This window comes from Ruegeria sp. YTSC106 (genome assembly GCF_059609765.1).
Genome location: NZ_JBXWMI010000016.1, coordinates 57,672 through 98,912, shown reverse-complemented (window position 1 = coordinate 98,912; position 41,241 = coordinate 57,672). Strand labels below are relative to the sequence as shown.

Genomic DNA, 41,241 nt, shown 5'->3' with positions numbered 1-41,241 from the left:
CCGGATAGAGGAACCAGATCAGAACCGGCAATATGAACAGGGCGCCGAACCCACCGAGAAACACACGAAACGCTCCGAACCATCCTCCGCCAGGGAAGGCGCGTGGGGCGAGAAGCGCGCTCAGGGCAGCCATAAGAACCAACCCACAGACAGCCGCCGTTCCAAGCAGGAAAACTCCGCGATATGGCTGCGGCACTCCCAAAAGCCCACCGCTATGGATAAGCCTTTCCATCCGATGCAACGCGGACAACTTTTCCAAAATCACTGTCGACTCCACCCCGCCTGCAAAACGGAAATTTGCCCTGAGATCCAGAATGGAAATGGTCGCCCGCAGATGCAGTTGATACAGGGCCAGAGCGACAACAGAAACCACAAGAACGCGGAAGATGCAGAGCACGCTTTCACGATGGTCGTACCCGTCGATCCGGATCAAGACGATAGCCGGGATGAGAAAGCCCATAAGCGCGTAGCTTTGATAGAAGCCGATCGAAATCGCCAGAAGCTCGGCGGCCACGATCATGCGCAGAACCATACCTCCGACTGATTGCGCATGCGGCTGCGCAATCAGAGTCATCGCGCCAACAGAAGCCATAAGGCCAAGGCTGAACCATGGGGCCTGCGTCTGATAATGCAGGATTTCAGTCAAATAAACATGAGAAGACCCTGCCAGAAAAACCACCACAATAGCGGCGATCATCATAATTGAACCCGTTCTGACCACGGACTGGCGTGCGATAAGGACGGAGACCCCGAACAGAGCGGCAAAAATAACAAAAATCAGAAATGCAATTGGCGTATCCCAGCCAAAGAGTTCCTCGTGCGCCCAATGAGTCGACCAACGACCATGCACCTCGGCAAATCCGCGCTCGAGACCGGCGGCAAACCTCCACTCATCCGGATTGAAACCGGACCGCACGACGCCAATCCCGACGGTCGGCAAAAAAAGTAAAGCTGCGAGAACCGCAGCCGTAAGCAACAAAACCCAAGCTGGCGCTCTGGTATCATCACTCATAAAGGAGCCCAATCAAAAACCGCATAAACCAATAAAACCAAACGACACCTTCTCTCAAACCATTGTCTTTGTTTTAGTCATTACTTCTCAATGTGTCATCCACTCCCAGCCTCTGCAAAACAAATCCATTTGGACTCCAGATGCCGTTTCTTGATCCCGCCAGTGCATTCCCCGTTCGAAGCATGGCCTCAATACCGGGTATCGCTCAGAGTGTTATTGTCGAAACTGGCGCAATCACCCAAATGAGTTAGACACCTGAAGCCAAAAGGTTTCTCATCGCTGTTATCCGGCTAACAGAGCTTCATAGGAAGTAACTTCCCGCGAAAGTATCAGCCCCGCTTTCACGGCAGCCATGGCAGCTTCACATTCCCAAATCGCATATTCCCTAAACGTCTTGGAAAGCACAATACAACTAGTCAATACGGGCAAACGATCACGAACAATCAGGAGTATTCAGACAAAAAGGTCAGAGTTCAGCGCCAATGGCAACGCGCCGGGACTCATGCGTTGACTTGGCTCGGGCTGCGGAGGACAAATACACAGTAACGATTGTAATCCAGGTTTCGCCAATGCGTATTGTTTCATACATCTCCGCAATCTTACTCGTTGCTGTCTTTTCGTTTATTTTAGGGATGTGGACGACCCACAAAAACTGGGAGCCCTGGAAGGCATTCTCAGAGACCAAAGAGGCCATTAGATCGTGGAGAGCCACCGGGTATATAGTCCCGGGTGGAACCTACCTCCAGCGCCCGGCGCGCATGCCATCCGATTCATACGTCGTGCACCAGGCTGATAAAGTCGCGCCCGGTTATGTGCTGATCAACCGGATCGCCAATCCCGCGCCCGGCTATCTCACGGACCTCATCGATACCGAAGGCAACGTGCTGCACACGTGGAAGATTGATCATTCAAAAGTTATCGAAGGTGGGAACGAAGCCGAATTCGTGCACGCCATTCGCCCTCTGCCCGATGGGTCGATCCTTGCCAATTTCGACGACAGCATGGGCATGGCGAGGTTTGATACATGCGGCGACATCATATGGCGGCGCACAGATATGGTCTTTCACCATTCGCTGACCAAAGATCCCAACCTTGGCGGCTTCTGGACCTGGACCTCCAAAATCTGGGATGGCGGGCACGATCAGCAAATGGCCCGGATTGATGCGGAAACCGGAGAAACGCTTGAGAGCATTGACCTGGCGAAAGACGTCATCCTTCCTGACCCTAAGGCGCAACTGGCATTCCGTATTCCCAACGGTTTCAAGTGGCGCTGGGATGCAGAGGCCGATGAAATCCCGGACATCATTCACCCAAATGATGTCGAAGTCCTGCCATCGGAATGGGCCGGGGCATTCCCCCAATTCTCTGCAGGTGACCTTATCATGTCACACCGAGCAATCGATCTGGTTGGTGTTGTTGATCGGAAGACGAAGCGTCTGAAATGGCACAAAGCAGGACCGTGGGAGCACCAGCACGATGCGGATTTTCATCCCGATGGCACAATTACGGTATACTCGAACAATACCGATCGCCGCCGATCCTCCATTATTGAAATGGATATGAAAACCGGTGAGGTGCGCGATAAATTCGCGGGATCCGAATTGGTCTTCGACAGTTTCATCATGGGGCAGCAGGAACGGCTGCCCAATGGCAATTGGCTGATCTCCTCACCAATGGAGGGCCGGGTGATCGAGGTGACGGCAGACGGGGATTTGGTGCGCGAATTGTCGAACATACTGACTGACGACTACAATTCGATCATCACAACGGCCGTTCACGTTCCGCCCGATTACTTTGACGCACTGCCGTCTTGTGACAAATGAAATCGCAAAAAAGGCCATCGGCCGCGCTTGATAAAGGCGTGTTGGACCCGAAATTACTCAGGAGCAAATCATGAACAGACGATTTTCAGTTGCAGCGAGCACTGCATTTGCTTTGGTCAGCCTTGCATGTGCCACGCCAGCTCATGCGTATATAGGGCCGGGAGCCGGTCTCGGCGCGATTGGCCTGGCCCTGGCCCTGCTGGTTGTCGTGGTTTTGCTGATTGCCGGCTTTCTTTGGTTCCCGATCAAGCGGGCACTGAATGCCCGTCGCAACGCCAGGACCGCTGAGACCCCACCTGACGAGCGTCATTGATGATCGCTTTCTGCGTCTCGCTGCTGGCGGTTCTTGGATTTGCAATAGGCCTATTGAAGACCGGAGTTGTTCCGGCGGCCCGGTCTTTGGTTGCATCCTCGGTTCGCGGGGTTTCTGCGATGTTTGACGCGGAAACCACAGATGAAGAGAAAGAGGTCGCCGTTCGCCGCGCCGCGTTCGAGCTCTTGAAAGGCGTCTGGCAACTCGCCTGGCGTTTCGGCCTGTCGCTTGTCGCTGCCGGAGCACCAATACTTCTGGCTGATATTGCTGGCCTTGCAACCACCGATGAGGTGATGGGGCTGATGCTCCGCCTTGATTATATCGCCGCCGTCACTGTGGCAGCGATCCTCATCGCCCGGTTCGTCTCAAAGCGTTTGCCCGGAAACGAGCCCTCCGAAACCGAAGCCTATTCGGAAGGTGACCGCCTTGTTCACGCTTTGGCTTTTTCAACGCCATTATTAATGAAATCCCTGGCGGCCGCAGATGACAGGGTCTTTGGGTTCACCAACAAGACAAGGAAATCACGACCTCCGATCTTCATCACTTCCCTGGCCCGAGGCGGCACAACCGCGCTCTTGAACGCATTTTTCGATATGCCCGTGATCGCAACGCACCAATACCGGGACATGCCATTTATCACCGCCCCCTATCTCTGGTCAGTCCTCGGCGGAAAACGATCAGATCGGGTGACACGCCGCGAACGGGCCCATGGTGATGGGCTTGAGATTGACCTCAACAGCCCCGAGGCATTTGACGAAGTGCTATGGCGCCTCTACTGGCCGGACAAGTATCACCAGAAAGCCATCGATCTTTGGCAAGAGGGTGACAAAAACGAACCAGCCTGTGATCGGCTGCGTAGACATTTTGACAAGATTGTTGCGCTACGGCGCCCCGGGCAGGCGCAGGCGCGATATCTGTCGAAGAATAACGCAAACATCGCGCGATTGAATGTGTTGCCGTCTTATTTCCCCGGCTGCGACATCATTGTCCCGCTGCGCCGACCGGCCGCACATGCGGCCTCACTGCTGCGCCAGCATAAAAACTTTCTTAACCTTCAGGCCGAAGATGATTTCGTTCGCCGCTATATGCTGGACATCGGGCATCTCGAATTTGGCCTGCTACACCGGCCCATCAAGTTCGACACGTTCGACCCCGGCCAGATCGATCCAAAGCAACCAGATTACTGGCTGCACTACTGGATTGCTGCTTTCCACAACGTCGAAAAGCAAAGCGACAGATGCTTGATCGTCACGCAGGATGATCTCAGAGCCCGTCCTGATCAGACAATGCACGCTTTGTGCGAGACGCTGGAGCTTCCCCGAAAAGGCCAGTGCTTCGACGGCTATTTTCGCAACACACCAGACCAAACCCCTGACCACTTGTTTGACGCCGAATTGCTGCATACGGCGAACGCGCTCTACACTAACCTTGATAAGCTGGCCGTGAGATAGCGGAACTCGGGACAATTAGGGCCTGTTAACACTATTGCATAGTGCTGCTTTATGCTAAGTATCTGTTATGAATGAGATAACAGAAAATCAGTACGCGCTGATCCAGCCCTACCTGCCAGTCCAGCGCGGGAATGTGCGGGTTTCGAACCTGACCGTAATCAATGCCATCCTCTTTGTCGCCGAGAATGGCTGCAAATGGCGGGCGTTGCCGCCACGTTTCGGCAAGTGGCATACGGTTTACACCCGGATGCGTCGTTGGGCCGACGCGGGCGTTCTGGACCGGCTCTTTGATGCGCTTCAGAAGCACCACATGATCCGCGTGTCCGTTGATTGTCTGGGCCTCGACAGTACCAGCGTCAAAGTGCATCCCGATGGTACCGGCGCGCCCAAAAAAACGGACCGCAAGCAATTGGTAAATCACGCGGCGGGTGGAATACCAAAGTCCACCTGATCGCAGCAAATGACAGTTTTGCACTGACGTTCAGCCTATCTGGTGGGAATGCGCACGACGCGCCCGAAGGCCGCGCCCTGCTGGAACGCTGGCGGTCACCGCCCCAAGGTGCCGCAATGATTATGGACCGGGCCTATGAGGGCGATGAAACGCGCCAGTTGGTGCTTGACCTGGGCATGGTTCCGGTAGTTCCGCCAAAGGCGAACCGGCTGACCAAATGGGATTACGACCGGACCATCTACAAGCGGCGCAACGAGGTCGAACGCCTGTTTCGAAGGCTGAAAGGGTACCGGCGCATCTTCACAAGGTTCGAAAAGCTCGACGCGATGTATCGCGCCTTCCTGAACTTCGCCCTCATCGTCGATATGATTAAGTGTTAACTGGCCCTAGAAAATCCAGCCCATGACAATCGCTCCGAACGCTTGGTTTGGAGCCCTCATCCTGATCATATTTTCTTACAGACATGATAAGTCCCAAGACATCTAACTGCCTGACTAAAAAGTGACTTATTCCCTTACGGTGATTGCCTGCATTCTGAGGGATGACTGCGTTTTTTTGAAAAGCGACCTGTTTTGGTGTAAGGTCCCCCAGAATTCATAAGTTTTCTTTTTTTCGAGCTGATCATCTCAAGGTCAATACCCGTGATGGAAAAGCTTCTTTTTAAGAAAGTCGAGCTTTGGGTCTTGGGGCTGGTTCTGGTCACAGGGCTGTTATGCATGGTCCTGTTTGGTGCGGTCGTTCTCGATGAAGACCGGGGAAATGAAGATCGGGGTGGCGATCACTTCGGAGCGATAGGTGAAGCGGCACTGGCACTGGCCAAAATCCCCGAGAACGCGCGGCAAGCAATTAAGCAGATTGGGCGACCGGACACTAAAATGATGCCCTTTCTTCGTCTTTCAGCGGATGCAGATTTGCCCGCCGGATGGTCATGGAGGCAACCGCCTGGCTCTGGTGGACTAACCGGGTACTTGTTAATAAGCCGCTATAACGGCGATCAGGCGCGACACGTGATCGAGTTGATGTCTCTGGAGACCGGAGAGATTCTCAGGACCTGGTCACCAGAGCCCGAAACGTTGCTGGCCACTGTTAACCGACTTCCGGAATTTGATGGGTTCGCACGCTACGAAAACTGGAATAACGCCTATTTTCGCTATATCCACCCGTACCTGACCGAAGAAGGGGATCTTCTGGTCAAAAACCACATTGCGCCGCTGTTCATGTTAACACCTTGCGGTGACGTCCGATGGTCACGAAGCGAATATTTGTTTCACCATTCAACCAGCCCTGACGGACAGGGCGGTTTCTGGATCCCAAGTTACAAGCTGAATGACTGGCCTGAAAACCTGTCACCTAAATTTGCCCGCGAATCTCTGGTGCGGGTAAGTGCCAAAGGTGAAGTGGTTTTCGAAGAGGCGCTGGATGAAATTTTAGATAGTAACGGTTTGCGCCACCTGCTGTTCCCCGCCGCCAATTTTTATCACGACCCAATGCACCTGAACGACATCGAGCCGGTTCTTACCAATGGGCCTCATTGGAAAAAAGGAGACCTGTTTCTGAGTTTGCGCACACCGTCTCTTGTTATGCTCTACCGGCCGTCGACCCACGAAATCATCTGGTCCCAGGCAGGCCCCTGGTTGTCGCAGCATGACGTGGACATCCTTGATGATCACAGGATCGCGGTGTTCAATAATAACGCCTATGATCGCGGGCTTGGCGCACGTGTGGAAGGCATAAGCGAAACTTTGATCTATGACTTTGAGGATGGTTCAGTGGAAAGCCCCTTTCGTGCGGCATTGGAAGATTTGGGGGCCGCGACAGTATCGGAAGGTTTGCAGGATTTCACACCGTCCGGGCACTTGATTTTCGAAGAAGCAAACCGTGGCCGCGTATTCGTACTCAATAGCGCTGGTCAGATTGTCGCTACATTCGTCAACAGGGCACAAAACGGAGAGACTTATTCCCTGGGATGGTCACGTTACATATCTCAACCTCACGGCGAGAAAGCCCTGAAAGCCATCTCTGACAGCGGCTGTTAGGGTCACGAGCCCATGCATCCCCATCGCAAATATTTTCTAATTCAGGGCACTTATTGTAATGTTGTCCAAGAATACTTGACCCTGTCACCACCGGGCACACTTTGTTTTTGTTAAATAGAAGTCATGAGCATACTCGAAAAAGATAGCGTGTTCCTAATTAGGCGTGAGCGCCGAAACGTGGCCGTCTTCATTGCGCTGGCAATCACAATTGTACTGACCATTATCTTGCGGTTATGGGGAATTGAAACCCGTAGTCTTTCTCATCCGGAAATCTATGTTCCCGGTATCTCTCTTGTTCCCGGTATCTCCGAGCCCCCCCCACGACTTGGGCTTATGGAAACGATCTGGTGGCACTTTCATGACGAGCCACACCCTATGGGGTGGTATGTGGCCATGTTGGGCTGGACCAAAACGTTCGGAACCTCTCATCTCGCGCTACGGTTTCCGGGTGTCCTGTTTGCCTTGGGCTCCATCCCGCTGATTTTCCTGATCGCGCGAAGCGTATTCGGATCGACCGTGGCATGCCTGGCCGCGCTATTGCTGGCGCTCCATGGCTTTCACATCGCATGGAGCCAGATGGCCCGCATGTATGTTGCCGGGGCTTTCCTGTCACTCTTGGCAACCTGGCTTTTGATAACCCTTGTAAGGACACGCAGACCGAGACCTGGAATCGAAATTGCTTATGTTGCTTCGGTCATGGCCGGAATTCTGACGGTCGAGTTCTTCTGGCCATTGATCCTGCTTCACCTGTTCTGGACAGTATTGGTTCTGCCCCGGCCCAATGTAGAGGTTGAATATCTTGCGCATCGGTGGCGGACCCCTAGACTGTTCCAAATACAAGCCCTAGCCTTCATCCTGTCCGCGCCAGCACTGACGCATGCAGTTTACCGCGCGCGAAAAGCTGCGGTACGCGATCCAAATCCCGAATTTCTGGTAGAATACTTCTCCTTTGGGTTTCTATATGCGAAGGATCACCGCATCATTCCGATGCTACAGATCGGACCAGCCTGGACCTGGATTATTCTTATCTTTGCCCTCGTGTTGCTGGCAGCCAGCCTGAGAGCGCCAAAGCGCGAAGCGCCGGTTGTAAGCTTGGAGCGAAACATCCCTTTTTGGATTTTGGGTTTTGCAGCTATCTGTTCGGCCTGTTTCATGCTGTGGCTTGCCTCAATCGCTCACCGCCGAACCGAATTGCTGACGGCAATGTCCGTTTTACCCTTTCTTGCGCTCCTTATTCCGACCATGGGCACGGCATGGCGCGCGCTAATCCCGAGACTGCCATCGAAAACCCTGGACTACCCTCAGGAACGAACCTTGCTCCTATGGCTTCTTGCAGTGGCTTCTCCGCTGATCATTTTTGTGGCGTCCTACAAGGTATATGTTCTGGCCGACCGGGCCTTTTTACTCTTCATACCCTACTATCTAATCCTCTGTGCAGCGGGTGCCGTCTGGATATTCCGACGCCCGCCCCTCAAGCTGGTGTCGATAGGGATATGCGTCACCGTGTTTGCGTTCAGTATACCTTATGCCGCCCAAAAGCCCGGTGCTCCAAACGATTACCAGGGAATTGCACAAGCGATGCTGCCTGAAATGCGCCCTGATGACCTTGTCTTTATGCGGCAGGCACGCGACTGGACGGATACACCTCTGTTCTATTACATCAACGACGCCAATTTTATTGTATCGGAGCATGAGGCCGCCTTGCGTGCTCATCCAAGTGCCCGTGTCTGGTTGGTCACTTGGCCGGGCGAAGGAACCCCAACAGTATCCGATGCGCGGCGCGCAGCACTTCGAGGCTATAGGCAAACATTAACAATCGAAAAACGACGGGCTAACGCAGAACTCTTTGAACCCGGAACAAAGACCCATTGATCTCAGCGATTCCCAGTCGAAACCCAAGCCATGACCTGAATGACATTCTATATCTTGGAACGTCCAATGACCAAAAGTCCGCAACAAATACATAGCTTCACGGAAGAGCAGCTGTTTAGAACTGGCAAGTTCTTTTTTTTTGGCTTTAAATCATCATATTAGAGATATAATAGACAAAATATAACCAAATTGTTTAGCGCTGTGCATTTTCGAAATCCTGTCTACCACACCCGATAAGTTCCCCTTATCATGCTTTATTGATTTTGCCTGGAAATGAGCTCAGAATGGGCACATGAAGCCACCAGCCGCATATCTCCCTTCCGCCTCCCCTGCCCTGTCCCAGGCAGATCAGGACGCCCTGACCGACCTCTATGTGCGTGGCACGCCAGCCAATACGCTGCGGGCTTATGAGCGCGACCTGCTCTACATCACGGCATGGAAAGCGGCACGGTTCGCCGCCGCACTGGACTGGCCTGAGGCCGAGGCCACTGCGCTTGCCTTCATTCTCGATCACGCGCGGGACCTAAGCGACGCGCCAGAGGAAGACATCGCGCGTCAAACGGCAGAGATGCTGATCGCACAAGGGCTGCGCAAATCCCTCGCCTGCCCGGCGCCGTCCACGCTGGACCGGCGCATTGCCTCCTGGCTGGCCTTCCATCGGATGAAGAACCTTGCCAGCCCGTTTGGCGCGCCACAGGTCAAACAGGCCCGGTCCAAGGCGCGCCGCGCCGCTGCCAGGCCCCCTGCCCCGAAATCCGCGCATCCGATCACCCGTGACGTGCTAGAGCAGTTGTTGGCCACCTGCCATGGCACGCGGCGCGATTGCCGCGACCGGGCGATCCTGATGCTGGGCTGGGCCTCAGGCGGTCGGCGGCGATCTGAAATCACAAGTTTGATGCGCGAGGATATCTCTCTCAAGGAGTTCGAAAAGAATGGGGTGGTCTGGATATCCCTGCTGGAGACCAAAACCACGGCCAAAGGTGAAACGCCGCGGCTGGTCCTCAAGGGCCGCGCCGCGCAGGCGCTGGTGCATTGGATCGAGGTTGGGCAGATCACAGATGGTCCCCTGTTCCGGCCCGTCTCCAAGGCGGATCGGGTGCTGAAACGCCGCCTGTCGCCGGATGCGATCTATCAGATCGTCAAACACCGGCTGAAACTGGCCGGGCTGCCCGAAGATTTCGCCTCACCGCACGGGCTGCGGTCGGGCTTCCTGACGCAAGCTGCACTGGACGGTGCACCGATCCAGGCCGCCATGCGGCTGTCACTGCATCGTTCCATGGCACAAGCACAGAAATACTATGATGACGTAGATATCGCCGATAACCCGGCCACGGATCTGCTGGGGTGATGGGAGAATCTGTTTCGCGCGCGAAACATCATGTGCCGCGCGCGTGCAGCCAGGCCTTCAGCTCCGCAAGAAATATCTCGGACATTCCCTGGCCGGACAGGGTGACCTGTGCACCGTTTCGACTCTGTTTCAACTGAATGCTGCCGAATGTCTCTTTCAGGGGTGTCTTAACAGCAGGTGGGTTTCCCCCATTCGACCCCAGGCCGTTCAATGCACGGGTCAGAGCTGAAATCTCGGCTTCTCCGCTTTGAGGCGCGGCCTTCCGCAGAGCTGTGGTGATTAAAGAAGCGGCTTTTGCCTCCTCTTTCACAAGCTTCGCAATTGACAGCCCCAACCGCTCGGGGATGGCCGAAGGGAACCGCAGATGATCATCCAAGGCATGATAGATCGCGATGAACGAGCCAATCTTGGATCTCTTGGCCCGGCTGGCCGACGCGAAAAGCCCACGCAGGGCGGCGGTCTCATCCGGGTAAACCCCCTGCTCTGCCGCGCGTGCCACGATCCGGGCACGCTCATAATAGCTCAGCCCGACGCGGATTTCATTTTCCTCTACCATAGCCACATAAGCGTCCGAGGCGCTCTGCGGCTGCCTGAGGAACGCGTGTACGGTTTCAAAGCGGGCCTCACCCGTCTCCTGCGCCAGCGCCCGCAGCACGGTCATGCGTCGCCAGCCCGAGATCAACCCGTACCGCCCGCCGTCCAGCTCCACGACCTCGATTGGGGTTTGCTGCCCACGTGCCTTCAGGCTTTCCTTAAGCGCCTCCATGTCCGCGTCATCTGCCGCCATGCGGTCGCGCACCAGGTAAGTTTCTTCGATGACGTCCAACGGCAGATCCTGCACCAGACGCCCTTCGGCCCGGGCAGCACGCAGTTCTCCGGACAGTTCTTCAAGCGCAGCCTGAGCCGCAGTCGCCCCGGCCACCTGCGCAACCGGCGGCGCGGCGCGGGGTGTATCTGCGGGAAACATGGGGTTCAGCCCAGGGGCAGGGCGACCGTCTTCCAGATAATCCGTCCGGGCAGGGGTCAATCGTTTGCGTTTTGCCATTGGTTTCTCCTTTTCCTGCGCGGATCAGACTCTGTTTCGGGGCACTGCAGACGTTTTTCGCGCGCGAAACATCGCGCTCAGAGCGACAATTCCGGTGTTCCCGCCTCTTCGGCCTGCCGGGCCCGTTCTTCGCCCCGCCAGACGCCGATCAGCAGCTTCTTGAACGAGGCATAAGTGGCATCGAAGGTTTCCCGCCCGCGCACATAGGTCTCGCGGTTGAAATCGCGGTAATCCGCCTCGTAGATGCCGTTGACCTGTTCCCCGGCCTGACCGATCAGCGCCGTGTAGCCCTGCCAGTGCGGCGACAGGGTCCGGCCCAGATAGGCCTGCATCAGCCCGGCCAGTTCCGCCTGCTGGCTGCTGTCATAACGGGTGATGATCGTACGCACCGCATCCCACTGAAACGCCATCTCGGGCCGTCCCAGGGCACGGGCAGCCATGTTCTCGCCATCCTCGATGGATTGGAAGGTGGAATGCAACATGTCAAAGAAGCGCCCCGTGGAGTCAAATTCCAGGAACGACGCACCCATGGGCACCAGAAGGATATCCGAGGCGGCCAGCCCATTGATCGTCAGATAGCCAAGGGCAGGGGGGGTATCGATGAAAATGATATCGTAATCGTCCAGCACCCCGTCCTCATCCAGCGTATCGGTCAGTGCATCCCACAGCTTCCAGCTGCGGCCCTGCATCCGCCAGACGGGAATCTGGAATTCCGCCCAGTAGAGGTTCAGCTGAGCGCCGATCAGATCGATATTCGGCCAATGGGTGGTTTGGATCAGATCGCTGCTGCGGGTCTTCAGCGCCTCGGATAGGGTGTCGTCGATCGGATGTGGGGCCTCACCCCGGTCAAGACGCCCCTGATTGTCGCGGCGCAGATGGGTGGCGTAATGACGGGCGAGCAGCGGGAACACCGTCTGCCATTCATCGCTCACCTTGCCGCCGAAGATCGATGTCATCGAGCCCTGGCTGTCCAGATCGATGACCAGCACCTTGTAACCGTCCAGAGCCGCTGACATGGCCAGATGCGCGCAAGTCGAGGTTTTGCCAACACCGCCCTTGAAATTGGCCACGGACACGATCTTGGCGGGCAGACCCTCGGGTCGGTAGGGACGGTATTCTTTTGCCTTGGATCCTTCCGAGGCGAAATGCGCCCGCAGCCGCAGAACCTCATCCAGCGTGAACCACTTGGCGCCGCCCTCGGTTTCGGACTGCCCTTGGGGCAAATCCGGATTACTTTTCAGGACCCGGCGAAAATGGGCAGGCGCGATAGGGATCAGATACTTGGTGATTTCCCAGGTTGAAAACAGGCGCAGCTTTTTCTGACCGTTTTCTTCCAGCCCCCGGTTCGCCAGGTCGCTACGACCCCGTGCACAGGCATCCGCGATCTGTGAGAATTCATGTGTTCCGGTTGGATCGCCCAGTTCAGCATGGGCCAGATCCGGATCGATATTGAAATACGGGGGAAGCCCCTCGGACGTTGCTGCTCGCATTGAAATACTGTCCATGTGCTATGTTTTCGCTAATATACCACAAAAGGAAGCATGTGAAAGCATTATGGGCATAAAACCGGATTTTCTAAGCAAAATTAAGGGGTAGAAAGCCTTCGAGATGCTGCTTTTGAGGGTATGGCAAAAAAATGTTCAGTTAGAATCCTGTTATCTTATTAGTTACGGCTGAATTCGAACTCTCTTAAGTATAAGAAAAAAAAGAGGTTTTTGTATTTGTTGCAGATCATGCTGAATCTGATCCCACGATAGGGTGACTCTGATCCCACGTTGTAGTGACTCTGATCCCACGTTCCGGCGGCTTTACGCCTCCTGTGGATAACTCTACGGTGAGCGTCAATAAAACCACGAACAAAGATTCGGGCAGGACATATGGGCAGGGCAGTATGAGCGGGTCGGGGGCGTTGTTGCCTGACCGGCACCCAACGGGCGATTTTTTTGTATGCGATATCTTCGATGCGCTGCCCAAGACAGATATGGGCTCGATGGAGCATCCGATGTTTTCGCTCTCGACCCGGCCGGATCGTCGGATCCTCAATTACGAACATAACGGGGTCGAGATCACGGTGACGCCTTCGGTGCGGGGGCTGGCGACGATCCATGACAAGGACATCCTGATCTTTTGCATCAGCCAGCTGATGGCGGCGATCAATGCGGGCCGGACGGTCAGCCGGGTGCTGCACCTGACAGCGCATGATCTGATGGTGGCCACCAACCGTGAAACCAGCGGTGATGGCTACAAGCGTCTGCGCGAAGCGTTCGAGCGGCTGGCCGGCACAAGGATAACCACCAACATTGTCACGGGTGAGAAGGAAACCACCACCGGGTTTGGCCTGATCGAAAGCTGGGAAATCGTGCGGCACACCCGGGCGGGCCGGATGGTCAGCGTCAGTGTGAAACTGTCGGACTGGCTGTTTCGCGCGGTGCTGGCAAAATCGGTCCTGACCCTCAGCCGCGATTACTTCCGCCTGCGCAAACCGCTGGAACGGCGCATCTATGAGTTGGCGCGCAAACATTGCGGGCGTCAGCCCGAGTGGCGGATCTCGGTCGAGGTGCTGTTGAAGAAGTCGGGCTCGGCCTCACCCCGGCGGGTGTTCCGCAAGATGATCCGTGACATGATCGCAGCTGATCACCTGCCCGACTATGAGATGAGCGAAGAGCCGGGCGACCTGATCCGGTTCTCGCGCCGGGGGCAGGTGATCGAGGGATCGGACAAGCCGATCCTGCCGCCGCAGGCGCTGGAGGAGGCCAGGGCGATGGCGCCGGGCCACGATGTCTATGCGCTGGAAGCGGATTGGCTGGCTTATTGGGCCGCGTCAGGCCGCCCACAGATCAGAAACCCGCAGCGGGCGTTTCTGGGTTATGTGGCCAAGAGGGTCGCCGGACGGGACTAGGGCATCCTGCTGCGCATTTGCTGATTTGATGGAAGATGTTCCGGTACATTGTAAAGGATCAGCCCGAATAGGCGTGATCCTGTTTCTGTGCCTGTGGTTTGAACGACCGGATGGCGAAGATCACGATGACGGCGGCAATGATGAATGCCCAACCCGCCAGCATGTAGACACCTATGACCATCAGGATGGACATGCCGGAGTACAAAGCAAATCCACTGGCTCCCAAGCCAACAAGGACAGCTATTCCGAGAATTCCCATCATGTTATCCGGTCCTCCGGCATTGGTCTTGGCCGCGTCAGTTTCCAAAGTGGCTGTGGTTATGCCACCGGGGTGAGCGCCTCGGTATGATTCCGCGCTGGAATCATGGCAAAACTGTGAACCACCTTGGGTTAAAATTTGGTTATTTTTACCTGACGGGGCTTTGCCCCACTACTCGTTCGACACTGCCTGTTTTCAGGCATTGGAATGTTCAGTGTACTATTTCGCAAAATTTTTATGACTGCAATCTCTGCCCGCGCAAACCCTCAAAACATGCAAAGCTCCGCCGATTGGCGCAGTTCCGTGGGGGCCTAAGACACCTAAACGGGGGGTTCAGATAGAAATAGCGTCGAAAACCATCTGCCTGCCGACCCGCCTTTCGGCGATCGGGTGGGTTGCTCACATCTTGACCAGTCGTCCGTCTGCCACCCTGATTCCCTGCTTTTCAAAGACGTTGCGCGTGTCGAAGATCAGTGTGGCCTCGCGCGCAACCAGATCGTAATCCGGGGCGCTGTGATCGGTGATTACGGCCACCGCCGCATAGCGTTTCAGTTTGTCCGCCGTCAGCGGCTGGGATGTCCGGCCTGCAAGCTGCGGGTATTCGCCACCTTCGGGCAGGCGGGGAAAGTACGGGTCGTGATACTCGACCTCGGCCCCCAGCTTTTCCAGCTCGTCCAACAACACCAACGCCGGGCTGCGGCGGGTGTCCTCGACATCGCGCTTATAGGCGATACCCATCAGCAGGATGCACTGCCCGGTCAGGGGCTGTCCGGTTTCCGCCAGCGCAGACCCGTTGCGCGCGGCCAGTTCCGCTGCCATCCGTGCCGCTAGCATCGAAGGGACCGCGTCATTGCTGGAGCGGGCCAGATTGATCAGCGGCGTATCAGATCCTGCATCCGCGGCGCGCCAGGCCAGATAGGCCGGAGACACCGGGATGCAGGCCCCACCAATTCCAGGACCGGGATAGAAGGGCATGAAGCCAAACGGCTTGGTCGCGGCCGCCTCGATCACTTCCCAGACATCCACGTCCATTGCTTCAAGCGCGGTCTTCAACTCGTTGACCAGCGCGATATTGACGGTACGAAAGCTGTTTTCGACCAGTTTCACGGCTTCGGCCGTGGCGGCCGAGCTGACCGGTACGGCGCTGGTGACGATGGCGCGGTAGAAATCCTCGACCAGTTGCCGCGACAGCGGATCATCGGCGCCAACCACTTTGGGAATGCTGTGCGTGTCGAATTTGTCATTGCCGGGGTCTTCGCGCTCGGGCGAGAAGGCCAGGAAGAAATCGGAACCTGCCCGCAGACCGCCCGCTTCGAGGATCGGCTGAACCAGCGTGGTCGTGGCTCCGGGCCAGACGCTGCTTTCCAGCACCACCATCTGACCGGGGCGCAGATGCTGCGCGATGGTCTGCGCGGCGGCAGCGACAAAGCGCATGTCCGGATCTTGTGCGTCGGTCAGCGGGGTGGGCACACAGATCAGGATGATATCGGCCTCGGCCAGTGCTGCTGCGTCCTGCGTTGCGCGGAAGCGCCCACTATCCACCGCCTGTGCGATCCGGTCGGATGCCAGATAAGATATGACCTGATCGCCCTGATTGATCCGCGCCACCCGGTCCGGGTTGAGATCAACGCCGGTGGTATCAAACCCTTCATCATAGGCTGTCAGCGCCAGCGGCAGCCCGACATAGCCCAGCCCAACCACGGCAACCCGCGCATCGCGCGCCGCGATAAGCTGCTTGAGGGACTGATGGTGCGAGGTTTCGTAGTTCATAATCTATCCTGATCGTACAAAGTCAGACTGAAATCAATTCGCGGTGCAACTGCCGGAAACCCAGGCTCCTCCACGGATAGGGCGGAACGGAGGCGAATCCAACATATTTGTCAGCCCGGTCCGAGACTGCAGTACCGTGTTTCCCGATACGCCTCAATCTTTGGTTATAGGCGGTATTGTTAAGAGTATTTTTGATATATCCAAGTCAGGATAATTTTTGTCATTTCGGGCGTAATGCTTGCCGAAACGACGCCTCGGCCAGCTCCGCGCCCTTGTCCCAACTGAACCGGGAAGCCTGCGCCAGCGCCTTTTGCGAAAGATCGGTCCGCAGGCCCGGTTCGGTCAGTAAACGGGTGGCCTGATTTGCCAGTGCCTGGCTGGACAGGGGGGCGAAATACAGCCCGCCATCGCCCACCACCTCGGGCAGGCTGCCGCAATCCGAGGATAAAACGGGGGTACCGCAGGACATCGCTTCAAGCGCCGGCAGACCGAACCCCTCCCAAAGCGAGGGGAAGACCAACGCATCGGCTGTGTTGAGAAGCAATGCAAGCTGCTCGTCGTCGATTTCACCGGTGAAGATGATGCTCTCGGACCGCGCCGCATCGGCGGCAGCGCTGGCCTTGAGGTCTTCCACATTGTCCCAGAACCGCGCGCCGGTGGTGCGCCCGACAATGGCCAGACGTGCATTTGGCACACGCGCCAGGATTTCAGGCATCGCCTCGATTAGCCGCAACACATTCTTGTGCCGGTTGAAGCCGCCCACATAGACCAGTAAGGGCGCGTCGGGCGGAATATCATATGTCTGACGCGACTGTGCCAGAAGCTGTGCGTCGTGGATTTGCCGAAAGACCGGCTCAGCCCCTTCAGTGATAATGTCGGTGCGATCTGCGGGGATGCGCAGGATACATTCCAGATCATTGGCGGACGCCTGCGAGATTGTCATGATCCGCGTTGCCTGTTTCTTGGCTAGCCAGCATTTCGCCTGCCACAGGCGGAAGTTCAGTTTCTTGGGGAAGATGAGATCGGGAAACCGTTCAGGAATGGTGTCATGAAAACACACGACCGAGGGCCGTCGGATCAGTTGCGGAAAATAGGAATAGACCGCCGGATAGAAGAACAGATCGCATTCCATCCGCTGTGCGGATCGGGCCATGGTGATCAGATCGGCCCCGCCGCGCGCCGAGGCCCCGGAAGACGCCTCTGACATCGACTTGTCCGACCCGGCAATCCAGATATCGACACCTTCGGGTACAGGCCGCGTCGGTTCCTGATCGAACAGCAACGTATAGCGAAAGCCCGATTGCCGGGCCGCTAGGGCAGGGATCAGATTGCGGGTGAAACGTCCAAAGCCACGTTCATTTTCCCAGGAACTGGCGTCTACACCAATATGCAGCATGTTTTTGCCTTGATAGCGGCCCCGAAATCCGGGCCATTCGGTTACGTTTCAAATAATGGCATGGCGTTAGCCAAACTGGCCCCGCAAATAGTCTGCTGTCGCCGCCAGACCTTTTTCAAGCGAGTAGTCGGGCTGATAACCCAATCGCTCCTGTGCATGTGCGATGCTGCACCTGCCCTTGGCGGCAAAAAGTTCCAGCAGATGCCGGTCGGGATAGGCGGCACCATCGCTGGAGGACACGCGTCTTTTGATGGCACGCACCAGCGCTTCGAACCGTTCCCGCCCCAGCAGCGTACGGCCAAGCGCTCCGATCCGGGCCGCAACCGAGAGGGTCTCGGGACCCGCATCATGATCGGGTTCGGGGCCCAATCGGTCCGAGAGGGTTTGATACGGTTCCAGGCGGAGCTCGCCTTTGCCGATGATCCGCGAATAGCCGGATAAAAGGTCGAACCAAGCCACCGGTTCAGGCCCGGAGATGATGAAGCGTTCCTGTCCCAGATCCTCCAGAACTGCCGCCCTGAGAATGGCCTGTACCACATCGTCGACGAACACACCGTTACACAGGCCCAGGGGCTGTGGCAGGACTTGTGTTCCTGTGGCCAGATTTTCCGTCAACTGATCCGTCCACAAGGCGCTGCCGGGCCCATAAATCAAGGTGGGTTGAAGGATGGCGGCCGGGATGGGGCCAGCCATCAGCTGTTTCTCCATCTCGATCTTGGCCTGGCGGTACGGGCTGCCACCGGAGCGTTGCACCGGACTGGTTTCATCCAGATCCGCGTTGGGCCAGACATCATAAACCACGATGGAGCTGGTATGGACGATCCTGCCGATGCCAGCATCCTGTGCCGCGCTGAACAGTGCGGTAAAATCTGACAGGTTCTTCTCGGAAGTGGCCCGCACGTCATAGGCCAGATGCATCAGTATGTCGTGGCCGCGCAGGGCGTCTGCAATCGCCTCCCGATCACCAAGTGCTGCGGTGACGACAGTGGCGCCCTTTGCCTCTAGGCCTTTCGCGCCATGGCGGCTGCGCAACAGGGCTGTAACCCGCGCCCCGCTTTCCAGAAGGGCCGAAATCAGGCGCCCCCCGAGAAACCCTGTCGCGCCGGTGACAAAGACTGCCTGCCCCTGCAGTTTTTCTGATCCGGTGAAGTTCACTGTTGCCAATCCTTCTTCAATTCAAATCTAGGTATGAAATCGTTGCGCCTCAGAAGCCTAGCGCAGGGTGGTTGCGCATGCTACTCCGCTAACAGATGATCTGCTGTTATAGATGTCCGGGGTGTAACACCCCAAGGTTTTGAGTGAGGAACTTTATGAGGATTGGTGTGATCGGTGCAGCCGGCAAGATCGGGCAGATGCGCGTACAGACCATTATCGACAACCCTGACACCACGCTTGCCGCCGTTATGGATATGGACATGAACCGCGCCGAAGCCGTGGCCAGTGGTGCGCCAGCCTTTACCGATGCAGACAGGTTTTTTGATGCCGACATGAACGCGGTCATTATTTCGACCCCGGCACATGTGCGCGAACCTTTGTGCCTGACCGCGTTTGAGCGGGGGTTGCACGTGCTGGCGGAAAAGCCACTGGCCACCACGGCCGAGGCCAGCCGCAGGGTCGTCGCGGCGGCCCGGGCGGCGGGCAGGGCTCTGGGGGGCGGATTCAACATGCGCTATTACCCAGCCTTCTCTTACGTGAAGGATATCATCGGATCGGGCGAGATCGGAGAGGTCGATCATATGCGCATCTATGGTGGCCATGAGGGTCTGACGAAATTCGTGCATGACTGGGAATACAAATCCGAGATATCCGGGGGTGGTGCGCTGTGGGATGTGGGGATTCACATGACCGACATGGCCCGCCATATGCTGGGTGAAATCACCAGCGTTTATGGTGTCGCCACCGAAAAGGTCTGGAACGAGCCCGGCTCTGAGGACAACGCGATGGCGATCTTCAAAAACCCCGAGGGCATTCCGGCGATCTATCAGGCGACCTGGACAGACTGGAAAGGTTACAAAAGCCAGATCGAGATCTACGGCAGCAAAGGCATGGTGCGCGGTGCCTACGCGCCGATGGAAACGCTGCTGATCACCATGGATCGCCCGGGCGGCAGGCCCATTCGTCAGCATCGCCGCTACCCCGGGATCATGCTGCGGGAAAAACTGAAATCCTGGAAAACTACGGCGTTGCTGTCTTTTGCAGATGAGCTGCAGGAGTTCGTTGGCCTTTGTGCGGGTCGGACAGGTTTGCGCATTTCCGATGGTCACGCCGCCCTGCGGGCGATCGAGGTTGCCGATGCGGTGCGCGAAAGCAGTGTAACCGGCCAGCCTGTGACGCTCAAGGCGCTGGGGGACATGGCCGCATGACCACTGACCGGTTTCCAGACGACGCTTGGCATCCCGACCGGGCATTGTCAGTATCTGCCGTGAAGAGGCAGGGTTCTTCCAGTTGCAGGAGCTTGCGGTGACAGTTCATCCAACGCTTTCCATTGTCGTGACGATTGTCGATGGCGGCTCTTACCTGCGTGACTTCCTGCTGTCGGTTGCCGCATTCGAAGACCCGCCGCCGCTGGACATCATTGTGCCATATGATGCGAGCGTCTCAGACGCCGCTGATTACGCGGCGGAGTTCCCGGATGTGAATTTTCTGGACCTCGGGGTCATCACGCCCGCCCGCCCGATTACCTCTGAGGCAGGTCAGCATGAGCTGTTTGATCGCAGGCGCGCAGCCGGGCTGGCGGCCGCCACTGGTGACGTGATCGCGATCCTCGAAGATCGTGGTCATCCACACCCGGACTGGGCCCGCACCGTCATGCGACTGCATGCGGAAACCGGAAAGAATGTCATTGGCGGCGCCATCAACTGCAAGGAGCCGGTCTCGCTGCTGAACTGGGCGTTTTATGTAACCGACTTTGGCCGCTACGGCCTGCCGTTCGACAGTGGCCCGGCGGAATGGGTTTCAGACGTGAACGTGACCTACAGCCGGAAAGCGCTCGAGGCGACCCGCCATCTGTGGAAAGAACGCTTTCGCGAACCGGTCGTTCATTGGTTCCTGATCGAACAGGGCGAAGAGTTGTTGCTGTCCAATGAGCTGGTTGTCGACCATGTCCGTCCTCCAACCCGGCTGGGCCAGTTGTTGCCCGAGCGCTTTCACTGGGGGCGTCTGTTTGGCCATATCCGGGCGATGCATATGAGTGGTCCGAAACGGCTAGTCTATATCCTGTCCAGCCCGCTGATCCCACCGGTGCTATGGGTGCGCCACGGTCTGACACAGGCGGGTAAGGGGCGGCTTTTGCGATACCTAGCGGCGCTGCCCTATATCATCATCCTGACCATCGCCTGGACTTGTGGCGAGGTCTGGGGCTACATCACGCGTAGGCCCTGAACGATGCAGGCACCCGGACCAGAATACGATGTCATCGTCATTGGCTCCGGCGCAGCCGGTGGATGGGTTGCGAAGGAAACAAGCGAGCGTGGCTGCCGGACATTGATGCTGGAGGCCGGGCGCGCGCTGGATCCTCAGGGTGATTTTCCCGACAGCGACCGCACGGGCGGGTCCCGTGTCAGCATCCTCAGCCGTGTCATGGCAATCCTGCGGGGGCAGCATGTGCAGGCGCGCTGCATGTCCTTCACACCTCTGACCGAACATCTGTTCGTCAATGATCGGCAGAACCCCTACACCACACCGTCCGGGGCCCAATTCAACTGGTTCCGCTCCCGTCAGGTGGGTGGGCGGCTGCATCTTTGGGGGCGTAACGCGCTGCGCCTTTCGGATCAGGAATTCAAGGCGGCCGAGCAGGATGGTTTTGGCGACAGCTGGCCAATTTCCTATGCCGATCTCGATCCCTGGTACGATCGGGTTGAGCAGTTTCTGGGTGTTGCGGGGGAGGCGGCGCAGATTGAAAATCTGCCCGACGGTATCTACGACGCCCCTCACCCGCTGACCAAAGCGGAACGCCGGATCATGGTCGATCTTGCGCAGAAATGGCCGGATCGGCCAGCCACCACTTGCCGGATCATCCGACATGTGCCCTCACGGACACCTTTGCCGCTGAGCGCGGCGCAGGCAACCGGGAACTTCGAACTGCGCAGCGGGGCGGTGGTTTCAAAGATAGAAACCGATGCACGGACGGGCCTGGCAACTGGCATCCGGTACATGGACGCGGTCAGTGGTCAGGAACACACCGTGACGGCGCGGGTGATAGTGGTTTGCGCCTCGACCATTGAATCCGTGCGGCTTCTACTGAATTCTCACGGGCCACGACATGAGCGGGGGCTGGGTAATTCATCGGGCAATCTGGGTCGCTACCTGTCGGATCATCTGATGGTTTTCCGAGCGGGCACCCTGCCTGAAATCGAAGGTCTGGAGCCGGATCATGATCCTTATGATTTCGGCGCCCAGTCCGGCATTTATATACCCGGTTTCCGTAACCGTGGGGGCCAAGAGGATTGTGGGTTCCTGCGCAGCTATTCTTTGCTGGGGTCCGTTGGGCGGATCGAGCCCGGCTGGTTTTTCATGGCAATCGGAGAAGTTCTGCCACGTGCTGAGAACCGGGTGGAGCTTGACCCAACCAAACGCGATACCTGGGGCATTCCCGCGCCAAAGGTCACGCTGCGCCATTCCGATAATGAACGTGCAATGGTGCAGGACATGAAAGACACGCTGAAGGACGTGTCACAGACCTTTGGTCTGCCCGATGACCTGCTGGGGCGTGAAAGTCTGATATCGAAACTGGCCTATAAAATGGCCGGGCCGCTGGTCTATACCCCCGACGGGGCCTTGCAGCCGGGGTCGTCGATCCACGAAACCGGAGGGGCATGTATGGGTGATGACCCAGCTCGACATGTGCTGAACAAAGATCTCGAAGTCTATGACTGCCCCAACGTCCATGTCACGGATTCGGCGTCGTTTCCGACCAATCCTTTCCAGAATCCGGGCCTGACCATCATGGCCTTGTCCGCCCGTGCGGGCGCTCGGATCGCCGAGAAAATAGCAGCAGAACGCGCGCGCGGTATTTGACGGAGGAACAGGCGTCAGCCGCATAACCGTCCCACCAGATCGTAATAGGTTTTTTCAAACTGATGATGCACCCAATCCGGGTCGAACCGATCTTCCCTGCTGCGTTTCAGGGCGTTTTTCGCAAGGGTTTTCCGGTGCCCTTCGTCTGACAGGACATCTGCAACAGCCGTGCAGATCGCAGCGACATCACCGATAGGCACCACTGCACCGACGCTATTGTCGATCAGTTCGACCACGCCGGAACAGGCGGTGGCCACGGCGGGTGTTCCGGCCTGAAACGCCTCGGCGATGGTGAAAGGCAACGCCTCCCACCGAGAGGTCAGCAGGAATAGATCAGCCGCCCGGAGATGACGGATCGGTTTGTCTGTTCGGCCGATGAATTGTAGGTGCTTGCCAACATCTTTTTCCTGCGCCAGAGCATGCAGTTTTACCTCATCCGGCCCGTCGCCGGCGACGACAAAGCGATAGCCGGGGTGGGTCTGTTTCATCCGGGCGACACAATCGATCAGAATATCAATCCCCTTCTGCGGTTGCAGACGGGCCAGCGTTAGGATCACCCGCTCGCCATCCCCAAGCAGCTTGGCTCGCAATTCGGCGATATCCTCGGCGCTGTCCTCGGGCGGAGGCGAGACGCCCAAGCCGATCACCTTTAACTTTTCCTTTGGCACGTTGCCGATGGTCGCCAGATCGTCGGCCGAGCGATGACTGGGCGTGATTACCAGATCGCATTTAGCGGCGATCTGGCCAAAGGCGGCAATTCGATTAGGTTCCGATCCGTGATAGGTGATGGCAACCGGAATGCGTCGCCCGGTGCGGGCCAGGCTGGCAACCAGTGCCGGCGCGGATTCATGGCAGTGGATCAGATCGACCGGATTGTCCGCCAGCCAGCGCCGCAACCGCCAGGCCGCGACTGCTGTATGACGGAGCCGGTTGACGATGCTGCCGCCTTCGCCCGCGACATAGCGGATGGGCAGGTCCAGAAATCCGGCGCCCCGATCCGGACCCGCCCAGATATCGGCGGTGCCCGCCAGCGTGATGCGATGGTTCCTTGCCTCCAGCCAGTCGCTTAGCCCAAGAATATGCCGGGTAATGCCGCCCATGCCAAACTGGGAACCCATTTCGACAACATGGAGGGGATTTGAAGAAGGGGCGGTCTGCATTTTTGTGTAGGTCTGAGCCAAATTTTTCAACAATCGGGCAATCATAACACGCGCATGGTATTTGCCCATGTCATGAAGGCGGATCACGGCAGCTTGCAATCATCTGAAGCAAGCCCGCAACACCGGGCGCGAACCGGGTAACAGCGTGGCTTGTGTCTTTCGATTGTGACGAGGATCGTGTTTGATACCGGAAAGTTATTGGTAATCTGGTACAATTCGCATGCAGTCGTTACGCATTCTGATGTTCAGCACGTTTTACCCGCCATACTCCTTCGGCGGCGATGCCGTAGGTATTCAGCGCATGGCCCGGGCGCTTGTGGCACGGGGGCATGACGTGACGGTGGTGCATGACGAGGACAGCTATCTGGTCCTTGGAGGCAAGCCACAGCCCGAGGGCGACCCAGACGGGGTCCGGCGGATCGGGTTGCGCAGTCGCAATGGCATGATGTCGAACCTGCTGACCCAGCAGCTTGGCCGCCCGGTTGTCCACACTGCCCGCATCCGCGAGATACTAGCCGAGCGGAAACCGGACATCATCTGGCACAACAATACTTCGCTGATCGGCGGGCCCGGCCTGTTGCCGATGGGCGAAGGGCTGAAGATCTATGAGGCGCATGAGCACTGGCTGGTCTGTCCCACGCATGTGTTGTGGCGGCACGGGCGCGAGCTGTGCGATGACCGCCAGTGCCTGCGCTGCGTGCTGAACTACAAACGCCCGCCGCAGCTGTGGCGCTATACCGGTGCGCTGGACCGGGCATTGGATCACATGGACCTGATCATCGCCAAAAGCGAATTCAGTCGGGCCAAACATCGCGAGTTCGGCCTGCGGCAGGAGATGCAGGTGCTGCCCTATTTCCTGCCCGATCTGGATCAGAGCGCCCTGCCGGAACCGGCGGCGCATGAGCGCCCCTATTTCCTGTTTGTCGGGCGGCTGGAAAAGATCAAAGGGTTGCAGGATGTGTTCCCGGCCTTTGATCGTTACCCGGATGCCGATCTGCTGATCCTCGGCGATGGCGATTACGCGGATGAGCTGACGGCACAAGCCGCAGGCAATGACCGGATCAGGTTTCTGGGACGCAAGGCGCCTGACGAGTTGAACGCCTATTACCGCGGCGCGCTGGGGCTGATCGTGCCGTCGGTCTGTTACGAGACATTCGGCATCATCCTGATCGAAAGCTTCCGGCTGGGTACACCGGTGATTGCCCGGCGGCTGGGCCCGTTTCCCGAGATCGTCGAGCGGGCCGGGGGCGGGTCGCTGTTTGAGACCGAGGATGATCTGATTGCAGCGATGCGCGATCTGCAACACCAACCCGACCGACGCGCAGGGCAGGGGACCGCTGCGCGCAAGGCGTTTGTGGATATCTGGCACGAAACCCGGGTGCTTGAGGCGTATGGAGCGGCATTGGCCCGCGCGGCACACGGCAAAGGCAACCGCGCGTTGGGCGCGGCGTTGGAGGCCGGGGCGTTTGAGTTTGGAGCGATGAATCAAATGCCCACCGGGCTTGCGTGCACGCAGGAGGGATTTTCAAATGGCGTACGGTAGAACTTCGGGCAGATCAGAGAGGGATTCATTTGTGAGAGGAATGCTCCGATGGGTGCTGCGACTGTTCTGGGCCATCCTGTCCGGTGTGCTGGTGATCTTCGCGCTGCTGGCTGGCTTTCTTCTGCTGCTTGTGATTGCGAACACGGCGCTGCGAGATCTTGAGGTCACAATGCGGGCGACCACAGAAAAGGAGCAATTGCCTGAACCCAATCTGTCAGGCTTGCAACAGGCGGCGCTTTTCGCAACGGCGCAGTTTCTTCCGTTGCATCAACCGGGATTTCAGATGGTCACGCCTGGCCGGATTTTCCGGGATTGCGTGGACTGCCCGGAAATGGCTGAGGTTCCCAAAGGGTATTTCCTGTTAGGTTCTCCGATTTTCGAAGAGGGGAGATATGCGCACCTGTTTAGTCACACACCTCTTCGGGCACAGCTGAAATTGGCAAATCGGGAAGGTCCGCGGCGTTTGGTACGCATTCCGCGCGCATTGGCATTTTCCCGTTACGAGATCACGTATGGGCAATGGCGCCAGGCGCAGGAAGATCCGGAATGGGCGGCGATAACCGGGCAAGATCCGTATTTGCCCGATTTGGACGCAGGCTATCGCGACGACCAGCCCATGACCCTGATCGATTGGAGCGACGCGAACGCCTATGCGGATTATCTGAGCGCCAAGACCGGGCAAACCTACCGCCTGCCAACAGACGCGGAGTGGGAATATGCAGCCCGGGCTGGAACTGTGACGCGGTTCCCATGGGGGAACGACATCGGAAAAAACAACGCTAACTGTATCAACTGCTCGTCTCTTTGGCCGGATCGTAAGCCGGGGCCTGTTGGTTTGCACCCACCCAACGACTTCGGTCTTTATGACATGCATGGCAACGGCTTTGAATGGGTCGAGGATTGTTATGAAGCCTATCATGATCCTGTAACGATCGATGGCTCTGCATTTGTGCGGGAAGCTTGTGAGTTTCGAACCGTTCGAGGGGGTGGTCCGTCGTCACCGGCCTGGCAGAACCGGTCTGGATTTCGGGTTGGCCCACACTATTACAATCGTGGTCATGGCCATGCCATTCGCCTTGTTCGAGAGTTGAACTAGACGAATGGTATGGTGTCAGGGGGCCAGTATTCCGATCCGGTGGGCGTTGGCCATGACCGAGAAAGTGATGGTTGTGGCCGGGATGCTGGGCAGGCATGAGGCATCGACCAGATGTACCCGTGACAGCCCTTTCGGGCGCCCCAGAATATCCGACTGCCCCGCACCAGGCGTTTTAGCCATGGGAACCGAGCCGCCCACGTGAAAGCTGGATCCCATATCACCGGGGCGGCGGGCGAAACTCAGCGGCACAAGCCCTGCCAGTTTCAGGACCTGCCCCATGCGTGCCGTGGCGCGCGCCATGACCTGTTCGGTTTCGTCATTACCTTGCACGGTCGGGGTCAGCCGCCCGTCTGCGGCCATCGTCAGATCGATCCGGGCGGAATGGGCAGAATGTAAAAACGCCTGCGCCACGACCAGTCGTTGCGCCAGCAGCCTCCATAACGGGGCCGATCCGGGCAGTTTCGAGCCATAAGTATTGATCAGATCATGGGCATAGAACTCGTTCCAGGTATAGATCTGCGCGTGGACCAGATGCGATGAGACCTCGGGGTCATCCAGTTCAATGAAGATCTGCGGCAGGGTGTGATAGGGTCTTCGGTCCGGGCGACGCGGCGCGCGCCAGCGGTGCAGGCTAGGCAGAAAGAAATGCTGACTGTCCTGTAGTTGCAAGCGGGCTGCGGAGTCCGGAGATGACGCCAGCATCAGCCGCGCGGTTTCCAGAACCCCGGCGGCAACAAAGATGCGGTCGGCTTGCAGGGTTTCGCCACTCTCCAGCGTTACCGTGACATGGCCTGGGCGCTCATCGAACTGGCGAACAAGACCGGTGCGATAGTGGAAATCCGGATTGTGACGCAGGACGTCAAGCGTTTGCCCGGACGCATAAATTAGACCCCAGGGACAGCCATGCAGACACTGGCCACAATATTGGCAACCGGGTTCAACGGCCAGCCGTGCAGCCCCGGCATGGGCCCCCAGTTTCGCAAGCCTCGCTGCTTGGCGATCCAGATGCGTCAGCATCTGTTCGGCTTGCGGCGATGGGGTCAGAGGTGCGCGATCCTGCATGGAAAGGGTGGGGAACAGAGTCTGTAATGCGTCCACCCGACCGCTGATGGGAAGGAATTCCGCAACCGCGCGGTAATGCGGTGACAGATCGTCAATTTCGATCGGCCAGTCGGCGATATCTTCGGCGCGGTTGGGCAAAACGGCCGAGCCCCAGAGATTGGACAGCCCACCTATGGCGTGTGAGGCGCGCAATCCGATCCGGTCGGGCGATACCAGCGTTTCCGCCCCCGGTACCATGGCAAAATCCGATCCGAACCGGCGCACCTGTCCGGGTGGCGTGTCGAACTGAAGAGCTTGCCAGGTTTTTACATCATCGGCGGACCAGCTTTCGGGACCGGCCGCGGCCAGCCGGTCACGGATGGACTGCGCCGAGCCTTCCAGTCTGCGCCCTCCATCCAGCATCAAAACCTGTCGCCCCCGCGCCAATAGGGCCTTGGCTACGGACACCCCCGATGGCCCCGATCCGATGACCAGATCGGTCACGAGGTTGGGCCCGTCTGTGCCGGGGCATGCGGCCTCATGCGGGAACCGGGCGCTTCATCTCGGCTACAATGTCATCGATGATCTGCTGCAGCGTTCGCATTGGACGGAACCCGGTGACACGCTGCAGTTTCGAGACATCGGGCAGGCGGCGCTGCATATCTTCGAATCCTTCGGGATAGACCGTGTCGTAAGGAACACATTGAATTTCCGAGGCAGAGCCGGTCGTTCGGATGACCTGTTCGGCCAGTTCGCGGATCGTGACCTCCTGATCGGTGCCGACATTGAACACGTCGCCGCGCGCATCCGGAAGGGTCATCAGACGGCACATGGCCTCGACCACATCGGCGACATGGCCGAAACAGCGTGATTGTTCACCAGTGCCGTGGACCATCAGTGGCGCGCCTTCCAGTGCTGACTTGACGAAATTCGGTAGCACCATCCCATAGCGTCCGGTCTGGCGCGGACCGGTGGTGTTGAAGAACCGCAGCACCGTGACCGGCAGGTCGGATTCACGCGCGTGGGCCAGCGCCAGAAACTCGTCCAGCGTCTTGGCACAGGCATAGGACCAGCGCAGATTGCGGGTGGCGCCGATGGTCAGGTCGCCTTCTTCCTGAAAGGGGAAATTGGTGCTTTTGCCATAAACCTCGGAACTGGAGGCGATGAACGTATGCGTCTTGTTCACCAGCGCGGCATCCAGCACGTTCTCTGTCCCCGCCACATTGGTCAGGATCGACCGGCTGGGTTCGTCCATGATCAGCTTGACCCCGACGGCCGCCGCCAGGTGGAACACCACATCCGCCGGATCGACCAGTTCGGCGACCAGCCCCCGGTCAAGAATACTGCCTTTGACAAAAGTGAAGTCCGGGTGGTCCGCGACAGAAGCCAGATTGGACATCAGCCCGGTCGACAGATCGTCAAGGATCGTGACCCGATGCCCTTCACCGATCAGCCGTTCCGTTAAATGGGAGCCTATAAACCCGGCGCCGCCGGTAATCAGAATATGCATTTGTTTGTACCAGTCACTGTGTAAGAACCAACTTTACCACGATTTTCCCCGCACCATCGCACGGATGCCGCGCATTGCCCTGCGGGCCGTGAGATAGGGCCCGCCGCGTCCGGCAAGATGTGCCTGCCAACGGGTGATGTTGTTGAAGTAGAACATCTCGAGCCGGGGCAGGTCATGGATATCATCCTCCGCTTTGGCCACGCCCAGCCTTGTACCGACCGAGGTGTCGTAATGCTGCGCAATCTGTCTGAGAATGCTAGAGTTCGACGCGCCATAAGGCGGTGCGAAATGCCGGGTGGGCTGGCCAAGCCGGGCTGCAATGTCCTGACCGGATCCGCTGACTTCCTCTTCCAGCATGAGCGCATCCAGCGTGGTGAGATCGGGATGAGTGACACTATGCGCGCCAAAACAGACCCCTTCTGCTGCCAGCGCCTCGACCTTGTCCCAGCCCATCAAGGGGCGGGGCGGGATGTTGCCCCCGGCCCAGCTGTCGCTGCCACCCATCAGGCCCGAGGGCAGATAGACGATCGGGCAGAAATCGTGATCGCGCAGGATCGGCCATGCGGTGTCGGCGAAATCCTGGAACCCGTCATCGAAACTGATGATGACCACACGGGGGCCGGGCGGGTTGGCCAGCGCGTCCGGCGTGACCACCGGCAGGCCGGATGCCGCCAGCGCCTGCATCTGTGCCGCAAAGACGTCGGGTGCAATCGAGGTTGGCCCCGGTGCGTCCGAGATCGAATGATACATCAGGATATCGGCCTGCCAGGCGGGCATGGGTCAGTCTTCCACCACATGGGTGGCAAAGACCTCGCGATAGCTGTTCCATTTCGCGCGGTCGACATTGCCCTTGTCGTCGATGCAATCCGCCGCGCCATAGGCCATGGCAAAGGCGTGGTGCGTATTGTCGTGGGCGAACAGGCCCTGCCGTCCAAATACGAGCAATCCGTCCAGATCCGAGAGCCACCGATCGACCGTATCGAACCGGTCTTCATAGCCTACATCGTAGACCGGATAGGCATGGCTCAGCCGCCGGGTTTCGCAACGGCGCACCGGCACGGTGACCGGCAGGCCCAGCTGACCCAGCCATTTGGTGAACTCCTGCCCCAGTTCCTCGTCGGACATGGACCACCATTCCTCATCCGGGTCGCAGGGCAGTTCGGCGCACAGCACGGTGACGCCCTTGGGTTCGCCGCTGGCGTTATAGTTCTTGGGCTCCGACATGCGGCTGATCGGGATCGACAGTTCCGGGAAGTAATGGGCATCGAACTCGGTGAACTGGTCGGTCTCCAGCACCAGGTACAGCAGGATCATGCCCCGGAACCGGATCGCGCGGGCGGCCTCGACCACCTCTGCCGGAGGGTCGCTGATCAAGCGCGTCAGCCCGGTCAGCGGGATGGTCGACAGGATCAGATCGCCGGTCATGTGTCGTTCGCCATCTTCGTTGCGGATCGTCAACCCGGTGATGCGGTTGCCGTCCCGTTCGATGGCGGTGATTTCGGTGTTGAACAGGAAGGTGGCGCCGTTGGCTTCGGCACTGTTGCGCATCGCGTCCGAGATTTGCCCGAACCCCTTGCGCGGATAAAAGAACCGACCCGCCGTTTCGCTGCGCAGCCCCGGCAGCAGGCGCAGCATCTTCATCAGGATCTTGCCGACCGAGCCACTGCCGACCCGGCGCTCGGCCAGTTTCACCGCCAACTTGTCCGGGTCCAGACCCCACAGCTTGCGCACGTATGGGAAATAGAAATTGTCCGAAATCGTCGGGCCCAGCCCGTCATAAAGCACGGTCGAGAATGTCTCGGGGCCTGTGCTTTTCTTGCGGAAGGGTTTCAGCACCATGTCGCCGATCAGCGACGCGGCAAAGGGTTTGGGCAGGCGCATCAGCGCGTCGGTCAGTTTCAGCGGAAAGTGAATCCATTTGCCGCCCAGCCGGATGCGCCCATGGCGTGGGCGCAGCAGCAGATCGTCCCCCAGCAGCGCTTTCACATCGGCCAGAACCTCGGGCTCTGCGGCCGGATGAAACCGGTGCGAGCCATAATCGCAGATCACGCCCTCAATCGGGAATGAGGCCGAATTGCCACCCGCACTGGGCGCGCGTTCGATCACGGTCACTTTGGCCTGCCCGGTCAGGGCATGTGCCGCGGCCAGACCGGCAGGTCCGGCACCGAGGATAATGATTTCAGGCTTGTCGCCGCCGTTGGGTTGGGAAACATCCGTCACTTGCACTCTTCCTTTTGGGAATTTGCCGGGGCGCTGAACCGCATTCCGGACATGGTCAGAACCAGCGCGCCAAACCCGCCCGCTGTAAACAACACAACCTGCCAGACCAGCCCGGCGGCCACGACAGCCGGAGCGCTGGCGCCGAAGGGGGCCAGGAAACCGGCCAATGTGGCCTCGCGCAGGCCCAGCCCGTTCAGCGATACCGGCAGCACGGCAATGATCTTGGCCAGTGGCCAGGCAAAGATCCATGGCCCGGCGGCCACATCGACACCCGCCGCCAGGGCCAGCCACCAGGCCAGCAGGACCAGCAGCAACTGGATCAGCACAGATGCGATGAAAGCGACTGCCAGCGTGCCGGGTTTGCGGCCCATCCCGACCAGTGCATCGGCCAGACGATGGGCAAAGCCCTTGCCGGGCAGAGAGGGGACATAGCGCCAGGGCAGGGGCAGCAGGCGCGGTAATGCAACCATACCCGCCAGTGCGGCCAACAGGATCAGCACCACTGGCCAGATCATATGCCCGCCCGCCGCGCTTTCCCACGTCAGCACCAGACCCAGACAGGACAAAGTTAACAGCGCCACCATGTCAATCAGCCGGTCCACAGTCGCGCCCGCAACAACCTGCGCGCCGTCTTTCATTGCGGCTTGCGCCAGACCGGCCCGCACCGTATCGCCACCAATCGCCCCGGGCAGGCACAGGTTGGCCGCCAGACCGGCAAAATGGGCCCGGATGGCCAGCAGGGGTGGAACCCCTCGGTTCAGCAGCAGCCACCATTTCAGGGCCGCGCCGACATGGGCCAACAGGAACAGAACAAACACGGACAGGAAAACCCAGATCGGGATCGCCTTCAGCGCTGCCACGATTGCATCAATTGGAAGGATCCAGAACAGGATCGCCAGCACCAAAACCGATCCGGCCAGCCGGATCAGCCAGCGCCGTTGATTTGGGTCGGAAAGCAGCTTGCCGCTCATGTCACGGTCTGAGATGCAGCCGCGAGATCATGTCGGCGATCAGCCCCAGCGACCAGATCATGATCGCCGCCAGAAACGAGAACACCGCCGTTTCGCTGAGATTCCAGTAGAACATGTCGATAATGAACTTCACCGTGCCCAACGTGAAAAATGCCAGACCCAGCGGAATGAATACCCGCAGCGGATTGAAGAGCGTGCTGATGCGCAGGATCAGGATGATGAAGTTCAGGAAATCAATCGGACGGATTTTCGATTTGCCCACCCGTTTTCCGTATTCGATGGGCGTATAGATCATCCTTTTACCATTCGACGTCATGCACAGCGTGATCGTGGTGGTGAACGAAAAGTTCTGCGGCAGCAGCGGCAGGAATGGGATCAACTCGGATTTGCGGAATACGCGCAGGCCCGAGTTCAGATCGTTGATCTTGCGCTCCGCCAGGAACGACGCAAAGGCAAACAGGAATTTTTTGGCAGGCCGCCGCAACAGCGGCACGTTCTTCATCGCTGCACCCCGGTCGCCCACCACCATGTCCTGATCGCGGCACATGGCCAGCATGCCCGGCAGATAGCGCGCAGGGTATGTGCTGTCGGCATCCAGAATGGCCACATATTCATGCTGCGCCATCCGCACGCCGCGCTTGAGACTGGCGCCATAGCCGGAATTGACGTCGTTGAAGGTAACGGTGGCACCGCTGGCCTCGGCCTCGGCGCGGGTATTGTCCTGGCTTGCATCGTCCACCACGATAATTTCGTAAGGGATATTCAGCGGCTCAAGATGGGCGCGCACATCCTCGACGGTGTGACGTACTGCATTTTCCTCGTTATAGGCGGGGATGACCACGCTCAGGCTCATGCCGGCGGTTTCCGATGCGATCAGCTCTTCGGGTGTGGTGCTGTTCGTCTCCATCGGCTCTGCGACTTTGTTCATGAAAATGAAAACCTTTTATTCACTTAATAGTCCCAGCCCCAGCCCCCGCTGCAAGATTTGCGTGGCGCATGGAACGTAACGGGCATAATTCCCTGTATTGCGTATAGTATTCGAACACGTACAGACTGAACATAGACAATAAATTTGACCAAATTCGACCGTTAAGGCGTCAAGTTTGTAATTACGTATACTGCACGCAGCAGGTGCAAGTGTTTGAGGCATGTGCCGCCTGGAACATGGCGGGGTGCGGGCAGCAGGAAGGAAACGGATGTCAGGGCGGCAGAGTTTCAGCAGCGGAGTTGCCTGGATGTCGGCTGGTATCTGGGTCGAACAGGCGTTCAACTTCATCATTTTTGCCATTCTTGCCCGTATTTTAGGGGTCGAAGCCTTTGGCCTGCTGGCGATGGTTGCGGCCTTTGTGCTGTTTTCCGAATTTCTGGTGCGCGAAACGATTTCCGACATTCTGCTGACCCGTGATGCGCTGTCACCAGAGCGGCTGAATTTGGTTTTCTGGTTGCTGGCGCTGCTCGGGGGGGTGTTGACAATTGCGCTTTATCTGGGCGCAGGGCTGGTCTCGAAATTCTACAATGAGCCGATTGCGGGCGAATTGTTGATAGGATTGTCCCCAACAGTGCTGATGATTTCGCTGACGGCAGTGCCTGTGGCGATCCTGCGCCGGGAAATGCAGTTCCGTGTTCTGGCCATCCGTGCAGCGCTCGGCGCGGCGGCCGGAGGGGTTGTGGGAATTGGCATGGCGCTGGCGGGATACGGCGTCTGGAGTCTGGTCGGCCAGCGGTTGGCGATGACGGCCATCAATATCGTGATGGCCTGGGGCGCGGTGTCCTGGCGTCCGGCTCTTCACGCGTCGCGGGATCACATGCGCATGATTTTGCATTTCAGCCACCGGATTCTGGGCCTGCGCGCGGCGGAACTGGCGGCGGTGCAATCCCCCGCAGTGATCATCGGCGCGATGCTGGGACCGGTGCAGGCGGGGTATTATGCAATTGCCTGGCGGGTGATCGAGACGGCCTCGTTCCTCATGATCACGCCGCTGCGCACGGTGGCGCAACCCGCCTTTGGAGCAGCGGCGCGCGATGGAGGTCAAGCGGCGGATCTGCTGATCGAGGTCATGCGCCTGACCGGGTTTCTGGCTTTTCCCGCCTTTGCCGGTCTGGCGGTTCTGTCCGAACCGGCGCTGGTCTTGCTGTTTGGTCAGAAATGGGCTCCGGCGGCTCCGGTCCTGAGCCTGATGTCAGTGTTCGGCATGTATTTGTGCGCCGAAAAAGTGCAGCAGACCTTCTGTCTGGCGGCGGGCCAGGCCGGGCGTCTCGCGATCCTGTCCTGGGTTGAGGTGACGCTGGCGGCGGCAGCGATTGTGGTGCTGGCCCCTTATGGCTTGCCGGTTGTCACAGCCGGTTTTGTAGCGGTCTTTCTGCTGATCTGGCCGCTTAAATTCGCCAATCTGGGCCATATTGCAAAGCTGCCCGGCTCGGCTTTGATGCGGCAGCATCTCGCACCGTTTCTGCTATCTGCAGGAATGGCTCTCGCAGTGTTTGGAATTGCGCGGCAACTGGACGGGATGTCTCAGGTTTTGCGTCTGCTGATCGGCACTGCGACCGGAATTGTTGTTTATTGTCTGTTGGCTGCTTTGTTTTTGCGCGACAGGTTGCGTCTGCTGATCGCAATGGTGCGCAGGAAAGAGGAAGCAGGTCCCGAGATTGACCCGCAAGAGGTCAGTGGATAGCACATATTAATGCGCTACCCATCCTGGTTGATGAGCGGGACAGGCAGCTACCAAATCGGTGCGCCGAGGCGGAAATTGACAGTCTTTTCCCCGCCGTCGGATTTTTTGAGGTGAGCGGTGATATTGTTCTCCGTCTCCGAAGGGAGCAGCTCAAAACTGGCGATGGCCCTGTTACCGTTCTGTGTGAATTTGACCGCCTGCACCTCATCGCCATTAATCGTGATCGCTGCAGCCTGAACATCAGGCTCACCGATCCGAAGTTGGATATCAAGGGCGGTGTCGCGCCGGAGTGGGGCATCCATAATCAACCGGGCAACCGACGGTGGGGTGTCAATTGCAAAAGCTCTGGTTCTGTCGTGGGAATTGGGGCCAAAACGGTAATACGCGGTAAACAGAATTCCCGCCAATAACAAAAGATAGCCCCACCGGGTCCATCCCATACCACGCCAGATGCGCCTAAGTGGGCCATTTTGTGTGGCATCAGGGGCAATTCTGGTCGCGAAAATCAGGGCGCCTGTAAGGGCAAGGCCGGTGGCAATCAGGCCGAGAATAATCCATAGCGCCATCGAGAACGCGCCGCCCCAGGTTCCGAAATGTAGCATATCCATCAAGGGCTTCCAATAGGTGAACCCTCCAATATCATCCGGCGTAAATGCCCCTAAAACGTCAAGCGTGACAGGATCTATGAACACGCTGCCTGGTCCGAAAAAGCCTGAATGGCCATCCAGGTTTCCGGAAAAGTTTATACTATCGGTCTTCTTGTCTGGCAGGAATACAAGGAACGGATCAAACCCTGGCAGCGCTTCCCGGGCCCGGGCTTCTGCCTGGCCGATAAAGGTCGCGTCAAGATTGGCGGGCAGAGCTGCATCGCGGGGAACGGGAGGCTTGGGGTGTGGTCTGGTGCCGTCGAGTCCCAGACTGCCCAACAGGAAATAGAAGCTGGTCAAAGCGGTCAAAAACAGCAGCGGCGCGGCCCAGAGGGCCGTCAGTCGATGCATGCTGCCAGCCCAGGACCTAATGCCGGCTGCGCGGCCAGGCCAGCGGAAAAATCCTTTCCAGAAGCGCCTATAGGTAATGAGGCCGCTGACAAGCTGAAACAAAAGCACGACCGACATGGCGCAGACCAGCATGAATACGATCCGCTGTTCGGTCAGGAACGTGTCGTGAAGATCGCGCAGGATGTTGCGAAAGCCCAATGGTCGTGTTTCCGCGACAACCGCGCCAGTGGTGGGGTCGGTCCAAAAGCTGACTTTTTCTCCCCAGCCTGTGTGGGCTGCCGTACGGTCCACGAACCAGGGGGCCGGTCGCTTATGGATGATAAAGATGCGACTTTCAGGGTGGGTCTCTTTGATACTGCCATAAATTTCGCCGAAGCTGGCGTTGCGTTCTTCCTTGGTGGCGGTGGTCCAGATTGCCGTACGACCAACCGATTCAAGTTCGAAACCGGCAACAAGCAATGTGCCGGTCAGAAACATGAATGCGAAGAAAAGCGACAGATGCAGTCCCAGCCAAGTGTGGAGTTTGAAAAGTGAATTGCGGATTTTGCGGTTCATCTGAATGTTTATCTGTCTACAATGTCTGGGAGCACTAAGCCGAGTAATCGTGCTGGAAACAATGGTAAGATAGCCTTGTCGTAGAAGAGGAGCGAATTGGGCTTTTGATGTTGCGATGAGCACACGTTATTTCATGATATACCCGCAGGTTAGGTGTTGTGCGAATCCCGAACTTCGCGGGATGATATAATTATACCCGGGTATTGTTGGGGTAAGCGGTGCTGTTTGATGTTAAATAGAGCTATGAAAACAATTTCCATTGTCTCGCCATGCTTCAATGAAGAAGACAACGTGGCGAATTGTTATGAAACCGTAAAGTCGATTTTCGACAAGGAACTGCCGGGCTACAGGCGCGAGCATATTTTCATCGACAATGCCTCCACGGACCGGACCGTGGATATCCTGCGCGAGATCGCCGCAAAGGATCCGGACCTGAAAGTGGTAGTCAATGCCCGCAATTTCGGGGTGTTCCGGTCAACCTTCAACGGGTTGCGCTATGCCACTGGTGACGGGGTTGTTGTCATGCTGCCTGTTGACCTGCAAGACCCGCCCGAGCTGATCCCGGAGTTCGTCGAGTTGTGGGAAAGCGGCTATGACGTGGTGGCCGGCGCCCGCAGTACCCGAGAGGAGGGGTTCGTGATGCGTAATGCGCGCGGTCTTTTCTATCGGATCGTCAATGGCCTGTCGGATGTCTGGCTGGAACCATCGGTCGGAGAGTTTCAGCTGATTGACCGCAAAGTGCTTGAAGCGGTTTTGGCCCACAATGACCACTACCCTTATATCCGCGGCATCATTGCCAGCTGCGGCTTCCGCCGGATCATCAAACCTTATGTCTGGCAGGCGCGGAAAAGCGGCTTGACCAAGCACAGCTTGATGGCGCTGACCGATCAGGCGCTGAATGCTATTTTTTCTTTCACGCGTGCCCCGATGCGGTTCTGCACGATCAGCGGACTGGTGATTGCGGCCGGCTGTATTCTGTTTTCGCTCATTTCCGCGGTTTTGTTTTTCTTTAATCCCGATCAGGCGCCGCGCGGGACGACAACCATCATCGTATCCCTGTTTTTCCTGTCAGGTATCCAGATGCTGTTTATTGGAATGTTGGGGGAATACATCACCTCGATCCACAATCAGGTACGCGGCGGCCCCATCGTGACCGAGCAGGAACGCATCAACATTGAAGGTCCTGCGCGGGACCCGGCACTGACTAGAGACGAGCGTCTGGCATGATTGCCGGTTTGAGCCGCGGCAAATGGTGCGGCCTTGCGCTTGTGATGGCGCTCTGCGCCAGCCCGGCCTGGGCTGTTGACGCACCGGTTACCAATGCAACTCTGTCCGAGCTGCGCGTATGGTTTGGGTGCATGGTGGTGGCCTCGGTGTTTTTTCTGGGCTTCTTCTGGCTGCGTGGTCAGGTTCTGTTTGGCATTCTGAGTGCAATGGCTCTCTTGGGCGTTGCAGCCCGGCTGTGGCTGACGCAACCGCTTTGGTTTCCACGCCTTGAGATCTCTGTGGACCCGCCTGAGAACCTGATCATGCTGGCGATACTGGCGATGCAGGCGGCGGTGATCGGCGTTGTTCTCATACGGCCTGCAGGGCGCGCAGCCATCGGCGGTCTTTTCGCCAAAGCGGGGATATTTCACCTGTTTCTGCTGATGGTTCTGGTCGCGGTTTTCAGCCTGTCGGCAACTCCTTATATCGCCTATGGCTATCATGTAGCCTATGGCTTGCAGATCGGTGTTGGCGGTGTGTTGTCACTGGTTCAACTGGCCACGCTATTGGCCATGTTTGTTGTCGTAGGGCCTGATCACATGCCGCGTATCCCGGCGGCTGGTTTGGCGGTGTTTGCGACTTTAGTCAGCGCCATACTGGCTTGGACGGCGTTCGATCGGGTGCCCCATGTCGAGGATGAGCTGGCCTATCTTTTTCAGGCACGGACCTTTGCGGCTGGCACGCTCTGGGCTCCGGCCCCGCCCGAAGCGGCACACCCCGCGCTGGAATATTATCTTCTCGAAATACATGAGGGCAAATGGACCAGTGTTCCGGCACAGGGCTGGGCCATCGTTTTGAGCCTTGGGGTGCTGGTCGGGGCGCCATGGGTGATCAATCCGATCCTGACCGGGATATCGGTTTGGTTGGCCCATGACATTGTCCGCCGGGCAATCAGCCGGGAACGCGCGGATATGGTCGCGTTGCTTATGGCAACCTCACCCTGGGTGCTGGCTGTTGGGGCCACGCTGATGAACCACGCGCTTATGTTGGTGACGATCTTACTGGCCTGGTGGTGTTTGATCCGGGCCGGAGAGGGGTCTGCCCGCCGGGCGGTATTCCTGGCATTTGCCGCCGGGTTGGCCTTGGGATGGGGATTTGTCACCCGACCGTTGGACGGGCTGATCGTGGGTGGTCTGACAGGCCTGTGGGTGCTTCGCCGATTGCCTGCCGGGATCGGGCAAGTGCTTGCCTGTGGTGTCGGGGGCATCCTGTCCGGGTCTGTCGTTTTTCTGGTCAATCACGCGATCACGGGCGATCCGTTGTTGACCGCACAAGCCGACTATCTCAGCCGTCTGTGGCCGGACACGCAAAACGCATTTGGATTTGGGGAGAATGTGGGCCCGCCCGCCCAGAGCTGGGGCGCGCTGGATATCTGGATCGGTCACAGTCCTGCCGAAGCCGTGTTGAACCTGATCAATGCGATTGCCTCGCTTAACCTCGAACTTCTGGGCTGGACATTCGGATCTCTGGTTCCGTTCTGGATCGTCTTTATCTGGCGCAAAAAGCTGACCGGGTTTGACCGTGCGATGCTGGTGATCTTTGCTGCCCTCGTGGCAGTTCTGTTCTTCTATTGGTTTACAGGCACCTTCTACCTCGGACCGCGCTATTGGCACACGGCATTGCTGCCTATCCTGGTTTTGTCCGCGGCTGGGATCGAGGCGATCAATGACCGATTGCCCGAGCAGTATCGCGGCCGCCTGCATTGTGTCGTTCTGTTGCTCTGCGCCATTTCGGTTGTCAGCTTCACATCCTGGCGCGGTGTTTCGAAATATGACGGATATGGTGGGTATAGCGGTGACATCAGGCGACAGGTTGAAGCCGCTGATCTGGGCAATGCGTTGGTTTTTGTTTCGACAAAGGGGGATATAGGGTCTGCGCTTTATCTCAACGATCCGTTCCTGCCACAGAATAAACCGATCTTCCTCAATGATCTGGGGCCGGATCAGAACGCCGACATTATCGCTGCCTTCCCCGGACGCGAGGTTGTTTACCTGAGCGACGCAGACTGATAGGCCCCGGGTCAGTCGGGTTTTCCCGAGCGCAATTACTCAGCAGCGTGCTGGTTTTCGGCGGCCACAAAGTTGCGTCTGAAATCATTGGCAAACATCGTGCGCGTGAACCGGCCCAACCCCGAGGCATGCTCGCCAAAGGTGTCGATCCGGGACAGCAGGGTCGTTTTCACACGAGGATCGACCTGCGTCTGGAACTCACGTGGGGTGTCAAACTGATAATCACGCAAGGAGCCTTCATACCCCGAATTTCGCCAGGCCTCGACATCGAATGACGAACTCCAGACCGGTTCATGCTCCAGACTCTGTGAAAAGGGAGCATGCAGCATCACGGCGCTGTAATAGTTGATGATCGTATCAAGCATCGCATGCGCTTCGTGATCACCTTCATCCAGCAGGTCCGAGATGGCCCGCTTCAGGAAAATAAGCGCTTCGTCCAGTACAATGAACCGGCCAATCATCGAGTATTTGCTGAGCAGATTGCCCCCCAGTTCACCGCTGATCAGGTCATCGTAATTGTCCTGCGCCCAGGCCACGCAATCGGCGCGGGTTTCAAACAGCTCAGCCTGGTTCTCTTCTAGATAACCAGCCAATGCATTGCGGAACGGCTCCGGTGCCTGATCCAGAATCTTTTGCATATGCTTGATGATCTGGAACGGTCGGATGTCCAGAGAACGCGCCAGCCGGAAGGCTTCTTCGAAATTGTTTTCATAATAGAAGATCGTCAGAAGCAGATGGAAAACACGGGTGTCCAGATAATCTTGGAACGAAAAATTCTCGGACTGGACCACCATTTCCTCGGTCTCGACCACGGTTGGGCCGTTATATTTGCCCAGGCATCGGGCTACGACCCGGTGCAGGGTCTTGAACCCGAATTTCTCGCGGCTGTCAGGATTGGCCAGTGGCGCGCCATGCAGCAGCATCAATTGGTGTGCCGCCACCCGGCTGACACCGGTTTCGATCAGCTTGTCGACCGCATCCATAAAGGATTCCTTGGTCTCACCAGGCATGCACAGGATCAGCTCGCCATAGGATTGCATACCCTTTGAATGAAGTTCCTGCTGCACCTCGGTATAAGTATCCAGGCTGATGTTGTCGCGTTTGATGTTCTTCAGAACTACCGGATTCAGGGACTGGACCGACGAGGTCATTGGCAGCCGGCCCTTGGCCTTGCGCATCACCTTGATGATCCGGTCGCCGCGGTTCTTGCCCGTGGTTGTCCGGATGTATTTGGGCCAGTCGTATTTATCCATCAGATGGCCCAGATAGTCGGCCACTTCTTCGTCCTGCACATACATGCCGAAATTATCGTCAGCAAAACACAAGGGGCTGGCATGGTTGATGCGGGCCACGATGTAATCCAGATCGGCCTTAGTACGCTCGAACGAATGGCGGAAAACTTTCGAGTTCGATTTGACCGCCGAGTTGCAGAAGGCACAGGTGAACGGACAGCCGCGGGCCAGCTGCATCAGTGCAAACAGGCCGGTATCAAAGAACTTGTCCATCAGC

At 57.8% G+C, this 41,241-nt stretch carries 32 protein-coding genes (1 of these 32 cut by a window edge); 16 read left to right on the top strand and 16 right to left on the bottom strand.

Annotated elements, in window-relative coordinates:
- On the bottom strand, positions 1-1,012 hold a 1,012-nt coding region (locus AC2FEB_RS19015), incomplete at its 3' end, for a glucosyltransferase domain-containing protein (protein ID WP_496884320.1).
- A gap of 758 nt (positions 1,013-1,770) precedes the next feature.
- Between AC2FEB_RS19015 and AC2FEB_RS19010 the strand changes: the two genes are divergently transcribed.
- From AC2FEB_RS19010 to AC2FEB_RS18980, 7 genes are all read left to right on the top strand, one after another.
- Positions 1,771-2,835 (top strand): arylsulfotransferase family protein, encoded by a 1,065-nt coding sequence (locus AC2FEB_RS19010; RefSeq protein WP_496677613.1) that lies wholly within the window; start codon positions 1,771-1,773, stop codon positions 2,833-2,835.
- A 70-nt stretch (positions 2,836-2,905) separates the two neighbouring features.
- Positions 2,906-3,148, top strand: coding sequence for a hypothetical protein (locus tag AC2FEB_RS19005; protein WP_496677615.1), 243 nt, complete (start codon positions 2,906-2,908; stop codon positions 3,146-3,148).
- Complete coding sequence (locus AC2FEB_RS19000; protein WP_496761310.1) at positions 3,148-4,599, top strand: sulfotransferase; 1,452 nt, start codon at positions 3,148-3,150, stop codon at positions 4,597-4,599. Before AC2FEB_RS19005 ends, AC2FEB_RS19000 begins: the two co-directional genes overlap by 1 nt.
- Positions 4,600-4,666: 67 nt before the next feature.
- Positions 4,667-5,430 (top strand): IS5 family transposase gene (locus tag AC2FEB_RS18995; RefSeq protein WP_496672553.1). Its coding sequence is split into 2 segments (ribosomal slippage): positions 4,667-4,985 and positions 4,985-5,430, totalling 765 coding nucleotides; the frame shifts between segments, so codons are not numbered across the junction.
- Between the two features lie 264 nt (positions 5,431-5,694).
- Positions 5,695-7,086: an arylsulfotransferase family protein gene (locus AC2FEB_RS18990; RefSeq protein ID WP_496672555.1), complete on the top strand. Its 1,392-nt coding sequence runs from the start codon at positions 5,695-5,697 to the stop codon at positions 7,084-7,086.
- Positions 7,087-7,209: 123 nt separating this feature from the next.
- Positions 7,210-8,958, top strand: a complete 1,749-nt coding sequence (locus AC2FEB_RS18985; RefSeq protein ID WP_496672558.1) for a glycosyltransferase family 39 protein — start codon at positions 7,210-7,212, stop codon at positions 8,956-8,958.
- Positions 8,959-9,250: 292 nt separating this feature from the next.
- Positions 9,251-10,306, top strand: a complete 1,056-nt coding sequence (locus AC2FEB_RS18980; RefSeq protein WP_496884319.1) for a tyrosine-type recombinase/integrase — start codon at positions 9,251-9,253, stop codon at positions 10,304-10,306.
- A gap of 28 nt (positions 10,307-10,334) precedes the next feature.
- Here AC2FEB_RS18980 and AC2FEB_RS18975 read toward each other — a convergent pair whose 3' ends face one another.
- Positions 10,335-11,351 (bottom strand): ParB/RepB/Spo0J family partition protein, encoded by a 1,017-nt coding sequence (locus tag AC2FEB_RS18975; RefSeq protein ID WP_496884318.1) that lies wholly within the window; start codon positions 11,349-11,351, stop codon positions 10,335-10,337.
- A gap of 77 nt (positions 11,352-11,428) precedes the next feature.
- The gene (locus tag AC2FEB_RS18970; RefSeq protein WP_496884317.1) at positions 11,429-12,856 is read right to left on the bottom strand and encodes an AAA family ATPase; all 1,428 of its coding nucleotides are present in this window, start codon (positions 12,854-12,856) and stop codon (positions 11,429-11,431) included.
- Between the two features lie 386 nt (positions 12,857-13,242).
- On the opposite strand from AC2FEB_RS18970, the gene AC2FEB_RS18965 reads away from it, so the two are divergent.
- Positions 13,243-14,250, top strand: coding sequence for a replication initiator protein A (locus tag AC2FEB_RS18965; protein WP_496884316.1), 1,008 nt, complete (start codon positions 13,243-13,245; stop codon positions 14,248-14,250).
- Between the two features lie 58 nt (positions 14,251-14,308).
- On the opposite strand, the gene AC2FEB_RS18960 is transcribed toward AC2FEB_RS18965, so the two are convergent.
- The 4 genes from AC2FEB_RS18960 to AC2FEB_RS18945 form a co-directional block, all read right to left on the bottom strand.
- Entirely contained in the window at positions 14,309-14,512 is a 204-nt protein-coding gene (locus tag AC2FEB_RS18960) for a hypothetical protein (RefSeq protein WP_496884315.1), read from the bottom strand.
- A 396-nt stretch (positions 14,513-14,908) separates the two neighbouring features.
- A complete protein-coding gene (locus AC2FEB_RS18955) occupies positions 14,909-16,279 on the bottom strand; it encodes a nucleotide sugar dehydrogenase (RefSeq protein WP_496884314.1) in 1,371 nt (456 codons plus the stop codon).
- Between the two features lie 220 nt (positions 16,280-16,499).
- Positions 16,500-17,675, bottom strand: coding sequence for a glycosyltransferase family 4 protein (locus tag AC2FEB_RS18950; protein WP_496884313.1), 1,176 nt, complete (start codon positions 17,673-17,675; stop codon positions 16,500-16,502).
- A 66-nt stretch (positions 17,676-17,741) separates the two neighbouring features.
- Positions 17,742-18,830 carry an NAD-dependent epimerase/dehydratase family protein gene (locus tag AC2FEB_RS18945; RefSeq protein WP_496884312.1) on the bottom strand — a complete coding sequence of 363 codons (1,089 nt, stop codon included), beginning with the start codon at positions 18,828-18,830 and terminating at the stop codon, positions 17,742-17,744.
- Between the two features lie 155 nt (positions 18,831-18,985).
- Here AC2FEB_RS18945 and AC2FEB_RS18940 point away from each other — a divergent pair, with 155 nt between their 5' ends.
- From AC2FEB_RS18940 to AC2FEB_RS18930, 3 genes are read left to right on the top strand one after another with little or no spacing between them, the layout of a single operon-like run.
- On the top strand, positions 18,986-20,038 hold the full coding sequence (locus tag AC2FEB_RS18940; protein WP_496884311.1) for a Gfo/Idh/MocA family protein: 1,053 nt from the start codon (positions 18,986-18,988) through the stop codon (positions 20,036-20,038).
- A gap of 25 nt (positions 20,039-20,063) precedes the next feature.
- On the top strand, positions 20,064-21,056 hold the full coding sequence (locus tag AC2FEB_RS18935) for a glycosyltransferase (protein ID WP_496884310.1): 993 nt from the start codon (positions 20,064-20,066) through the stop codon (positions 21,054-21,056).
- Positions 21,057-21,059: 3 nt separating this feature from the next.
- A complete protein-coding gene (locus AC2FEB_RS18930) occupies positions 21,060-22,691 on the top strand; it encodes a GMC oxidoreductase (protein ID WP_496884309.1) in 1,632 nt (543 codons plus the stop codon).
- Between the two features lie 14 nt (positions 22,692-22,705).
- Here AC2FEB_RS18930 and AC2FEB_RS18925 read toward each other — a convergent pair whose 3' ends face one another.
- Complete coding sequence (locus tag AC2FEB_RS18925; RefSeq protein WP_496884308.1) at positions 22,706-23,809, bottom strand: glycosyltransferase family 4 protein; 1,104 nt, start codon at positions 23,807-23,809, stop codon at positions 22,706-22,708.
- A 262-nt stretch (positions 23,810-24,071) separates the two neighbouring features.
- Here AC2FEB_RS18925 and AC2FEB_RS18920 point away from each other — a divergent pair, with 262 nt between their 5' ends.
- Together AC2FEB_RS18920 and AC2FEB_RS18915 are read left to right on the top strand one after the other, a co-directional pair.
- Complete coding sequence (locus AC2FEB_RS18920) at positions 24,072-25,394, top strand: glycosyltransferase family 4 protein (protein ID WP_496884307.1); 1,323 nt, start codon at positions 24,072-24,074, stop codon at positions 25,392-25,394.
- Positions 25,395-25,434: 40 nt separating this feature from the next.
- Positions 25,435-26,490 carry a formylglycine-generating enzyme family protein gene (locus tag AC2FEB_RS18915; RefSeq protein ID WP_496884306.1) on the top strand — a complete coding sequence of 352 codons (1,056 nt, stop codon included), beginning with the start codon at positions 25,435-25,437 and terminating at the stop codon, positions 26,488-26,490.
- A 15-nt stretch (positions 26,491-26,505) separates the two neighbouring features.
- Here the strand turns inward: AC2FEB_RS18915 and AC2FEB_RS18910 are convergent, their stop codons facing one another.
- The 6 genes from AC2FEB_RS18910 to AC2FEB_RS18885 are packed head-to-tail and all read right to left on the bottom strand — an operon-like array spanning position 26,506 to position 33,160.
- Positions 26,506-28,035 carry a GMC oxidoreductase gene (locus tag AC2FEB_RS18910; protein WP_496884305.1) on the bottom strand — a complete coding sequence of 510 codons (1,530 nt, stop codon included), beginning with the start codon at positions 28,033-28,035 and terminating at the stop codon, positions 26,506-26,508.
- 34 nt (positions 28,036-28,069) lie between these two features.
- Positions 28,070-29,041, bottom strand: coding sequence for an NAD-dependent epimerase/dehydratase family protein (locus tag AC2FEB_RS18905; protein ID WP_496809227.1), 972 nt, complete (start codon positions 29,039-29,041; stop codon positions 28,070-28,072).
- 33 nt (positions 29,042-29,074) lie between these two features.
- Positions 29,075-29,818: a polysaccharide deacetylase family protein gene (locus AC2FEB_RS18900; RefSeq protein WP_496884304.1), complete on the bottom strand. Its 744-nt coding sequence runs from the start codon at positions 29,816-29,818 to the stop codon at positions 29,075-29,077.
- A 3-nt stretch (positions 29,819-29,821) separates the two neighbouring features.
- Complete coding sequence (locus AC2FEB_RS18895) at positions 29,822-31,261, bottom strand: protoporphyrinogen/coproporphyrinogen oxidase (protein ID WP_496884303.1); 1,440 nt, start codon at positions 31,259-31,261, stop codon at positions 29,822-29,824.
- The gene (locus AC2FEB_RS18890; RefSeq protein ID WP_496884302.1) at positions 31,258-32,232 is read right to left on the bottom strand and encodes a lysylphosphatidylglycerol synthase transmembrane domain-containing protein; all 975 of its coding nucleotides are present in this window, start codon (positions 32,230-32,232) and stop codon (positions 31,258-31,260) included. Before AC2FEB_RS18890 ends, AC2FEB_RS18895 begins: the two co-directional genes overlap by 4 nt.
- Position 32,233: 1 nt before the next feature.
- Positions 32,234-33,160, bottom strand: a complete 927-nt coding sequence (locus AC2FEB_RS18885) for a glycosyltransferase family 2 protein (protein WP_496884301.1) — start codon at positions 33,158-33,160, stop codon at positions 32,234-32,236.
- Between the two features lie 307 nt (positions 33,161-33,467).
- On the opposite strand from AC2FEB_RS18885, the gene AC2FEB_RS18880 reads away from it, so the two are divergent.
- Positions 33,468-34,904 (top strand): oligosaccharide flippase family protein, encoded by a 1,437-nt coding sequence (locus tag AC2FEB_RS18880; RefSeq protein WP_496884300.1) that lies wholly within the window; start codon positions 33,468-33,470, stop codon positions 34,902-34,904.
- 47 nt (positions 34,905-34,951) lie between these two features.
- Here AC2FEB_RS18880 and AC2FEB_RS18875 read toward each other — a convergent pair whose 3' ends face one another.
- Complete coding sequence (locus tag AC2FEB_RS18875) at positions 34,952-36,379, bottom strand: PepSY-associated TM helix domain-containing protein (protein WP_496884321.1); 1,428 nt, start codon at positions 36,377-36,379, stop codon at positions 34,952-34,954.
- Positions 36,380-36,700: 321 nt separating this feature from the next.
- On the opposite strand from AC2FEB_RS18875, the gene AC2FEB_RS18870 reads away from it, so the two are divergent.
- Together AC2FEB_RS18870 and AC2FEB_RS18865 are read left to right on the top strand one after the other, a co-directional pair.
- Entirely contained in the window at positions 36,701-37,684 is a 984-nt protein-coding gene (locus tag AC2FEB_RS18870) for a glycosyltransferase family 2 protein (protein WP_496884299.1), read from the top strand.
- Positions 37,681-39,732 carry a glycosyltransferase family 39 protein gene (locus tag AC2FEB_RS18865; protein WP_496884298.1) on the top strand — a complete coding sequence of 684 codons (2,052 nt, stop codon included), beginning with the start codon at positions 37,681-37,683 and terminating at the stop codon, positions 39,730-39,732. Before AC2FEB_RS18870 ends, AC2FEB_RS18865 begins: the two co-directional genes overlap by 4 nt.
- 35 nt (positions 39,733-39,767) lie before the next feature.
- Here the strand turns inward: AC2FEB_RS18865 and AC2FEB_RS18860 are convergent, their stop codons facing one another.
- A protein-coding gene (locus AC2FEB_RS18860) for a B12-binding domain-containing radical SAM protein (RefSeq protein WP_496884297.1) crosses the window boundary here: on the bottom strand, positions 39,768-41,241 show its 3' portion. The gene runs 563 nt beyond the window's last position; 1,474 of the gene's 2,037 nt are visible here — the last part of the coding sequence; its start codon lies off the right edge, out of view; the stop codon is at positions 39,768-39,770.

Coding starts and splice junctions, on each gene's coding strand:
- AC2FEB_RS19005 (WP_496677615.1), top strand. CDS start 2,906: ATGAACAGACGATTTTCAGTTGCAGCGAGCACTGCATTTGCTTTGGTC.
- AC2FEB_RS19000 (WP_496761310.1), top strand. CDS start 3,148: ATGATCGCTTTCTGCGTCTCGCTGCTGGCGGTTCTTGGATTTGCAATA.
- AC2FEB_RS18905 (WP_496809227.1), bottom strand. CDS start 29,041: ATGCATATTCTGATTACCGGCGGCGCCGGGTTTATAGGCTCCCATTTA.
- AC2FEB_RS18900 (WP_496884304.1), bottom strand. CDS start 29,818: ATGCCCGCCTGGCAGGCCGATATCCTGATGTATCATTCGATCTCGGAC.
- AC2FEB_RS18875 (WP_496884321.1), bottom strand. CDS start 36,379: ATGTTTCTGACCGGCACATTGCTTGTTGCCGGTTTCGAACTTGAATCG.
- AC2FEB_RS18930 (WP_496884309.1), top strand. CDS start 21,060: ATGCAGGCACCCGGACCAGAATACGATGTCATCGTCATTGGCTCCGGC.
- AC2FEB_RS18915 (WP_496884306.1), top strand. CDS start 25,435: ATGCTCCGATGGGTGCTGCGACTGTTCTGGGCCATCCTGTCCGGTGTG.
- AC2FEB_RS18950 (WP_496884313.1), bottom strand. CDS start 17,675: ATGCTGCATATTGGTGTAGACGCCAGTTCCTGGGAAAATGAACGTGGC.
- AC2FEB_RS18920 (WP_496884307.1), top strand. CDS start 24,072: ATGCAGTCGTTACGCATTCTGATGTTCAGCACGTTTTACCCGCCATAC.
- AC2FEB_RS18975 (WP_496884318.1), bottom strand. CDS start 11,351: ATGGCAAAACGCAAACGATTGACCCCTGCCCGGACGGATTATCTGGAA.
- AC2FEB_RS18955 (WP_496884314.1), bottom strand. CDS start 16,279: ATGAACTACGAAACCTCGCACCATCAGTCCCTCAAGCAGCTTATCGCG.
- AC2FEB_RS18890 (WP_496884302.1), bottom strand. CDS start 32,232: ATGAGCGGCAAGCTGCTTTCCGACCCAAATCAACGGCGCTGGCTGATC.
- AC2FEB_RS18870 (WP_496884299.1), top strand. CDS start 36,701: ATGAAAACAATTTCCATTGTCTCGCCATGCTTCAATGAAGAAGACAAC.
- AC2FEB_RS18990 (WP_496672555.1), top strand. CDS start 5,695: ATGGAAAAGCTTCTTTTTAAGAAAGTCGAGCTTTGGGTCTTGGGGCTG.
- AC2FEB_RS18965 (WP_496884316.1), top strand. CDS start 13,243: ATGAGCGGGTCGGGGGCGTTGTTGCCTGACCGGCACCCAACGGGCGAT.
- AC2FEB_RS18880 (WP_496884300.1), top strand. CDS start 33,468: ATGTCGGCTGGTATCTGGGTCGAACAGGCGTTCAACTTCATCATTTTT.
- AC2FEB_RS18865 (WP_496884298.1), top strand. CDS start 37,681: ATGATTGCCGGTTTGAGCCGCGGCAAATGGTGCGGCCTTGCGCTTGTG.
- AC2FEB_RS18980 (WP_496884319.1), top strand. CDS start 9,251: ATGAAGCCACCAGCCGCATATCTCCCTTCCGCCTCCCCTGCCCTGTCC.
- AC2FEB_RS18985 (WP_496672558.1), top strand. CDS start 7,210: ATGAGCATACTCGAAAAAGATAGCGTGTTCCTAATTAGGCGTGAGCGC.
- AC2FEB_RS18925 (WP_496884308.1), bottom strand. CDS start 23,809: ATGGGTTCCCAGTTTGGCATGGGCGGCATTACCCGGCATATTCTTGGG.
- AC2FEB_RS18970 (WP_496884317.1), bottom strand. CDS start 12,856: ATGGACAGTATTTCAATGCGAGCAGCAACGTCCGAGGGGCTTCCCCCG.
- AC2FEB_RS18885 (WP_496884301.1), bottom strand. CDS start 33,160: ATGAACAAAGTCGCAGAGCCGATGGAGACGAACAGCACCACACCCGAA.
- AC2FEB_RS18940 (WP_496884311.1), top strand. CDS start 18,986: ATGAGGATTGGTGTGATCGGTGCAGCCGGCAAGATCGGGCAGATGCGC.
- AC2FEB_RS18960 (WP_496884315.1), bottom strand. CDS start 14,512: ATGATGGGAATTCTCGGAATAGCTGTCCTTGTTGGCTTGGGAGCCAGT.
- AC2FEB_RS19010 (WP_496677613.1), top strand. CDS start 1,771: ATGCCATCCGATTCATACGTCGTGCACCAGGCTGATAAAGTCGCGCCC.